We start from the raw sequence: 54,849 nt of genomic DNA, 5'->3' as shown, positions 1-54,849 counted from the left end.
GCTTCTGGCGCACCTTGGCTTCGTCGCGCCCGGCGCTGGACGCCTGCGAGGACATCACGAAGCCGGCGCGGCCGCGCTTGGACAGGTAGCTGTAGAAGTAGGAGATCCAGAGGTAGTTGCCGTTGCTGACCTTGCCCGCCTTGTTCACGCCGGGCAGGCCGAACGGCAGGCGCGGATCGTTGCGGACCTTTTCCGCGTCCACCTCGTCCACGTTGAATGGCGGATTGGCCATCACGTAGTCGGCCTTGCCCAGCAGCTCGTGTGGGTCGCTGTAGTAGCTGATGGCCTCGGCGATATTGCCCTGCAGCCCGTGCACGGCCAGGTTCATCTGCGCCAGCTTGATGGTGGTGGCGTTCTTCTCCATGCCCCAGAAGGTCAGCGCCTTGCTGGGGTCGCCGTGGTTGCGCTCCACCAGGTTGGCGCTCTGCACGAACATGCCGCCGGACCCGCAGGCCGGGTCCAGTACGCTGCCCCGCTCCGGCTCGATCAGGTTGGCGATCATCTGCACGATGGAGATGGGCGTGAAGAACTCCCCGCCGTCGTGCGCGCCCTGGTCAGCGAACTGGGTCAGGAAGTACTCGTAGATGCGGCCGAAGATGTCGCCGTTCGCGGTCTTGAGCTCTTCCGGGTTGAGCTTGCGCAGCAGCTCCCCCAGGTCGTCGTTGCCGATCTTCTGGTAGTCCGCCTTGGGCAGCACGCCGCGCAGGGCCGCGTAGTCGGCTTCGATGCCCTCCATTGCATTGATGATCGCCGCCGCGCGGTCGGCCGAATCCGGAAGGGACACCAGGTGATCGAACTGGGCTTCCGGACGCAGGAAGATGGCGCCCTGCTGGCTGAAGTCCTCCTTGGTCAGCGCCTTTGGAACCCCGCCGCGCTTCGGCAAGCCGGCTTCGATCTGCGGCTTGACCGCCAAGTAGCGGCTGTAGGCATGGCGCAGGAAGATCAGGCCCATCACGGGCATGAAGTACTCGTTGCTGGCCAGGCCGGAATTGGCGCGCAGGAGGTCGGCTGCGCTCCACAGGCGCTTTTCGATGGCTTCGATGTTCTGGAGTTGGCTCATGGTGTCTGCTGGGGTTGGGGCTGGTCGTGGCCGGGATGGCGGCCGCCAGCCCACGGATCCAGCGCAATGAAAAAGGCCCTGAGTTCCGCCACCACCTCGGCAAGTGCCGGGGCGGTCAGCCGGTTGCGGCGCAGGAAGGCGGCCCACTGGGACTGCTTCTGCGCATCGGTGGCAAAGGCGTCGGTCAGGCCGAACGGCACGCCCTCGGGCGGCGCGGTGCCGCGGCGCTGGAAGGTCGCGCGGATGGCCTCGGCCAAGGTGGCGGGCGCCATCGCCTGCTCGCGCATCAGCGCCAGCAGGTCGAAGTAGTCCTTCATCCGGCTGTTGGCGATGCCCAAGGTGGCGATGGCTTCCAGCTTCTCGGCGAAGACGGTATCGCGCGGATAGACCCGCAGACGGGGTGCCGGCATGCCTTCCAGCAGCACGGGATAGTCGACGTCTGCCGGCGCCGGCGTGACCGCGTCGCCGAAGCCTACGTCCCACTGCAGATGGCATCGCGCGTCGCCGAGGAAGGCCAGCAGGCGGATCCGCAGACCTTCGTATGCGGCTTCCTCACGGATGGGTTCGACCGTCATCGAGCCGACATCGAATCGCAGACCATCTTCGTCCTCGATGGCGCAGAGCTCGGCGACGATGGCGGCCAGCCGTTCGGGATCCGGCGACCCGAAGCCAAGAAGGTCGGCATCGCGCGTGGGCCGGTGCGGCTGGTCGAACCAGAGTGCGAACAGCAGTGCGCCCTTGAGTAGGAACTGGTCGCGATGCGGCGAGATCGACAGCCGATACAGCAGCCGCTCCACGGCGTAGCGATCGAGGACGAGTTGGAAATCCTCACCGCGTATCCGCGCGCGCTCCAGCAGGCGTTGCCGGATCGAGGCGATGCGATTGGCCGCAGGTCCCGGCTTGGTCACGCCAGCGCCTCCAGGTAGGGCCGCATGACCGTGGTGACGCGGCAAATCTGCGCGTACTTCCACAGCTCGTCGACGCTGGTGGCGCGCGCGCGCAGCGCATCGCGCAGGGCTTCGATGGCCACATCCAGCCCCACCAGATTGCGAAACTTGAAGCAGTCCGCCACCGTCTTGGCGACATTGGTGACGCGCACCTGCTTGCTGCCCATCGTGCGAGTCTCGAGCCCTGCGGTGAGGGCCTCGCCTGAAAAACGGAGAACGCGCAGCGGGGGCCAATCCAGACGCGGCAGCCGGTCCTTGTTGCCGATGGCGATCCACACCTCGAACGGCGCCTGGGTGGTCAGGCCATGCAGCCGCAGGGCCGTCAGTAGGCACAGTCTCGCCTCGGGGATGCGCTCGGCGACCACCAGTACGCCTTCCTCACTGCCGGGCAGCACCACCCCGGGTGCGGTGTAGACGCCGCGCGCCAGCCGGATCAGCTCGCCGGCCGCCACCAGGCGCGAGAGCTGCACGCGCGCTACGCCGGCGTCCACCAGCTCCCGGGAGCGGACCGCGCCCTTGTGCTGGATAAGTGCTTTCGCGATGGCCGCCGGATCGGTCATGGCCGGAGTGTTCCATAGTGTCGGTAGATTTGGAATATCTACCGACGTTTTGGAACAAGTCCTGCGGGGAGAGGTGCACCCGCTCATCCTCGACGTTGTTGCAGTTCTCGTCGAGTGCGTAAGGGTTTGCCTACCCCGGCCCGAGGCTCGGGGCGCTCGGCAAAAGCCCTGAGTCCTGCAGCGCCTTCACCACCGTGCGATACGCCAGCGGGTCGTAGGCGTCCTCGCCACCCTTGGTCTGGATGTTTCGCAGGATCTCCGCCTGCCGTTGCGCAGACACCGTGCCGTAGCTGGTGAACGTGGTCAGCACGCCCTCGTGGCCCAGATTCTGGCTCCACGCCTTGTACTCCTCCGGTCCCTTGCAGATCCGCTGCCCTAGTAGCGCCAAAGCGTTGCGGACGCTGTGGGGGTTGAAATACGGCAGGCCAGCAGCCGTGAGGGTGCTCTTGAAGATGGCCCGGATGGGATCTGCATTGCTCCAATGTTCGGGTTTCACCCCCGCAGCTTCGAATTGCCCCCAGGGACCCAGTTGCATTGCGGTGGCCGGGAACAGCGGCTGATCTTCGCCCCACAACCGTACGGTCCGCAGGTAGGTGACCCAGTCCTCCAGGACGGCTTGGGCGTTCCCGCCCACCGGGAAGAAGTAGGTCGTGAAGGTCTTGCTGAACTTGGTTTTCACTTCGCGGGCATCCTGAAACACGGCGCCCTTCGCCAAATCGATGTGCTTCAACTTGAAGGACGCGGTGGCGCTGTCGCGCGCACCGGTGAGCATGGTGAATGCGAAAACCGCCCGATCGCGACGCTGCAGCTCGGTGTCCGCCGGCAAGGAATCCAGGGCGTGATGGAGCTGTTCAAAGGTCGGCACCGGGCGCGGCCGCTTCGCCGTGGCAATCCGGGCATCCTTCTCGGACAGGTTGAAGTAGTCGGCATCGGAGTACTTGATCCTGCCGCGGAAGCCCTCTTGGTCCGCAAGCCAGAAGAAGAACCGTTTCAGATGGGCAAGTGTCGCGTTCAGGGTGGCCTTGCTGAGCAGCTTTCCGCTGGCCTGACCCGGCTGTCGCGCCAGATCGCGCTTGAAGCCGACGGCCTGCTCGACCCGGAATGCCTTGAAGTCACGCCACCCGTTATAGACCTCGAAGCGCGCAATCGCCGCCGCCGCGTTGTCGACCGAATCCTCGCTCTGCCGCCCCGCTTCCTTCATATAAGTGAAGTAGCGGCGCTTGATGCGCTCGTTGTCGGCGTTGTACTTAGCCATCGGTAGTGGGCTCCTTCTCGAAGTCACAGTTAAGGGAGGGATACGGGTGCTTGCCTATGTGCCCCTCCACGTCCGTGAAGGCGACAGCCAAATCACCCGCACCTGCCCTCAACTTCGCCAAGCTGACGCGTCGGAACAGGCGGCAACCACACGCGCCGCACATCCCCACCAAGTCACCGCGATCCGCCGTCAAGGCGCGATAGGCCACGGCCTTCCCAGCCGGCGTTCGCGGCACCCGGCACCGCAGGCAGTAGATCTGGCCCGGCGCGCACGGGTGCTTGCTCTTGGTGCGGCGGTCTTTCAGGAAATCGGCGAGGTCGGCGCCATGGACCAGGAGCGGCCGACGATTGTCGATGGTCCGGAGGCCGTTATTGAGCCAATGGCGCACCGTGTTACGGTGCGACCCGAACAGGGTGGCGACCTCGTCGACACTGTAGGTGCGGCTGCGCTTGACCAAGCGGTGGTTGGGGGTCCGCTTCGGCATGGTGCTACTCGTCGTTTCGGACGGAGGCGACTTGCGCCTGGAGCCACGCCTCGACTTCCGCCTCCAACCAGCCGATGGCGCGCGGCCCCAACGGGATGGATTTCGGGAAGGTGCCCTGCGCCATGCGCAGGTAGATGGTGCTGCGCGACAACCCGGTACGGGCCTCGACGGTGCGGCGACGGAGAACGACCGTGTGGGTCGGAACTTGCTGGTTTTTGATGACCATGTTTCGCGCTCCTAAGTGCGCTTGGGAACATGGTCAACTCAGCGTACGTCGAGAAAATTTGTTAGCAACGCTAAGGTTTTCTCGACACTCAACCGCCGCGCGGCTTCTTGGCGGATTCGCGATTCTTTTCTCTCATTTGTCTGTATTTCTGCGCGTCAGGACGTAGGTCCGAAATGATCTGTTCCTGGGCTCGACATTTGGCTGCCAGCAATTGCAAAAGCATTCGGTTTTGACGCAGAAGAACGTGGCAACCTGCAATGTCAGACGGGTATGCGATGGCGTCCGTCCCATCCCGAAGGGACACGTTCTCCTGGATCTGATCTTCATATCGAACGGGAATGTCGACAAATTTCCCCGGCCACTTGGTGCGGCACCAAATGATCAATGCATTGTGGTCGACATCAGTGGTTGCCAGATCCACTCTAGGGAGGCTGCCATCGCCGAGACCGTAGCGGACTCGCTTGCGTACTTTGTCCCTCGTTGCACGCCGATCATGAGCGGGAACGTCGAGATGCTCTACGATGAAATCCACCCCTTGTTCGAACGTCATCCTGTTCATCGCTAGCCGGCTGCCTTGAGATCGTCCAGATGATCGGCCCAAGCCTGCATCATCTCTCGTCGCTTGGGCAGATACTCGGCCATGTTGTACACGCCCTCTGTGCCGCCGACCTTGTGGGACAACTGCGCCTCGACCACCTCGCGCGGCCATCCCAGCTCACGTAGTCGTGTGGACGCCAGATGGCGGAAGCCATGGCCCACCATTTCGTCCTTGAAGCCGATCCGGGCCAAGGCGGCGTTGATGGCACCGTCACTCATATGGCGCTTGTGGTCGCGCGCGCCCGGAAACAGGTAGCGGTCGCGCCCGGTCAGTGAATGCAAGTCCCGCAGAATCGCCACCGCCTGGGTCGCCAGCGGGATGACATGCGGCGCCGTGTCAGGGTGTTCTTTGTCCTTCTTGCGCAGCTTCCTGTTGGCCGGCGGCACCCGGTAGGCCGGGTTGTCGCTATCCAGGTCGAAGTGCGCCCACTCGGCCATGCGGATCTCGCCCGGTCGGCAGAACCACATCGGCGCCAGTTTCAGGGCACAGGCAACGGGAAAGGTGCCGGCGAACCCGTCGATGGCGCGCAGCAGGTCCCCGACACGCTTCGGCTCGGTGATGGTCGGGTATCGCTGCTTCGTCATGTCGCGGCGTGACGGCAGCGCCTCACTCAGGTCGGCCGCAGGGTCGCGCTCTGCCCGGCCTGTAGCCACGGCGTACTTGAACACCCTGCTGAGCTGAAACCGGAGCCGGTGGGCCTGTTCAAGGTGCCCCACCTTGGACAGGCGCTCGATGATCGGCCGGATGTCGGCAACGCCCAGCGATGCCACCGGCTTGCCGCCGATGTAAGGAAAGGCGTGGTTCTCGAGCCTGGCCTGTTCCTTGTCGAAGTTCTTGTCGGTCCAGCCAGGCTTGCGGACTTGCAGCCACTCCCGGGCGACCACCTCGAAACTGTTGGCCGCCTGTTCCCTGCCGACCGCCTTCTCGGCCTTGCGGTGTTCGCCCGGGTCGATACCGGCGGCCAGCTGCTTCCGGGCAGCATCGCGCCGGGCTCGGGCATCGGCCAACCCGACATCCGGATAGGTCCCCAAGCTGAGAGTGTTCCGCTTGCCCGTGACGGGTCGCCGATAGTCGAGCCGCCACCACTTGCCGCCGTCCGGCCGCAGCAGCAGGTACAAGCCGCCGCCATCGGTCACTTTGACCGGTTTTGCGCCGGACTTCGCTTTGCGGATCGCTACATCGCTGAGGGCCATGACGGTAACCCTTCTGACGGTAACAAGATTTGGGATGCTGCCGTTACCGTCAACGTTACCGTCAACTGACGGTAGATTTCAAGGGACGCTGTTGGACGTCACTGGACATCAGACAAAGAAAAACCCCTGATTTCTCAGGGGTTTTTGGACTTCCTCGGCTCCCGCGGGACCACTATGTGGTGGCTATGGGTGGACTCGAACCACCGACCCCAGCATTATGAGTGCTGTGCTCTAACCGGCTGAGCTACATAGCCGCGCGGGGAACTGCGAATTATTCACGTATCGAGCGGGGCCGTCAATCCGCGCTTGGTGCGCTTGCCGCGCGCGCAAGGCCCGTGGCAGAGTCGGATGCAGTGAATTTGCCGGAGTCCGATCGTGATCGATCCGGACGGCTTCCGCCCCAACGTGGGCATCGTGCTGATGCACGAGGATGGACGGGTGTTCTGGGCGCGCCGCGTGCACCGGGACGGCTGGCAATTCCCGCAGGGCGGGATGAACACCGACGAGACCCCGCTGGAAGCCATGTATCGCGAGTTGCGCGAGGAAACCGGGCTGCTCCCGGAACACGTCGACGTGCTCGGCGCCACCCCGGGCTGGCTGCGCTACCGGCTGCCGCCGCGGGCGGTCCGCCGGCACGACCGGCTGGTCTGCATCGGCCAGAAACAGGTCTGGTTCCTGTTGCGCTTCAAGGGCGCCGACGACGACCTGCGCCTGGACCTGACCGACAAACCCGAATTCGACGGCTGGCGCTGGGTCGACTTCTGGTACCCGATGGAACATGTGGTGACCTTCAAGCGCGGCGTGTATGCGCGCGCGCTCGACCACCTGGCCCCGTTCGCGCGCGCGGTGGCCGGGGCGCAGGCGGTGCCGCCACCGGCCGAAGGCCTGCTGCCGCCACCTCGGCCCAGCCTGCGCCGTTTCGGCCGGCGCTGAACGACCCCGCAACCCATTGATTCTATTGAACATGAATGGCGGGCGACCGTTCGTCGGCGTGATGTTGCATCGCAACAAAAGCGAGCGTATGCTGCACCGCACAAACCCGGCAATCCCTGCCGGCACACGCAGGAGACCCGCCATGTACCAGTTCAACGAGCAGTTCACTAAGGCCACCAGCCAGTTCGCCGACGTGGCCGCCAACGCCAACCGGCTCGCCCTGCAGAACGCCGAGAAGGCGTTCGGCCTGCAGCTGGCCACCTTCGAAGAGAACGCCAACGCCGCCTTCGCCTTCTTCGGCGAACTGGTCGACGTGCGCGACTTCGACGGCCTGAAGGCCGTGCTGCCGAAGGGCGCGCAGGTCGCCCGCGCCAGCACCGAGCGCAGCTTCGGCGTCGCCCAGGAAGTGTTCGCCAACACCGTCAAGACCAACGAAGCCATCGGCGCGCTGGCCAAGGGCCAGTTCGAGACCGTCACCGCCCAGGCCAAGGCCGAAGTCGAAAAGGTGACCAAGGCTGCCAAGGCCAAGTAATCCCCTCGCGGCGCGCGGATCCCCTCCCCTCCGCATTCGCCCCGCGAACCTGAAGCCCCGCAGCGCTGGCTGCGGGGTTTTTTTTATGCCCGTGTCGTCCGCAGCAGGCAGGCTTCTGGCACGGCGTTGACCCGACGCCGAGGCGCCGGATGCGTGGCTGCCGCCATGTCGAAGCGCGCATCCGCCATTCGTCGTTTGCCGTGGATGCAAACGAAACCATGCCGTCGGTCACGATTGCGCCGGAAACGGTTTCGGACGCAGAATAGTGCACTGAACAGTTCAATATAATTTCCTGCACGTCGCAGAGGCCCACATGTCCAAGCCCTCCCCCAAGCGCCCGCCCTCCACGCGCAAGCGCATGATCCTGATGCTCATCTCCGCCCTCGTCGTCTTCGGCGGCGTATTCGGCATCAAGGCGATGATCGGCGCGCAGACCAACAAGTTCTTCGACAACATGCCGCAGCCGGCGGTGGCGGTGAGCAGCGCCAATGCGCGTATCCAGGCCTGGAGCGACGATGCCGAGGCAGTGGGCACCTTCGTCGCGGTCAATGGCGCCGACGTCACCACCGAGTCCGGCGGCGTGGTGCGCAGCATCGAGTTCGCGGCCGGCCAGCCGGTGCGCGCCGGCGCGGTGCTGGTGCGGCTGAACGCCGCCAACGAGCTGGCCACCCTGCGTTCGCTGGAAGCCGCGGCCAGGCTGGCCAAGGTTCAGGCGGACCGCTGGCAGAAGCTGGGCAAGGACAAGCTGGTCTCGCTGGACGAGGTGCAATCGCGGGTCACCGGCGCCGCCACCGCGCAGGCGCAGGTCGACGCGCAGCGCGCGCTGATCGAGCAGAAGACCATCCGCGCGCCGTTCTCGGGCGTGCTCGGCATCCGCAAGGTCAACCTCGGCCAGTTCGTCAGCCCCGGCGACGCGATCGTCAGCCTGCAGCAGCTCGACCCGATCTACCTCGACTTCAGCCTGCCCGAACAGCGCATCGGCCAGCTGGTCGAAGGCAGCATGATCCGCGCCACCGTCGATGCGATGCCGGGGGTCGTGTTCGACGGCAAGGTCACCGCGATCGAGCCGCTGGTGGATCCGAATACCCGCAACTTCAAGGCGCAGGCCACCGTGCAGAACCCGGACGGCAAGCTGCGCCCGGGCAGCTTCGCCCACGTCGGCTTCGCCCTCGGCGGCGAACGCCAGGTGGTGGTGATCCCGCAGACCGCGGTCAGCTTCAATCCGTACGGCAACGCGGTGTTCGTGATCAGCAAGGTCAAGCGCAAGGACGGCGAGACCGACATGCAGGGCAAGCCGCTGACCGGCGACAAGCTGATCGTCACCCAGCGCTTCATCAAGACCGGCGCCACCCGCGGCGACCTGATCGCGGTCACCGACGGGTTGAAGCCCGGCGAACAGGTGGTGACCTCCGGCCTGCTCAAGCTGCGCAACGATGCCGAAGTGACGATCAACAACAAGGTGCAACCGAGCGCGGACGCTGCGCCTGCCGCCGCCAACCGCTGATCGCCCCCTGCTTCCCCCAACCCGGCGCCCACGCGGCGGCGGGAGAGGACACCAGATGAAATTCACCGATCTCTTCGTCAACAAGCCGGTGCTGTCCATCGTGGTCAGCCTGTTCATCCTGCTGTTCGGCCTGCGCGCCTACAGCGAGTTGAACGTGCGCCAGTACCCCGAGATGCGCAACGCCGTGATCAACGTCAGCACGGTGTACTTCGGTGCCGACGCGGACCTGATCCAGGGCTTCATCACCACGCCGCTGGAACGCGAGATCGCCAGCGCCGAGGGTATCGAATACCTCAGCTCCAATAGCTCTGCCGGCGTCAGCACCATCCAGGCCTACATCCGCCTGGACCAGGACCCGAACGAGGCGCTCACGCAGATCTCGGCCAAGGTCAACAAGATGCGTGGCCAGCTGCCGGCGGAGTCGGAAGCGCCGGTGATCGACCTGCAGCAGGGCCAGCAGTTCGCCGCGATGTACGTGTCCTTCGCCAGCGACACCCTGGACAACAACCAGATCACCGACTACCTGACCCGCGTCGTGCAACCGAAGCTGGTCACCGTGCCGGGCGTGCAGCGCGCCGACATCCTCGGCGCCGGCACCTTCGCCATGCGCATCTGGCTGAAGCCGGAACGCATGACCGCGCTCAAGGTCACCGCCAGCGACGTGGCCAACGCGCTGCAGTCGAACAACGTGCTGGCGGCGGTCGGTTCGACCAAGGGCCAGATGGTCGCGATCGACATGACCGCGCGCACCGACCTGCGCAACGTCGACGAGTTCCGCCAGCTGATCATCCGCGAGCAGGACGGCGCGATCGTCCGCCTCGGCGATGTCTCCGACGTGGTCCTGGGTTCCGAGAACTACGGCACCTCGGTGCGCATGAACGGCCAGTCCGCCACCTTCATGGGCATCTTCGTCGCGCCCGACGCCAACTCGCTGGACGTGATCCGCGACGTGCGCAAGCTGTGGGACGCGCAGATCGTCCCGCAACTGCCGCAGGGCATCAAGGCGACCATTCCCTACGACAGCACCAAGGCGATCCAGGACGCGATCGACGAGGTGGTGAGCACGATCGTCGAGGCGCTGGCCATCGTCATCGTGGTGATCTTCCTGTTCCTCGGCAGCTTCCGCAGCGTGCTGATCCCGGCGGTGACCATCCCGCTGTCGCTGATCGGCGCGCTGTTCCTGATGCTGCTGATGGGCTTCACCATCAACCTGCTGACGCTGCTGGCGATGGTGCTCGCCATCGGCATCGTGGTCGACGACGCGATCATCGTGCTGGAGAACATCCACCGCCACATCGAGGAAGGGATGTCGCCGTACGACGCGGCGATCAAGGGTGCGCGCGAACTGGCGTGGCCGGTAGTGGCGATGACCACGACACTGATCGCGGTGTACCTGCCGATCGGCTTCCAGGGCGGCCTCACCGGCATCCTGTTCACCGAGTTCGCCTTCACCCTGGCCGGCGCGGTGCTGCTGTCCGGCATCATCGCATTGACGCTGACGCCGATGATGAGCTCCCGGCTGCTCAAGGCGCACGATCCGGAGCACCCCAAGAGCAAACTCGAGAACTGGCTCGACACCCGCTTCGAGAAGCTGCGCCACGCCTACCAGCGCCGGCTGCACGGTGCGCTGGAGACCAAGTCTGTGCTCGCGGTGTTCGGCCTGATCGTGCTGGTCAGCTGCGCCTTCCTGTACATGACCGCGCCGAAGGAGCCGGCGCCGATGGAGGACGAAGGCTTCATCTTCTCGATCGCGCAGGCGGATCCGTACGCGACGCTGGACTACGTCGAGGACTACACCCAGGAGATCACCGAGATCGCCAAGGGCGTGCCAGAGGTCGACGGCTACTTCCTGTTCAACGGCGGCTTCGGCGGCAGCGGTGGCGGCGCCAGCCCGATGGCGATGGCCGGCTTCGTGCTCAAGCCGTGGAGCGAGCGTTCGCGTTCGACCAACGCGGTGCTGCAGCAGGAATTGCAGCCGAAGATCAGCCAGGTCTCCGGCCTGAATGTCTTTGCGATGGTGCCGCCCTCGCTGCCCAGCGCCGGCGGCGACGGTGGCGGCGAGTTCATCATCGGCGGTGTCGGCGAGCTCAGCCAGCTGGCCGAACTCGCCGATGCGATCCTGCAGAAGGCGATGGCGAGCAAGCGCTTCATCTTCCTCGACAAGGACCTGAAGATCGACAAGCCGCGGATCGAGGTCAACATCGACCGCGACAAGGCGGCCTCGCTCGGCATCGACATGCGCACGCTGGCGGCCGACATGGCGGCGATGCTGTCGGGCGGCTACAGCAACCGCTTCGCGATGCAGAACCGCTCCTACCTGGTGATCCCGCAGGTGCAGCGCAGCAGCCGGCTCAACCCGAGCGACCTCGACAACTACTACACGCGCACCCGCGACGGCCAGCTGATCCCGCTGTCCACGGTGATCACGCTCAAGGAAAGCACCCAGCCGCAGTCGCTGAAGCGCTTCCAGCAGTTGAACGCGGTGTCGATCACCTTCGCCCCGCGCCCCGGCGTGAGCAAGGGCGAGGCGCTGGCGATCCTCGACGAAGCGGCGAAGGAAGTCCTGCCGCAGGGCTACACCATCGATTACGCCGGCGAGTCGCGCCAGTTCAAGCAGGAGGGCTCGGCGATGCTGATGACCCTGGCGCTGGCCCTGATCGTGATCTTCCTGGTGCTGTCGGCGCAGTTCGAGAGTTTCCGCGACGCGCTGATCATGCTGCTGACGGTGCCGATGGCGATCTGCGGCGCGCTGCTGGCGCTGAACGTGCTGGCGATCGTGTCCGGCATGCTGCAGTTCGCCGGGATTGAGGCCTTCCCCGGGATGAGCATCAACATCTACACGCAGGTGGGGTTGGTGACGCTGGTCGGCGTGATCTCCAAGCACGGCATCCTGATCGTGGAGTTCGCCAACAAGCTGCAGATCGAGCAAGGCTTGAGCAAGCGCGAGGCGATCGAGGAGGCCACCGGCATCCGCCTGCGTCCGGTGCTGATGACCACCGCCGCGCTGGTGTTCGCGATGATCCCGCTGCTGATCGCCAAGGGGCCGGGCGCCGCCTCGCGCTTCTCGATGGGCACGGTCATCGTCTCCGGCATGACCATCGGCACCATGTTCACCCTGTTCGTGCTGCCGGCGTTCTACCTGTTCCTGGCCCGCGACCACGCGCACGATGCCGACCGCGAGAAGGCAGCGGATGCGGAGCATTTGCCGCCGCCCGAACCGCAACACGGTTGATCGCGATGCATGAGGAAACGCCCGGGAAACCGGGCGTTTTCTTTTGGCGAAGGGAAATGGGGTCAGAGTGAATTTCCCGCCGATCCTCTGCAGCCGATCCTGATCACCGGACGGGAAACTTCACTCTGACCCCATTTCCCCAATTTCCCGGAAACTACCCAGCCAGCATCGGGATGCGCAGGTATCGCGCCATCGCCGCCGGATCGGCATCCGGCGCATGCGGAAACACGCCCCAGCACGGCGCTGGCATGCGCTGGCGCAGCATGGCGATGTTGTCCTCGACGCGTTCCATCGCCGGGTCGACGTGCGATGCGATCCAGCCCGCCAGGTGCGCGCCATCGGCGGCGATCGCACGCGCGCTGAGCAGCGCATGGTTGAGGCAGCCCAGGCGCAGGCCAACGACCAGCAACACCGGCACGCGCAAGGCATGCACCAGGTCGGCCTGCATCAGCTGCGCGGATAGCGGCGCGGCCCAGCCGCCCACGCCCTCGACGATGAGTGCATCGCAGCGATCCGCGAGCCGTGCATGCGCGTCGAGGATCGGCGGCAACGAGATTTCGATGCCTGCATCGCGCGCGGCGAGCTCCGGCGCCAGCGGGTGCTGCAGCGCGTAGGGATTGATGTCGGCATAGGCGATGCCCGGCTCGCCCGCGGCCTGCAACGCCAGCGCGTCGGCGTTCCTCCACTCGCCATCGATGCGTTCGCAGCCGCTGGCGACGGGCTTCATGCCGAGCGAGTGCAGCCCGTACCCGCGCAGCGCATGCAGCAGCGCACAGCTGGCCAGGGTCTTGCCGATGCCGGTGTCGGTGCCGCTGACGTAGAGCGCGAACATCAGCCGGCGTCGCGTTGCGCGGCGAGCGCCTGCACGCGGCGACCGTAGTGGATGCTCATCATCGGCATCAGGATGCCGAGCAGGCCATAGGCCAGTCCCGGCAGGGCGAACATCCAGCCCTGCCTCTCCGGGATCGCCAGCGCCAGCACCACCGACAGCGCCGCACAGCCGATCAGCGCCAGGTGCGCGACGACTTCCGCGCGCGCCGCGAGCTTCTCCGCCGCATCGAGCCGCAGTTGCTCCGCCTTGCGCAGTGCGTGCGCGTTCATCCACGCGATGATCGCCGCCAGCACCGCGAAGCCGACGCCGTAGATCACGAAGATCAGGCGGAACTCGGTCATGCTCTGGACCTTGAACTCGCTGGGCGCCCAACCGCCGGTGAAGAAGCCCATCGCCGCCGACATCACCATCCGCAGCGGATAGACGTAGAACATCGTCGCCGCCACCAGGGACATGCTGAGGACCACGATGGTGCCGTCCTCGAGGCCGAAACTGCGGCTGAAGCGATGGTGTCCGTGCCAGAACAGGGCGAGGATGGCGAAACCGGCCAGGAACGCCGGCAGCCTGCGCAAGGCGTCGTAGAGCTCGGCGAAGGTATCGGGCATCGCGTCGAACGACACCACCAGCAAAGTCACCGCGAACGCGAACGCGGCATCGACGAAGGTCTCCAGCCGCGTCACCTGCTCGCCGCGCTGGCGCACGCCGCCGTCCACCGGTAGTTTCGACAGGTCCATGAACGCCCCCCGAGTGTCCCGCCAGCGATGGTAATCGCTGGGCGGCGCATTGCTAAACTCCGCGCATGAGCTTTTCCGCCATCCCCCTCAGCGGCGACAAGCCGCAGCAGTACGCGCAATTGCTGGAACAGGCGCGCGCGCTGCTGCACGGCGAACACGACCGCATCGCCAACGCCGCCAACCTGTCCGCACTGGTCTACAACGCGCTGCCCGACCTGAACTGGGTCGGCTTCTACTTCTTCGATGGCACCGAGCTGGTGGTCGGCCCGTTCCAGGGCCTGCCGGCTTGCGTGCGCATCCCGCTGGACAAGGGTGTCTGCGGCGCAGCGGCGCGCATGCGCGCAACGCAGCGGATCGAGGACGTGCACGCCTTCCCCGGGCATATCGCCTGCGATTCGGCGTCGAACTCGGAGCTGGTGGTGCCGCTGGTGGCCGCGAACGGCGAGCTGGTCGGCGTGTTCGACCTCGACAGTCCGCTTCCCGCGCGTTTTTCCGTTGAAGACCAGGAAGGCCTGGAAGCGATCGCCCGGGCGTACCTGGAGTCGTTGCGGTGAACACTGGCCCCAAGCTGCGCAACATCGGCCCGAAATCCGCCGCCTGGCTGCGCCAGGTCGGGCTGCGTTCGCTCGACGACGTGGCCGCGATCGGTGCGGTCGATGCCTACATGAAAGTGCGCCGCGCCGGCTTCAAGCCCAGCCTCAACCTGTTGTACTCGCTGGAAGGCGCGTTGGTCGATTGCCATTGGCAGGAAGTGCCGGAAGCGCGCCGCAACGAGCTTGTGCAAGCCGCCGAAGCGGCCATCGCCCAGCTGCCGCCACCGCGCGGCCGACCGGCCGCGGCGCCGGTGACGACCACCCAGCACGCGGAAGAGCCCGCCGCTGCGGGATTCGCCCCGCTGTTCGATTCCTACGCCGACGACGACCGCGGCACGGCGGAGACGCCGTCGGACTGAGCGCGCTGCGCTACAATGCGCGCGCTTCAAGGTGATCCGACGGCATGCGCCCGAGGATTGAAACGGGAAGCCGGTGACGAACGCGCGATGCGTTCCAGTCCGGCGCTGCCCCCGCAACGGTAAGCGAGACAAGTTCGGCATCGGCCACTGTGCACTGCATGGGAAGGCGCCGGACGGGGACATCGACCGATGTCCCGCCCGCGAGCCCGGAGACCGGCCCTGGAGTCAGTTGGTTGCGATGCGGCGGGCATCGCGCGACGTCGCGCATGCCTGTGCTGCATCGCCCGTCACGTGCATGTCCCGTTCGCAACGCAGCCGCCCTTCCCTGTTGGGCGCGCGGGCGTGCGCGCCGGAGAACCGTCATGCAGTCGCGCAATACCCGTCTTCGTTCCACCACCCTCGCCATCGCCCTGTCGCTGCCCTCGCTGGCGTTCGCGCAGGACGACGCCAGGGACCTCGACAACGTGGTGGTGACCGCCACCCGCACCGCGACCACCGCCGACGATGCGCTGGCCGCGGTGGAGGTGATCGATCGCAAGGACATCGAGCGCAGCGCAGCGCGCTCCCTGCCGGAACTGCTGCGCGGTCGGGCCGGCGTGACCCTGGTGAACCAGGGCGGCCTCGGCAAGCTCAGTACGCTGTTCCTGCGCGGCACCGAATCCGACCACACCCTGTTCCTCGTCGACGGCGTGCGCGTGGGTTCGGCGACCTCCGGCCTGACCTCGCTGCAGGACATCCCGCTGGAACAGATCGAACGCATCGAGATCGTGCGCGGCCCGCGCTCCTCGCTGTATGGCGCGGATGCGATCGGCGGCGTGATCCAGGTGTTCACCCGCCGCGGCGCGAATGCGGCCGGCGTGCGCGGTCGCGCGCGCATCGCCGCCGGCAGCCACGGCCTGCGCGAAGCCTCGGCAGGCATCGACCTGCGCGGCGCGCGCGGCGGCATCGGGCTCGACCTCGGCCACCAGTCCACGGACGGCATCGCTGCCTGCCGCGGTATCGGCGCGCCGTACTACGCCGGCTGCGGCATGGACCATCCCGATCCCGACCGCGACGGCTACCGCAACAACAACGCCTCGCTGCGCGCGGACTTCGCCGCCGGCGATGCCTGGCAGTTCGATGCGCAGGCGCTGCGCGCGCGCGGCCACAATTTCTACGACGCCGACCCGGCCTGGGGCCTGCCCGACAACTCGAAGGTGCTGCAGCAGGTGGTCGGCGGCAGCGTGCGCTATCGCCCCAGCCAGGCATTCACCCTGCGCCTGACCGCCGGCCGCAACATCGATGCCTCCGACAACTACCTGGGCGCGAGCCACGCCAATCGCTTCGAAACCCGCCGCGACAGCGCCAGCCTGCAGGGCGACATCGCGCTCGCGCAGGGCCAGTCGCTCAGCCTGGGCCTGGACTGGCTGCGCGACAGCGGCGGCGTGGACGACCCGTTCTCCGCCTTCGACGCATCGCGCGGCAATCGCGCGGCGTTCGCGCAATACCAGGGCAAGTTCGATGCGCAGGACCTGCAGCTGAGCCTGCGTCGCGACGACAACGACCAGTTCGGCGGCAAGACCACCGGCGGCATCGCCTGGGGCTTCGGTTTCGGCGACGGCTGGAGGCTGGCCGCCAGCCATGCCACCGCGTTCAAGGCACCGAGCTTCAACGAGCTGTACTACCCGTACTACGGGAATCCGTCCCTGCGGCCAGAAGCCTCGCGCAGCAGCGAACTGTCGCTGGGCCATGATGCGGGCGACTGGCAGTGGCGGCTCAATGCCTACCAGACGCGCATCGACGACCTGATCGTGTACGACACCGCGATCTTCGCCGCCAACAACATCGAGCAGGCGCGCATCCGCGGCGTCGAACTGACCGCGAGCGCGCGGATCGGCGAGTGGGACGTCCGCGGACAGCTCGGCACGCTGGATGCGCGCAACCTCAGCACCGGCTCCAGCCATGGCAAGCGCCTGCCCCGGCGTCCGCAACGCAGTGCGCGGCTCGACCTCGACCGCGAGTTCGGCGCCTTCGGCTTCGGCCTCAGCGGCATCGCCGAAGCGTCGCGCTGGGACGACGTCGCCAACACCCTGCGCGTCGGCGGCTACGCGACCGTGGACGCACGCGTGTCCTGGCGCTTCTCCCGCGGCTGGACGCTGCAGGCGAGCCTGGTCAACGCGTTCAACCGTCGCTACGAGACCAGCGCCTACTACAACCAGCCGGGCCGCGAATTCGCGCTTGGCCTGCGCTGGCAGCCCGAATAACGGAGCGTCGCCGCAGGGAAGCGGAAGCCCGGCAGGATGCCAGGCTTTTTGTTTGCGCGGCTATCCCGAACCCGGGCTGGCGGCATCGCGGATCCCGCGCTGCGATTCGCGCTGCGCCTCCAGCCTGCCGGCGCGGTTCCGCGCGTGCTCCGCCGCCGTCGCGTTGCCCTGCCTGAGGTAGGCATCGGCCAGGCTGCGATGGAACTGCGGCTCGTCCGGCATCAGGCGGATCGCGCGCCGGTAGTGCGCAACCGCGTCGTCATAGGCCCCCGATTCGGCCAGCGCCTGCGCGATCAGGAACTGCGAGAACGGATCGACCGACTGCGCGCGCCGCAAGCGCTTCGCATAGCCCTCGGCCAGGTGGGTGGCACCGGCTTCGCGGTAGAAGCCCACGAGGTTGCTGAGCGCCCCCAGGTGGTCGCGCTGCAGCTTCAGGGCCTGCAGGTAGGCGCGCTCGGCGGCGTCGCGCGAGCCGGAGCGCAGGTACACGACGCCCGCATTGCTCCAAGCAGTCGCGCTGCCAGGATCGAGCGCGAGCGCCACTTCCGCATGCGCCGCCGCCCCCTGCCTGTCGCCCGACAGCAGCCGCTCCACCGCGTTGTTGTTGTGCAGGAGGGCGATCGCCTGCGCATCGGTGATGGTGCGCGGCTTGCGCACGGCGAGCAGCGAGCGCCAACCCACGTCGACCGTGTATCGCCCGCCGCCGATCTCGACGCCTGCGTTCACGTGGGTCGCGCGATAGACGGTATCGCCGAGCACGCGCATCGCCAACGCATCGTCCGAGGCCTGCGCATAGGCACGGATCCCCGACGCCCGCGCCAGCGCGATGAACATCAGGGTGAACGACAGGCAATTCACCTTGCGCTGCGCATAGCTTTCCGCGATGCCGTGAGTGGGCTGTTCCTGGTAGCGCAGCGCCAGGCCGTCGTCGCCGATCATGAAATCGACCAGGCGCTGCACGCGCTCCTCGACCGGCAGGCCACGATCCGGCTTGCGCGCGTCCAGGGCCAGCCGCAGTTCCTCCGGCAGCGCCATCGCGGCATCGACCTGCGTGGCCGGATCAGGGGCAGGCGCGCCGGGCGACTGCGCCAGGCCCTCGCCCATGCAGGCGAACAACAGCAGGATCGCCAACCTCCGCAACACCGTCCCTCCTGTGCGGGGCGATCGCCCGCGGCGAAGAGCCGGCGCCAGTATGCGCCGATTGTGCGCGGCCGCCATTGCCGGGTTTGGCAATATCCGACGAGCGGAAACATGGCCTCGCGGCCTGCACCAGCGTCATCGAACGAATTCGAACGGGGTGAACCCCCGTCGGAAACTATTCCACCGTCACCGATTTCGCGAGGTTGCGCGGCTTGTCCACGTCGGTGCCGCGCGCCAATGCCGTGTGGTAGGCCAGCAACTGCACCGGGATGGTGTGCACCACCGGGCTCAGCGTGCCGATGTGGCGCGGGGTGCGGATCACGTGCACCGCCTCGGATTCGCCGAAATGGCTGTCGGCGTCGGCGAACACGAACATCTCGCCGCCGCGCGCGCGCACTTCCTGGATGTTGGACTTCACCTTCTCCAGCAGCGAATCGTTCGGCGCGATCACCACCACCGGCATCGCCTCGTCCACCAGCGCCAGCGGGCCGTGCTTGAGCTCGCCGGCCGGATAGGCCTCGGCGTGGATGTACGAGATTTCCTTGAGCTTGAGCGCGCCTTCAAGGGCGATGGGGTAGTGGCGGCCGCGGCCGAGGAACAGCGCATGTTGCTTGGGCGCGAACTTCTCCGCCCACACCGCGACCTGCGGCTCCAGGTTCAGCGCGTGCTGCACGCTGCCCGGCAGGTGGCGAAGTTCATCGAGGTACGCGGCTTCCTGCGCGTCGTCGATGCGCCCGCGCAGCTTCGCAAGCACGCCGGTCAGCGCGAACAGCGCGACCAGCTGGGTGGTAAACGCCTTGGTCGAGGCCACGCCGATCTCGGCACCGGCGCGGGTGTAGAACACCAGCCTGCTGGCGCGCGGGATCGCGCTTTCCGGCACGTTGCAGATCGACAGCGTCTTGTCCTGGCCCTGCGCCTTGGCGTACTTCAGCGCCTCCATCGTGTCCAGGGTTTCGCCGGACTGCGAGATGGTGACGATCAGCTGCTTCGGGTTGGCCACCACCTTGCGGTAGCGGTACTCGCTGGCGATATCGACCGCGCACGGGATGCCGGCGATGTCTTCCAGCCAGTAACGCGCGGTGAGGCCGGCGTAATAGCTGGTGCCGCAGGCGAGGATCTGCACCGATTCCACGTCGCGCAGCACCTCGGCCGCGTTGGCGCCGAACAGCGCCGGATCGAAGCCGCCGGCATCGACGATGCCCTCGAGGGTGTCGCCGATCGCGCGCGGCTGCTCGTGGATTTCCTTCTGCATGAAGTGGCGGTACGGCCCCAGTTCCAGCGAGGCCAGCGACACGTCCGACATGTGCACGTCGCGCTGCACTTCGGTATCGCCCGCGTCGAACACGCGCACGCCATCGCGGGTGACTTCGGCGGTGTCGCCTTCCTCGAGGAAGATCACCTTGCGGGTGGCGCTGACGATCGCGGACACGTCGGAGGCGACGAAGTTCTCGCCGTCGCCCAAGCCGACCAGCAGCGGGCAGCCCATGCGCGCGGCGACCATGGTCGACGGATCGCGCTTGTCGATCACCGCCAGCGCATACGCGCCTTCCAGTTCCTTCACCGCCTTCTTCAAGGCACCAAGCAAGCTCTCGCCATTCGCGCGGTAATGGTGGATCAGATGCGCGACGACTTCGGTATCGGTCTGCGAAGTGAATTCGTAGCCGAGCGCACGCAGGCGTTCGCGCTGCTGCTCGTGGTTCTCGATGATGCCGTTGTGCACCAGCGCCAGCTCGCCGTGGCTGATGTGCGGATGCGCGTTGCCTTCGGTCACGCCGCCATGCGTCGCCCAACGCGTGTGGCCGATGCCGAGAGTGGCGTCGAAGCCTTCCGCGACTGCTGCGGCTTCCATCTCGGCAACGCGACCCGTGCGGCGCACGCGGCGCACTTCATCGGCGGTGACCACCGCGATGCCGGCCGAATCGTAGCCGCGGTATTCCAGCCGCTTGAGGCCATCGACCAGCAGCGGGACCACGTCACGGTTGGCGATGGCGCCGACGATTCCACACATGCCTGGGCTGCTCCTTGCGGTGAACGCGCAGTTTAAACGGAGCCCCGTCCGGGCGTCCGCGCGGACACGGCGTCCGCCCGGCGGACATTCCTGGAAGCAAGTTATTCCCTTTAATTTCAATCACTTGAAGTTGGCACGCTAGTTGCGATGTACAGGGCATGGACAAACACATGCCCACCGACAGCAGCGCCACCCGCGGCCGCATCCGCGATACCGCCGGCCAGGACCAGGTCGTGGCGGCCCAGACTGCGCCGCGTCGTCGCAAACTGATCGCCGCCGGCGCCGGCGGCGTGGCCTTGCTGGCCGCGATCGCCTGGTTGGCCTCGGGCTGGATGGGTGGCGGCCGCTCCTACGATGCCTCGCGCATCCGCATCGCCGAGGTGAAGCGCGGCGACCTGGTGCGCGACCTCAGCGCCGACGGCCGCGTCATCGCCGCCAATAGCCCCACCCTGTACGCGATCGCCGCCGGCACCGTGACCCTGCAGATCGTCGCCGGCGACAAGGTGGCGAAGGGCCAGGCGCTGGCAGTGATCGACAGCCCCGAGCTGCGCAGCAAGCTGGTGCAGGAAGAATCCACGTTGGCCGGCATGGATGCCGAAGCCAGCCGCGCGCTGCTCGACGCGCAGATCATGCGCGCCAATGCGCGCAAGGCGCTGGACCAGGCCACGGTGGAACGCACCGCGGCGATGCGCGACCTCGAGCGCTTCCAGCGCGCCTACGACGGTGGCGCGGTGCCGCAGAACGATCTGGCCCGCGCGCAGGACGATATGAAGAAAGCCGAGATCGGTCTGGCCGCGGCGCGCAAGGACTTCCAATTGCAGAGCGCAGGTGCTGGCCTCGATGCACGCAACAAGCAGCTGTTGGCCGAGCGCCAGCGCGCAGTGGTGGCGGAGCAGCAACGCCAGGTCGATGCGCTCACCATCCGTGCGCCGTTCGACGGCCAGGTCGGCCAGGTGCAGGTGCCGCAGGGCACGCAAGTGATTGCCAACGGGCCGGTGCTGAGCGTGGTCGACCTCAGCCGCTTCGAGGTGGAAATGAAGGTGCCGGAAAGCTTCGCCCGCGACCTCGGCATCGGCATGCCGGCGCAGGTCACCAGCAAAGGCGCGAAGTACGCGGCGGAAATCGCCGCGGTGTCGCCGGAAGTGGTGAACGGCGAAGTGACCGCGCGCGTGCGCTTCGCCGACGGCAAGCAGCCGCCCGGGCTGCGCCAGAACCAGCGGCTGTCGGTGCGGGTGGTGATGGACACCAAGCGCAACGTGCTGATGGTCGAGCGCGGCCCGTTCGTGGAACAGGACGGCGGCAACTTCGCCTACGTGGTCGATGGCGGCAGCGCCACGCGCAAGCCGATCAAGACCGGCGCCGCCAGCCTCGACGCCATCGAAATCACCTCGGGCCTGCAGGCCGGCGACCGCATCGTCGTCTCGGGCACCGACCAGTTCGACAACGCGGACCGCGTCCGCATCTCCGGAGAATGACCATGCATGCTTTCCTCGACACACCGTTCGAGGCCCTGCGCTGGACGTCGCAGGACATCGCCGACGCCATGCCGCTGCGCCTGCACGAACTCGACCTGTTCGATGCCACCGCACTGCGCGATGCCGCGGCCAGCGCCAACGCCACGCGTTTCCAGCGCGAACCGCGCCTGCGCAACGCCTATCTCGCCAGCGCCGCACTGCCGGCCCGCTTCGGCATCCGCTGATCCCATCGCCTCCCTTCCCCAAGGAATCCTCGCCATGCTCGACATGCGCCAAGTCACCAAGGTCTACCGCACCGAACTCGTCGAGACGCATGCGCTGCGCTCGCTCGACCTGCACGTCGGCGAAGGCGAATTCGTCGCCGTCACCGGGCCGTCGGGTTCCGGCAAGACCACCTTCCTCAACATCGCCGGCCTGCTGGAAACCTTCACCGGCGGCGAGTTCCGCCTCGACGGCGAGGACGTGCGCGGGCTCTCCGACGATGCGCGCAGCCGGCTGCGCAACCAGAAGATCGGCTTCATCTTCCAGAGCTTCAACCTGATCCCCGACCTCAACCTGTTCGACAACTGCGACGTGCCGCTGCGCTACCGCGGCATGCCGGCCGCCGAACGCAAGCTGCGGATCGAAGACGCGCTGGGCCTGGTCGGGCTGGGTTCGCGGATCAGGCACTACCCGGCGGAACTGTCCGGCGGCCAGCAACAGCGCGCGGCGATCGCGCGCGCGCTGGCCGGCAGCCCGCGCCTGCTGCTGGCGGACGAACCCACCGGCAACCTGGATTCGCAGATGGCGCGCAGCGTGATGGAGCTGCTGGAGGACATCAACCAGCAGGGCACCACCATCATCATGGTCACCCACGACCCGGAACTCGCGGCGCGCGCGCAGCGCAACGTGCATATCGTCGACGGCATGGCCACCGACCTGTCGATCGAACCCGGCCTGGTGCGCGCGATGCACGCGCAGCCCGAAGACGCCGCCACCCACGCCTGAGGACATCGCCATGTTCGGCTACTACCTCAACCTCGCCCTGCGCAGCTTCCGGCGCAACAAGGCGCTGACCGCGCTGATGGTGCTGGCGATCGCGCTGGGGATCGGCGCATCGATGACGACGCTGACCGTGTTCCACGTGCTGTCCGGCGACCCGATCCCGGACAAGAGCGACCGCCTGTTCTACGTGCAGCTCGATCCCGAACCGATGCGCGGCTACCGCCCCGGCGAAGAACCGCAGAGCCAGCTGACCCGCTTCGATTCGGAAACCCTGCTGAAGCAGAAGCGCGGCCTGCGGCAGACGCTGACTTCCGGCGGCAACGTCGTCATCTCGTCCGACAAGCCGGGCACCACGCCGCAACTGGTCGATGCGCGCTACGCCTCCGCCGACTTCTTCCCGATGTTCGACGTGCCGCTGCGCTACGGCCGCGCCTGGACCGCCAGCGAGGACGACGCCAAGGCGCGCGTGGCGGTGATCAGCAAGGAGCTCAACGACAAGGAATTCGGCGGCGGCGACAGCACCGGCAAGACCCTGCACATCGCCCCCAACGACTTCCGCATCATCGGCGTGCTCGACGCCTGGCGCCTGACGCCGCGCTTCTACGACCTCTACAACGACAATTACGGCGCCACCGAAGGCGTGTTCATGCCGTTCTCCACCGCCCGCGACCTCGACCTCGGCACCCAGGGCAACACCAACTGCTGGGCGGATTCCAATGGCGACAGCCGCGCCCTCAATGCGCCCTGCGCATGGGTGCAGTACTGGGTCGAACTCGACTCGGCCGGCAAGGCGGCGGACTTCCGCAACTACCTCGTCAACTACTCCAACCAGCAACGCGCGGCCGGGCGCTTCGAGCGCCCCGCCAACGTGCGCCTGCGCAACGTGATGGAACTGATGGCGTTCAACAAGGTGGTGCCCGGCGACGTGCGCCTGCAGCTGTGGCTGGCGCTCGGCTTCCTGCTGGTCTGCCTGGTCAACACCGTCGGCCTGCTGCTGGCGAAGTTCCTGCGCCGCAGCGGCGAGATCGGCGTGCGTCGCGCGCTCGGCGCCTCGCGCATGGAGATCTTCAAGCAATGCGTGGTCGAGGCCGGCACCGTGGGCTTGGCCGGCGGCGTGTTCGGCCTGCTGCTGGCCCTGCTCGGCCTGTGGGCGGTGCGCCAGCAACCGGCCAGCTACGCCTCGCTCGCCCACCTCGACGGTTCGATGCTGCTGCTCACCTTCGTCCTGGCGGTCGCCGCCAGCCTGCTCGCGGGCCTGCTGCCCGCATGGCGCGCGATGCAAGTGACGCCCGCCATCCAGCTCAAGAGCCAATGACCGGGACCGCCGCCATGGACATCCGCCCCATCCTTTCCACCCTGATGCGCCACAAGATCGCATCGCTGCTGATCGTGCTGGAGATCGCGCTGACCTGCGCCATCGTCTGCAACGCGCTGTTCCTGATCGGCGACCGCCTGGATCGCATGAACATGCACAGCGGCATCGCCGACCACGAACTGGTGCGCATCCAGGCCGCCAGCCTGCGCCAGCTGTCCAGCGACGACGCCGTCGACAAGTCGGTCTCGCTCGAATACCTGGACACGCTGCGCAAGGTGCCGGGCGTGCGCCAGGCCGCGATCGTCAGCCAGCTTCCGTTCGGCGGCTCCAGCAACAACAGCAGCGTGAACCTCACCTCGGACCAGGAACGCCCGACCCTCAACGCCACCGTCTACACCGACGAAGGAAGCCTGGTGAAGACGTTCGGGCTGAAGCTGCTCGCCGGGCGCGACTTCAACAGCGACGAGTTCCAGGACATCACGGACCTGCAGAAGGCCGGCGACAAGGCGCAGATCCCGGTCGCGATCATCAACCGCAGCATGGCCGAGAAGCTGTACCCGGGCCAGAACGCGGTCGGCAAGGTGTTCTACAGCTGGACCGAATCGCCCACCCGCGTGATCGGCGTGGTCGAGGAACTCGCCCGGCCGAACAGCCTGGACCAGGGCGCCTACGCGATGATCTTCCCGCTGCGCGACTACGGCGCAGGCAAGCACTACATCCTGCGCACCGAACCCGGGCGCCGCGCCGAGGTGCTGGACGCGGCGATCAAGGCGCTCAAGAAAACCGACCCCAACCTGCTGGTGGTCAACCAGGACACCTTCGACGAAGTGCGCGCGCGCTACTTCGAGCAGGACCGCGCGATGGCGTGGATGCTGGTGGTGGTGATCGTCGCGCTGCTGCTGGTCACCGCGCTCGGCATCGTCGGTCTGGCCAGCTTCTGGGTGCAGCAACGCACCAAGCAGATCGGCGTGCGCCGCGCACTGGGCGCCACCCGCGGGCAGATCCTGCGCTACTTCCAGCTCGAGAACTTCCTGCTGGCCACGGTCGGCATCGCGCTGGGCATGCTGCTGGCGTATTCGATCAACCAGCTGCTGATGGGCAAGTACGAGTTGCCGCGCCTGCCCTTGCACTACCTGCCGATCGGCGCGATCGCGCTGTGGCTGCTCGGCCAGGCCGCGGTGTTCGGGCCGGCGCGGCGCGCCGCGGCGGTGCCGCCGGCGGTGGCGACGCGCAGCGTCTGATGCGGCCGGCTTGCACTCCCGGGAGGATCGAATGAAACGCCCCGCCATCGCGTTGTGGCTTGCCCTTGGCGCATCCGCGGCCAGCGCGGCGCCCGTCGAGCCGCCGCAAGCGGCATCGCTGGAGACCACCATCGCCGCGCTGGACGACGCCGTGTTCGCGGCCTTCAACCGCTGCGCCGAGCCGGCGCAGTTGCAGGCGCACGCGCGCTACTTCGCACCCGACGTCGAGTTCTACCACGACACCGGCGGCGTCAGCTGGACGCGCGAGGCGATGATCGCCAACACCGCACGATACGCCTGCGGCCATTACACCCGCGAGCGAGTCGGCCTGCGGGTGTCGCCGGTCAGGGGCTTCGGCGCGATCGCCCAGGGCGTGCACCGCTTCTGCCAGGCCGATGGCGGGCGCTGCGAGGGCGAAGCCGACTTCGTGATGGTCTGGCGCCTGCGCGACGGGCAGTGGCAGGTCACCCGCGTGCTCAGTTACGGGCATCGCCGCAATTCTGCAGCGGAATCACCGTAGCATTACGCATGCCCACGATCCTCGTCATCGACGACAACCCCTCGGTCGGCACCGCGCTCGACGTGCTGTTCTCGTTGCACGACCTGCGCACGCTGCGCGCGGAATCGCCGCGCGATGGCTTGGAGATGCTTGCGCGCGAAGACGTCGACCTGGTGATCCAGGACATGAACTTCCACGCCGACACCACTTCCGGCGACGAAGGCGTGGCGCTGTTCCACCAGATCCGCGCATCGCATCCGGACTTGCCGGTGATCTTGCTCACCGCATGGACGCAACTGGAGTCCGCGATCGAACTGGTCAAGGCCGGCGCCGCCGATTACCTGGCCAAGCCCTGGGACGACCGCAAGCTGATCGCCACCGTCAACAACCTGCTCGAACTCGGCGAAAGCAGGCGCGAGCTCGCGCAGGCCAGCGCCAGCGAACGCAAGCGCCGCGATGCCCTGCTCAAGGACTACGACCTGCGCGGCATCGTGTATGCGGATCCGGCCAGCGAGAACGCGCTGGCGCTGGCCTGCCAGGTGGCGCGTTCGGAACTGCCGGTGCTGATCACCGGCCCGAACGGCGTGGGCAAGGAACGCTTTGCCGAGATCGTGCATGCCAATTCGCTGGTGCGCAGCGGTCCCTTCGTTGCGCTGAACTGCGGCGCATTGCCGGCGGAACTGATCGAAGCCGAACTATTCGGCGCCGACGCAGGCGCCTACACCGGCGCCAACAAGCCGCGCGAAGGCAAGTTCGAGGCGGCCGACGGCGGCACCTTGTTCCTCGACGAGATCGGCACCCTGCCGCTGGCCGGCCAGGTGAAGCTGCTGCGCGTGCTCGAGACCGGCCGCTTCGAGCGCCTCGGCAGCAACCGCGAGCGCAGCGTCAAGGTGCGCATCGTCAGCGCCACCAACGCCAACCTGCAGGCGCTGATCGCCGACGGCCGCTTGCGCGAAGACCTGTACTACCGCCTCAACGGCATCGAATTGCGCCTGCCCCCGCTGGCGCAACGGCCGCGCGACATCCTGCCCCTCGCGCGGCATTTCCTCCCCGCCGGCAAGCGCCTCGGCGAAGACGCCGACCGCGCGCTGCAGCGGCATACATGGCCGGGCAACGTGCGCGAGCTGCGCAACGCGATGCAGCGCGCGGCCTTGCTCGCGCGCGGCGATGAGGTCGCCGCCGCCGACCTCGACCTGCAACCCGCGCCCGGCGCGAACGGCGCAACGAGCGGCAACGACGAGCCGGACCGCGCCGCGATCGAAGCCGCGCTGGAACGCAACGGCGGCGTGCTGGCGCAGGCCGCCGCCGACCTCGGCCTGTCGCGGCAGGCGCTGTACCGCCGGCTCGACCGGCTCGGCATCGCGCGCGGCTGATGCGCGTCCTGCGCGTGCTGCCGGTGGCGGTGCGGATGATCGCGATCGCGGTCGCCGGCATCGTGGCGACCGCGCTCGCCAGCTGGCTGCTGTCGCGCTGGCTGCAGCCATGGGCCGCCGCGTTGCTCCCCGCCGGCGCGATCGGCGGCATCGTCGCCACCGTGATCTGGCGCGCGCTGGTGCCGATGCGCGCCTTGTTCCGCGCACTCGCCGGCACCGTCGCCAGTTATCGCGATGGCGATTTCAGCTTCGGCATCACCTGGGACAAGGCCAGCGACCTGATCGAACTGGTGGATGCGCACAACGCGCTCGGCAACGCGCTGCGCGAACAGCGCCTGGCGCTGGTGCAGCGCGAGCTGCTGCTCGACACCATGGTGCAGAACACGCCGGTGGCGATGGTGCTGGTCGATGCCGCGCAGCGCGTGGTGCTGGGCAACCTCGCCGCGCGGCGCATGCTCGGCGAAGGTCGGCGGCTGGAAGGCCGCGCCTTCGACGACGTGCTCGCCGCCGCCGACCCCGCGGTGCGCGAGGCCTTCGAACGCGGCGGCGACGGCATGTTCACCGTCGGCGACGCCGACGACGAGGATATCTACCACCTCGCCCGGCGCAGCTTCCGCCTCAACGGCCGCGTGCACGAACTGGTGCTGCTGCGCCAGCTCACCGCCGAGCTGCGCCGGCAGGAAGTGCAGACCTGGAAGAAGGTGATCCGGGTGATCAGCCACGAACTCAACAATTCGCTGGCGCCGATCGCCTCGCTGGCGCATTCCAGCGCCGAGCTGCTGCGCCGAGGCAAGACCGAGCGCCTGCCGGAGGCGCTGACCACCATCGAGGATCGCGCACGCCATCTGGAGGGCTTCATCCGCGATTACGCGCGCTTCGCGAAATTGCCGTCGCCGCGCAGCGAACCGCTGGAATGGCGGCGCTTCGCCGAACAATTGCGGACCCAGGTCGAGTTCGCGCTGGAGCTGCAGCCGGCCGACGGCATCGCCCGCTTCGATGCCGCGCAGATGGAACAGGCCCTGCTCAACCTGCTGAAGAACGCGCACGAATCCGGATCGCCCGCGAATGAAGTCCGCCTGTCGATCCGGCGCACCCCGGAAGGCTGGCGCATCGACGTGCTGGACCGCGGCAGCGGCATGAACGAGGCGGTGCTGGCGAACGCGCTGCTGCCGTTCTATTCGACCAAGCGCCATGGCACCGGGCTTGGCCTCGCGCTTGCGCGCGAGATCGCCGAAGCGCATGGCGGCCGCATCGCCCTGCTCAACCGCCAGGACGGCGGGCTGTGCGTATCGATGGTGCTGCCGGCGTAACGGCTACTTCGGCTTCTTCACCGGCCGGTGCCATCCGTCCAGCGTCACCTGCCGCGCGCGCGCCACGGTCAACTTGCCGGCGGGCGCATCCTTGCCGATGGTCGATCCCGCTCCGATGGTCGCGCCGTCGCCGATGGTCACCGGTGCGACCAGTGAGCTGTTCGAGCCGATGAAGGCGTTGTCGCCGATGGTCGTGGTGGACTTGTTGGCGCCGTCGTAGTTGCAGGTGATGGTGCCGGCGCCGATATTCACCCCCGCACCGATCACCGCATCGCCGAGATAGGTCAGGTGGTTGGCCTTGCTGCCCACGCCGACCTTCGCGTTCTTGGTCTCGACGAAGTTGCCGATGTGCGCGCCATCGGCGAGCACGGTGCCCGGCCGCAGCCGCGCATACGGACCGATGTGCACCGCGCCCTCGCTGCGCGCGCCGTCGATGTCGCAATGCGCGCGCACCTCGGTGCCGGCGGCCAGCGATGCATCCTTGATCCGGCAGAACGGCCCGATGCGCACGCCATCGCCCAGGCTGACTTCGCCTTCGAACACCACGTCGACGTCGATCTCGACGTCGCGGCCGACCGTCACCTTGCCGCGGATGTCGATCCGCGCGGGATCGGCGAGGCGCGCGCCATCGATGCACAGCGCGCGCGCCAGCCGCAGCTGCAACGCGCGTTCCAGCTGGGCCAGCTGCCAGGGATCGTTGGCGCCTTCGGTTTCCAGCGGATCGGCCACCACCACGATCTCCGCCGCCGCGTATTCGTCGGCCGCCGCGGCGAACACGTCGGTGAGGTAGTACTCGCCCTGCGCATTGTCGTTGCGCAGCTGTTCCAGCCAGCGCTTGAGCGCGGTGGAATCGGCGGCGATCACGCCGGTGTTGACCAGGCGGATGCGGCGTTGCTCGTCGTCGGCGTCCTTGTGCTCGACGATCGCCGCGACACGGCCTTCGGGATCGCGCAGGATGCGGCCGTAGCCGGCTGGATCGTGCAATTCCGCGGCGAGCACCGCCAGCCGGCCCGGCGCGTCGAGCAGCCGCCGCAAGGACTGGGTGGTGATCAGCGGCACGTCGCCGTACAGCACCAGCACGCGCACGTCGTCCGGCACGTTCGGCATCGCCTGCTGCACCGCGTGGCCGGTGCCGAGCTGCCGGGCCTGCTCGGCCCACTGCAGGTCGGCTTGCCCGGCGAAGGCGGCGCGCACCGCATCGCCGCCATGGCCGTAGACCACATGGATGCCGGCCGGCTGCAGCGCGCGCGCGGTATCGACCACCTGCGCCAGCATCGGCCTGCCGGCGATCTTCTGCAGCACCTTCGGCACCGCGGATTTCATGCGCTTGCCTTCGCCGGCGGCGAGGATGATCACGTGCAACGCTGTGGCCATGTGTGTTCCCGGTTGCGGAGCGACCCGATTCTAGCGGCACCGATGCGCCGTGCGTGCGGGGATTGACGTCGACCGGGGAATCCCTAGCATCCCGTGCATGTCGTTTTTCTCCCGTGTTCATCGCCATGTTCCCGCCTCGCTGTTGTGGGCAGGCATGGCCGCCTGCGCAGCCGGTCTTGGCGTGCACCGCCTGTGGGAGGCATTGCCGTTCCCGCGCTTCTTCGAGCATGCGCTGTTGGCATTGCTGGCGCTGGTCGCGGCCTGGCCGTTGCAGCGATGGCTGGGCTGGAGCCTTGCCGCCGCGCTTTCCGCCCTCTGGCTGCTTGCCTTGTGCGTTTTCGCCGGCCCCGTTCCGATGCTCGCGGTAGCCATGCTGGCCGCAGCGGCCATCGCCATCGGCAGCCTTGTCATGGCCGGCCCAGTCGCCCTGGTGCTTGGCCTTGCGCTCATCGCCGGCACGCTGGGCTGGCTGTTGCCATGGCCGATCCACCATCGCGCGGTCTATGCCCTGGCATGCATCGGCTTGATCGCATGGCGGCGCACGGCCATCGCCGATGCCTGCCGCAGCGCATGGCGGCATTTCGACGACGCCGCGCGCGCCGCGCCGATCGCATCGACCGCCGCGATCCTGCTGCTCGGCCTGGCCAGCACCGGCGCCTGGCTGCCGACCATGCAGTACGACGACGTGGTCTACCACCTTGGGCTGCCCTGGCAGCTGCAGGAAACCGCGCGCTACGCGATGGATCCGAACCTGCAGGTGTGGGCGCTGGCGCCATGGGCCGGCGACGTCCTGCAGGGGGTGGCGCAGGTGCTGGCCGGCACGGAAGCGCGCGGTGCGCTGGACGGCCTGTGGCTGGGGATCTCCGCCGCCGCGGCGTTCGCCCTGGTCGGCGCGCTTGGCGGCGATGCGCGCCGCCGATGGTGGGCGGTCGCCCTGCTGGGCAGCCTGCCGATGAGCATGCACCTGGCGGCCGGGATGCAGACCGAACTGCCGGCGATGGCCTTGCTGCCGGCGCTGGCATGGCTGGTATTGCGCGACAACGCCGCGTCCGGAGCGCGCGCGCTGTTCGCGGGCGCGATCCTGTTCGGTGCGCTCTGGGGGTTCAAGTTGATGCATGGCGTAGTCGCATTGCCGCTGCTGGCATGGGCGTGGTGGCGGCACCGCGCAGCCATCCCGTGGCGCTGGCTGCCGCTTGCCATGCTCGTCACCTTCGCCATCGGCGCCTCCAGCTACCTGACTGCCTGGTCCATCGCCGGCAATCCGTTGTTGCCGCTGCTGAACGCCACGTTCCGGTCGCCATATTTCGCGGTCAGGGACTTGGATGACCCCCGTTGGCGAGCCGGCCTGGATGTCGACGTGCTGTGGGACATCAGCTTCGACACCGAGCACTACCTGGAATCCTTCGACGGCGGTTTCGGCTTCGCGCTGGTCGCGCTGGCCGGGGTGTGGCTGCTCGCCCTGCGCGATGCCCGCACCCGCGGACTCGCGCTCGTGGCCGGCGCCGCCGTCTTGCTGCCGCTGCTGCCGCTGCAGTACGCGCGCTACCTGCAACCGGGACTGGCCTTGGCCATTCCCGCGCTGGTCGTCGCCTATCCGCTGGCACGCGGTGCCAACGCCGCGTTCTGGGCGTTGTGCATGCTCAACCTGGCCTTCGCCACCAATGCCAACTGGATGCTGCGCACCGGTGCGCTGAAATACACGATCGCCGCCGCCGGACGGGACGCGCCGTTGCTGGAGCGTTACCTGCCCGAGCGCATATTGGCGGCGCGCCTGCGCGCTGCCGGCAACCACGCCGGCACGGTCTTGCTGCTGCCCGGCAGCAGCATCGCGCTGGCCGAACTCGGCCAGCGCGGCCGCAACATGCTGTGGTATTCGCCGCGCTGGGAAGCCGCCGGCATCGAGGCCGACGCCGACCCCAGCGGCCGGGCATGGGCGCACCTGCTGCACGCGAACCGCATCGCGCACGTGCTCCTGCGACCGGCGACGCTCACCCCGGCGCAGCGCGCCGGGCTGCAACGCAGCGGCGCGGCACTGGCCGCCACCGCCGGCGATGCGCAGTGGTGGCGCATCCCGGACAATGCGCCGCCATGACCCTGCGCCGCCACGCCGCCTCCTACGCCGTCATCGGCATCGCCCAATGGCTGCTCGAGTACGGGCTGATGCTGGCGCTCAGCGAGTGGGTGATGGCAGTCGAGCCGGCCAACGTGATCGGCCGTCTCGCCGGCGCCTGCCTGGGCTTCTGGCTCAACGGCAAATGGACCTTCGCCGGCGACGATACCCATGTCGGCCGCCACGCGGCGATCCGCTTCGTCTGCATGTGGATCGCATTGACGGTGCTGAACACCTGGATCGTCGCCCACCTGGACGATGTCTTCGGCCTGCGCGGGGCGCAGCTGCTCAAGCCGGGCGCGGACCTACTCTCCGGCGGGATTGGCTTCCTGCTGTCGCGGCACTGGGTCTACAACAAGAAGCGCTGACCGATCTCGCCTTCCGGGTTTTCCCGCGATCGCAAACGAAAAACGCCGGCTTTCGCCGGCGTTTTCGCTGAAGCGCTATCGCGCGAGCCTCAGTGCTTGAGGTTCTTGCGCAAACGCTCCAGCGCCTGCAGCTGCGCGGTGACTTCGGCCAGGCGCTGCTGCGCCTCGGCGATCTCCATCGCCTCGCCGCGGTGGGCGATGATGCGCTCGGCCTCTTCCTTGGCCGCGCGCACGGCGGCTTCGTCGATGTCCTGCGCGCGGATCGCGGTGTCGGCCAGCACGGTCACGACCGTCGGCTGCACCTCGAGGATGCCGCCGGAGATCGCGAAGTCCAGCTTCTCGCCGCCCGGCACGGTCACCACGACCTTGCCCGGCTTGAGGCGGGTGATCAGCGGCGCGTGCTTGGGCGCGATGCCCAGCTCGCCGAGCTCGCCGGTGGCGACGACCAGTTCGGCCTCGCCGTGGAAGATCTCGGCCTCGGCGCTGACGATGTCGCAACGGATGGTGGATGCCATCGTGATTCCTCTTTAGTCGAAGCTAGCGGATCAGGCCGCCAGCTTCTTCGCCTTCTCGACGGCCTCGTCGATCGAGCCGACCATGTAGAACGCCTGCTCCGGCAGGTGGTCGTACTCGCCGTCCACGATGCCCTTGAAGCCGCGGATGGTGTCCTTCAGCGGCACGTACTTGCCCGGCGAACCGGTGAACACTTCGGCCACGGTGAACGGCTGGCTGAAGAAGCGCTCGATCTTGCGCGCGCGGGCCACCGCCAGCTTGTCGTCTTCCGACAGCTCGTCCATGCCCAGGATCGCGATGATGTCCTTCAGTTCCTTGTACTTCTGCAGGGTGGCCTGCACGCGGCGCGCGGTCTCGTAGTGCTCGTTGCCGATCACGTTCGGGTCCAGCTGGCGGCTGGTCGAGTCGAGCGGATCGACCGCCGGGTAGATGCCGAGCGAGGCGATGTTGCGGCTCAACACCACGGTGGCGTCCAAGTGGGCGAAGGTGGTCGCCGGCGACGGGTCGGTCAGGTCGTCCGCGGGCACGTACACGGCCTGGATCGAGGTGATCGAACCGGTCTTGGTCGAGGTGATGCGCTCCTGCAGCACGCCCATTTCCTCGGCGAGCGTGGGCTGGTAGCCCACCGCCGACGGCATGCGGCCCAGCAGCGCCGACACTTCGGTACCGGCCAGGGTGTAGCGGTAGATGTTGTCGACGAACAGCAGCACGTCGCGGCCTTCGTCGCGGAAGTACTCGGCCATGGTCAGGCCGGTCAGCGCCACGCGCAGGCGATTTCCCGGCGGCTCGTTCATCTGGCCGTACACCATCGCCACCTTCGACTTCTCCGGCTCCTGCACGTTGACGACGCCGGATTCCTGCATCTCGTGGTAGAAGTCGTTGCCTTCGCGGGTACGCTCGCCCACGCCGGCGAACACCGACAGGCCGCTGTGCTCGGTCGCGATGTTGTTGATCAGTTCCATCATGTTGACGGTCTTGCCCACGCCGGCGCCGCCGAACAGGCCGACCTTGCCGCCCTTGGCGAACGGGCACATCAGGTCGATCACCTTGATGCCGGTTTCCAGCAGCTCGGTGGTGCTGGCCTGGTCTTCGTACGACGGCGCCGCACGGTGGATTTCCCAGGTGGTGTCGGCCTTGACCGCGCCGGCCTCGTCGATCGGGTTGCCCAGCACGTCCATGATGCGGCCCAGCGTGCCGATGCCGACCGGCACCGAGATCGCGCGGCCGGTGTTCTCGGCCACCAGGTTGCGCTTCAGGCCGTCGGTGGAGCCGAGCGCGATGGTGCGCACGACGCCGTCGCCCAGCTGCTGCTGCACTTCCAGCGTGATGTCGGTGCCCTGCACCTTCAACGCGTCGTACACCTTCGGCACGCTCTCGCGCGGGAATTCGACGTCGACGACGGCGCCGATGATCTGTACGACCTTGCCCTGGTTGCTCATGGATGTTTCCTCGGGAACTCTTGAATGCTGCTTGATTTGAAAGTACTTAACTGGAGCTGGCTTGATCTGGAGCCGCTTGCTTAAACCGCCGCGGCGCCGCCGACGATTTCCGAAATTTCCTGCGTGATCGCCGCCTGGCGGGCCTTGTTGTAGACCAGGTTCAGGGTGTCGATCAGCTTGCTGGCGTTGTCGCTGGCGGCCTTCATCGCGACCATGCGCGCGGCATGCTCGGAGGCCACGTTCTCCAGCACCGCCTGGTACACCAGCGACTCGACGTAGCGGGTCAGCACGTGGTCCAGCACGGTCTCCGCGTCCGGTTCGTACAGGTAGTCCCAGTCGTGCTTGGCCACCTGGGTTTCCGCCGCCGGCAGCGGCAGCAGCTGGTCGAAGGTCGCCTTCTGGGTCATGGTGTTGACGAAGTCGTTGTACGACAGGAACACCTTGTCGACCTTGCCCGCGGTGTACGCGTCCAGCATCACCTTGATCACGCCGACCAGCTGCTCGACGTGCGGCACGTCGCCGAGGTGGGTGACCGAGGCCAGCATGCCGACCTTGATCCGGCGGAAGAACACCGAGGCCTTCTGGCCGATGGTGACGACGTCGACTTCGACGCCCTTTTCCTGCCACTGGCGGAACTCGACCAGCAGCTTGCGGAACATGTTGTTGTTCAGGCCGCCGGCCAGGCCGCGATCCGACGACACGATCACGTAGCCGACGCGCTTGATGTCCGCGCGCTCGACCAGGTACGGGTGGCGGTACTCGGAATTCGCCTGCGCCAGGTGGCCGATCAGCTGCTTCATCGCCCGTGCGTACGGACGCGACTGCTTCATCCGGTCCTGCGCCTTGCGGATCTTGGAGGCCGAGACCATTTCGAGCGCGCGCGTCACCTTGCGGGTGTTCTGCACGCTCTTGATCTTCGTCTTGATTTCGCGTCCGCCTGCCATGCTCGTCTCGTCTTCTTTGAAGCCACTACCCGTGGATCGACGGCGCGGGTGGTTAACCCGCGCGCTTGCTTCCGGTGCCGATTACCAGCTGCCGGTCGCCTTGAAGTCCTCGATGCCCTTCTTGAACGCGGCCTCGATGTCGTCGTTCCAGTCGCCGCTGGCGGCGACCGACTTCATCAGCTCGCCCGCGGTGTTGGCGAAGTGCGCGTGCAGGCCGGTTTCGAACGCGATGATCTTGTTGACCGCCACGTCGTCCATGTAGCCCTTGTCCACCGCGTAGATCGACAGCGCCTGCTCGGCCACCGACATCGGCGCGTACTGCTTCTGCTTCATCAGCTCGGTGACGCGCTGGCCGCGCTCCAGCTGCTTGCGGGTCGCGTCGTCCAGGTCGGAAGCAAACTGCGCGAACGCCGCCAGCTCGCGGTACTGCGCCAGCGCGATGCGGATGCCGCCGGACAGCTTCTTCATGATCTTGGTCTGCGCCGCGCCACCCACGCGCGACACCGAGATGCCGGCGTTCACCGCCGGGCGGATGCCGGCGTTGAACAGGTCGGTTTCCAGGAAGATCTGGCCGTCGGTGATCGAGATCACGTTGGTCGGCACGAACGCGGACACGTCGCCGGCCTGGGTCTCGATGATCGGCAGCGCAGTCAGCGAACCGGTCTTGCCCTTGACGGCGCCGTTGGTGAACTTCTCCACGTACTCCTCGGACACGCGCGCGGCGCGTTCCAGCAGGCGGGAGTGCAGGTAGAACACGTCGCCCGGGTAGGCTTCGCGGCCCGGCGGGCGGCGCAGCAGCAGGGAGATCTGGCGGTAGGCCACGGCCTGCTTGGACAGGTCGTCGTAGATGATCAGCGCGTCTTCGCCGCGGTCGCGGAAGTACTCGCCCATGGTGCAGCCGGAGTAGGCGCTGATGTACTGCATCGCGGCCGACTCGGACGCCGAGGCGGCGACCACGGTGGTGTAGGCCATCGCGCCGTGCTCTTCCAGCTTGCGCACGATGTTGGCGATGGTCGAGTTCTTCTGGCCGATGGCCACGTACACGCACTTAATGCCGCTGTGCTTCTGGTTGATGATCGCGTCGATGGCGAGCGCGGTCTTGCCGGTCTGGCGGTCGCCGATGATCAGCTCGCGCTGGCCGCGGCCGATCGGGATCATGCTGTCGACCGACTTGTAACCGGTCTGCACCGGCTGGCTGACCGACTTGCGCCAGATCACGCCCGGGGCGATGCATTCCACCGGCGCCGAGACCTTGGCGTCGATCGGGCCCTTGCCGTCGATGGCTTCGCCGAGCGCGTTGACCACGCGGCCCAGCAGTTCCGGACCGGTCGGCACCGACAGGATCTGGCCGGTGGTCTTGGCGACGTCGCCTTCGCGCAGGTTCTCGTAGTCGCCCAGCACCACGGCGCCGACCGAGTCGCGCTCCAGGTTCAACGCCAGCGCGAAGGTGTTGCCCGGCAGCTCGATCATTTCGCCCTGCATCACGTCGGCCAGGCCGTGGATGCGCACGATGCCGTCGGACACCGAGGTCACGGTGCCTTCGTTGCGCGCTTCGGCGGAAAGCTTGACCTTCTCGATGCGGGTCTTGATCAGTTCGCTGATTTCGGACGGGTTGAGCGTGGTGGTGGCCATCTTGGTTTCCTTGGTGCCGGCGTTTCCGCCAACCGGATTCAAATAAAAGTTTCTACGAACGAATTAGTGCGACAGCGCCGTTTCGAGGCGGCCGAGCTTGCCCTTGATCGAACCGTCGATCACGACGTCGCCTGCATCGATCACCGCGCCGCCGATCAGCTCGGCATCGACCGCCGTCTCGATCTCGACCTCGCGGCCGAAGCGCCTCGATAGCGCGGCCTTGATGGTCTCGAGTTCGCCGGCCGGCAGCGCCGCCGCGGAGGTGACTTTGGCCTTGACCACGCGCTCGGCGTCGAAACGCAGCTCGTCGTACAGGCCGGCGATCTCCGGCAGCAGCGGCAGGCGACCGTTCTCGAACAGCAGGCCGAGGAAGTTGCCGAACAGCGCGTTCGCGCCTTCCGGCGCGAGCAGGGTGGCGGCATCGGCCTGGGTCAGCTTCGGGTTGCCGAGCAGGCCCGCGACCTGCGGGTCGGCGGCCACGCGCGCGGCGAACGCGAGCGCGTCCGACCAGGCGGGCAACGCGCCGGCATCGCGCGCCAGCGAGAACGCGGCGCGGGCGTAGGGACGTGCGAGGGTCAGGGCCTGGCTCATCGTCCGGTCCTTACAGCTGCGCGGCCAGCTCGTCGATCAGCGCCTTCTGGTCGTTGGCGTTGATCTCGCGCTTCAGCAGCTTCTCGGCGCCGGACACGGCGAGCAGGGACACCTGCTTGCGCAGGTCTTCCTTGGCGCGGTTGGCGGCGGCCTCGATCTCGGCCTCGGCCAGCGCCTTCTGGCGGTTGCCCTCGGCGATCGCGTCGGCCTTGGCCGCGTCGATCAGCTGGTTGGCGCGCTGGTGGGCCTGCTCGATGATCTCGTTGGCCTTGCTGCGCGCGGCCTTGAGTTCCTCGTTGACCTTGTCCTGCGCCTGCGCCAGGTCCTTCTGCGCGTTGTCGGCGGCAGCCAGGCCAGCGGCGATCTTCTGCTGGCGTTCCTCGATCGCCGACATCAGCGGCGGCCAGATGAACTTGACGGTGAACCAGATCAGGATCGCGAAGCTGATCATCTGGCCCAGCAATGTCATGAAGGTCGGATTCATGTCGTACCTTGCGATTCGAACGCGCCCGCCGATGCGGGCCGTTCAAGGCTGCGCCACGGCGGCATGCCGCGGCGCTTCAACAAACGGCGCGCGCGACGGATCGCGCGCACCGCAACGCGTTGCCGCTTAGGCGCCGGTGGCGGCCTGGACGGCGGCCAGCAGCGGGTTGGCGAACGCGAACATCATCGCCACGCCGACGCCGATCAGGAACGCCGCGTCGATCAGGCCGGCGAGCAGGAACATGCGGCCCTGCAGCATCGGGACCAGTTCCGGCTGGCGGGCGGCGGATTCGAGGAACTTCGAGCCCATGACGCCGATGCCGAGGGCGGCGCCGAGCGCACCCAGGCCGACGATGATGCCGATGGCGACGGCGGTGAAGGCCTGGACGTTGGCAAGTGCTTCCATGGTGGATCTCCGGTTTCTAACTACTGTGAAAAGTGGAATGGAACGGACAAGAAAGGTGGAACGCGGATCAATGGTGCTCGTGCGCCATCGCCAGGTAGACGACGGTCAGCACCATGAAGATGAAGGCCTGCAGCAGGATGATCAGGATGTGGAAGATCGCCCACACCGAGTTGAAGATCACGCCGGGCACGAAGGTGACCCACGACATGAACAGGCCGGCGATCAGCATGAACACCAGCTCGCCGGCGTACATGTTGCCGAACAGTCGCATGCCCAGGCTGACCGGCTTGGACAGGTACTCGACCAGGTTCAGGAACAGGTTCGGGATCGCCAGCACGATCTTGGCGACGGTGCCGTGCGCGTGGAACGGCGCGGTGAACAGTTCCTTGGTGAAGCCCCAGCCGCCCTTGGCCTTGATCGAATAGAAGATGATCAGGAAGAACACGGTGATCGACATCGCGAACGTGGTGTTGACGTCGGCGGTCGGCACCATGCGCAGGAAGGTGTGGTGCGCGGCTTCCTGGCCGGCGGTCGCGGTGATCACCGCCGACGGCAGGTCCAGCGGCAGCAGGTCCATCGTGTTCATGAACACGACCCAGACGAAGATGGTCAGGGCCAGCGGCGCGATGAAGCGACGGTCGCCGTGGAAGGTGTCCTTGACCTGGGAGTCGACGAACTCGACCACCAGCTCGACGAAGGCCTGCGGCTTGGACGGCACGCCCGAGGTCGCCTTGCGCGCCTGGGTCCACAGCAGGAAGCAGGCCAGCAGGCCCAGCGCCAGCGCGATCGCCCACGAATCGAGGTGGAACTTGTCGCCGCCCAGCTGGATGGCATTGTGGGTCAGGTGGTGGACGATGTAGCCGGTCAGGCCGCCACCGCTCTCGCCGCCTTCCGGTTCCAGCACTTTCAGCAAGCCTTCCAAGATCACGCCGTCGTCCTCGTCGTACCACGCTTAACCGCGAACATGAATGCCGCTGCGGCCAGTGCCGCCCCGGCCAGCACCGGCACCGCCGGCAACCGCCATACCGCCATCGCCAGGTACAGGCCCACGGCGACGACCAACCATTTCACCGCCGTGCCCAGCAGCAGCCGGCCCAGCGCCGTACCGGCACCGACCACGCCACCGCCGAACGCCCCCCAGGCCGCCGCAAGGCTGCCCAGGGTCATCGCCCCGCCCCCGGCCAGCGCCGCCAGGGCGGCGCGTTGCCCGATCGTCAGACAGGCCAGGGCTGTCAGCAGCGTGGCGAGGGCCTGAAAGGCCACCACCCGCAGCGCCAGCCGCCGGCCCGCGGCAGCGGAATTCAGCACGCGGTCAACCCAGGCTTTCGGTACGGTGCCGCAAGAGACGAAAACCCTCCTGCGAAGCCGGAAAAGTATAGCAGGCGTGAAAATGACCGGGCAACCGCCAAAAGACTTCGGGCCGAGGGCGAAACTTTCCCAGGTTTCGGGGGTCACATTGCCCGGCGCCCGCTCCCCTCCTCGTCAGCTCAGGAAGGGCGCCCGAAGCCCCGGCCATCCCCGTCGGGGCTTCTTTTTTGCGCCGATCCCGGGCCTGGCGCCTAGTTCTTCTTCGGGATGTACAGGTCGGTGATCGAGCCGTCGAAGACTTCCGCCGCCATCCCCACCGACTCGCTCAGGGTGGGATGCGGATGGATGGTGTGGCCGATGTCGTGGACTTCGCAGCCCATCTCGATGGCCAGGCCGATCTCGGCGATCAATTCGCCCGCATGCACGCCGACGATGCCGCCGCCGATGACGCGGTGCGTTTCCTCGTCGAACACCAGCTTGGTGAAGCCCTCGGTGCGCGACAGGCCGATGGCGCGGCCCGAGGCCGCCCACGGGAACTTGCCGACGCCGACCTTCAGGCCCTTGGCCTTCGCCTCGGTCTCGGTGACGCCGACCCAGGCGATTTCCGGATCGGTATAGGCCACGCTGGGGATCACCCGCGCCACCCATTCCTTCTTCTCGCCGGCGGCGACTTCCGCCGCGAGTTTGCCTTCGTGGGTCGCCTTGTGCGCCAGCATCGGCTGCCCGACCAGGTCGCCGATGGCGAAGATGTGCGGCACGTTGGTGCGCATCTGCCGGTCGACGTTGATGAAGCCGCGCTCGGTCACCGCCACGCCGGCCTTGTCCGCGCCGATCTTGGCGCCGTTCGGCGCGCGTCCCACCGAGACCAGCACGCGGTCGTACAGCTTGCCCTCGGGAATGCTCTCGCCCTCGAAACCGCAGGCGATGCCGTTCTTCTGCGCCTTGGCTTCGGTCACTTTCGTCTTCAGGTGCACGGCCACGCCCTGCTTCTTCAAGCGGTCGGCCAGCGGCTTGACCAGGTCCTTGTCCGCGCCCGGCATCAGCTGGTCCATGAACTCGACTACGGTCACCTCGCTGCCCAGCGCGCGATACACCGTGGCCATCTCCAGGCCGATGATGCCGCCGCCGACGACCAGCAGTTTCTTCGGCACGTCGGCCAGGTTGAGCGCGTCGGTGGAGTCCATGATGCGCGCGTCGTCCCACGGGAACGCAGGCAGTTTCACCGGCTGCGAGCCGGCGGCGATGATGCAGCGGGCGAAGCGCAGCAACTGCGTCTTGCCATCGGCATCGGCGATCTCGAGTTCATTCGCGGACACGAACTTCGCGGTGCCCTGCACCACCCGCACCTTGCGCTGCTTGGCCATGCCGGACAGGCCCTTGGTGAGCTGTCCGACCACCTTGTCCTTGTAGCCGCGCAAGGTGTCGATGTTGATCTTCGGCGCACCGAAATCGACGCCGTAATCGCCGGCATGCGCGGCCTGTTCGATCACGTCGGCGGCATGCAGCAAGGCCTTCGACGGAATGCAGCCGACGTTGAGGCAGACGCCGCCGAGGCTGGCGTAACGTTCGATGAGGACGGTATCGAGACCGAGGTCGGCGCTGCGGAACGCGGCGGTATAGCCGCCGGGACCAGCGCCGATCACCACCATCGCGCAGTCGATGTCGGCCTTGCGGCCGGAGGCCGTGGCCGCCTGCGGCGCGGGCGCGGGCGCGGGTGCGGGCGTGGCCGGTGCCGCTGCGGCAGCCGGCGCGGCAGCAGGCGGCTGTGCGGCCGCCGTCGTCGGCGCAGGCGCAGCAGCAGCGCCACTCTCGATCAGCGCGATCACCGCACCCTCGGACACGTTGTCGCCCAGCTTCACCTTCAGCGCGGTGACCACGCCGTCGGCCACCGCCGGCACTTCCATCGTGGCCTTGTCCGATTCCAGCGTGACCAGGCCCTGGTCCTTCTTCACGGTGTCGCCCACGGCGACCAGCACCTCGATCACCGGCACGTCGCTGTGGCCGCCGATGTCGGGCACCTTGGATTCGATCGTCGCCATTGCTTCTCTCCTGTCAGCCTGTCTGCCCATCGGGCGCATTCGGGGCGCGTGCGCGGTCGGCGGCGGCGCGCGCCGCGTCCTCCTGCATCCCGCGTTCGGTATCCAGCCGTGCATCGTTGCGCGCCAACTGCGCACGCTCGTCGGCATTCAGCGCCTGCGTCGCCCTGGGCGACGGCATCTCGCCTGCCCGCGCGGCGTCCATCCGCAGCGCGGCCAGCGCCTCGGCCCCTTCCAGCCCGAACAGGCTGCGCACGCGCAGGTCCTGCTGCGGGAACGGGATCTCGATGCCGTGCGCATTGAGCGCGGTATCGAGTTCCCACAGGTAGGCCGCCTTCACCGCCGCGTTGCGGCGCGAGGCCGATTCGTTGAGCCACACCACCAGTTCGTAGTTCACCTGGCTGCCGCCGAAGCCGACCAGCCATACCTGCGGTTGCCGGTCGCCTTCGGTGGCCAGGGTGAAAGGCACCTTGGCGGCGGCTTCCAGCGCGGCCTTCTTCACCAGTTCCTTGTCGCTGCCATAGGCCACGTCGAACGGCACTCGGATGCGCCGGTCCGGCGAGCTGTAGGTCCAGTTCACCACCCGCTTGGTCATGAACTCCGAATTCGGCACCAGCACGTCGATGTTGTCGTTGGTGGTGATGCGGGTGGAACGGATGTTGATGGCGCGCACGGTGCCGCGGGTATCGCTGTCGAGTTCGATGAAATCGCCGATCTTCAGCGAGCGGTCGAACAGCAGGATCAGGCCGGACACGAAGTTGTTGAAGATCGCCTGCAGGCCGAAGCCAAGGCCGACGCCCAGCGCGCCGGCGAACACGGTGAACTTGCCGACCGGGATGCCGGCCGCATCGAAGGCGAGCAACACGCCCACCAGGATCAGCACGTAGTTGGCGATCCGCGAAACGGTATACACCGCCGCCTGGTTCACGTCCGGATTGCGCTTGGCGTAGCGCTGCAGCGCGCGCCGCAACAGCCACGCAAGCAACCAGACCGCGATGGCGACGATGGCGGCCAGCAGCAAGCCGCCGACGGTGATCGTCACCCCCGAGACCGAGAGCAGCTTGCTGTCCAGCAACGGCTGCAGGTCGCGCAGCCCGGTGTCCGCGGCGGCATCGGCGGCCTGGCGGACGCGATCCCCGGCCTCGCGCAGTCGCTGGCCCGTGTCCGGCTGCATCGGCTTACAGCATCGCCCGCCGCAGGTCGCCCAGCAGTTGCGCCAGGTAGGCGGTGAAGCGCGCCGCGGCGGCGCCGTCGATCACGCGGTGGTCGTAGCTCAGCGACAGCGGCAGGATCAAGCGCGGCTTGAACTTCTCGCCATTCCAGACGGGCTTGGTGTCCGACTTCGACACGCCCAGGATCGCCACTTCCGGCGCGTTGATGATCGGGGTGAACGCGGTGCCGCCGATCCCGCCCAGCGAGCTGATGGTGAAGCAGCCGCCCTGCATCTGCTCCGGCTTGAGCTTGCCGTCGCGCGCGGCGGCGGCCAGCTCGCCCATCTCGCGGGCGATCTCCATCACGCCCTTCTTGTCGGCATCGCGCAGCACCGGCACCACCAAACCGTTCGGCGTGTCGGCGGCGAAACCGATGTTGTAGTACTGCTTGAGGACGAGGTTGTCGCCGTCCAGCGAGGCGTTGAAGTTCGGGTATTTCTTCAACGCGGCCACGCTGGCCTTGATCAGGAAGGCGAGCATGGTCAGCTTGCCGGCCTTGCCCGCGGCGATCGCCTTGGCGTTCTCGTCGTTGAGCGCCACGCGCAACGCCTCGAGATCGGTGATGTCGGCATCGTCGTGCTGGGTGACGTGCGGGATCATCGCCCAGTTGCGCGCAAGGTTGGCGCCGGAAATTTTCTGGATGCGCGACAGCGGCTTGCTTTCGATCGCGCCGAACTTGGCGAAGTCGACCTTCGGCCACGGGATCAGGTTCAGCCCACCGCCACCACCACCGCCAGCCGCAGCCACCGGCGCAGCGATGCCGCCGGCCAGCGCGGCCTTGACGAAGTTCTGCACGTCGGCCTTGCCGATGCGGCCACCGCGTTCGCTGCCGGCCACCTGCATCAGGTCGACGCCGAGTTCGCGCGCGAACAGGCGCACCGCGGGGCTGGCGTAGGGCACCTTGTCGGGCAACACGGCATCCGCCTCGAAACGCACCGGCGGCAGGCCGGCGCCCATCGGCGCGGCGGCGGGATCGGCGGCGGCGCGGGCGACTTCGGCGCGGGGCGCCTGCGCAGGCGCCGGCGTCGCCACCGGTTCCGGCTTCGGCGCTTCGGCGACCGGCGCCGGCGCTGCGGCCGCAGGCGCGGGAGCAGCGGCCGCATCGCCGGCCTGGGCAGCCGGTCGGCTGTCGGATACGGCGATGATCGCGACCAGCCCGCCTTCGGACAGGGTGTCGCCGAGCTTGACCTTCAGCTCCTCGACCACGCCGGCGAACGGCGATGGCACTTCCATCGTCGCCTTGTCGGATTCCAGGGTGACCAATCCCTGGTCCTTGGCCACGGTGTCGCCGGGCTTGACCAGCAATTCGATCACCGGCACGTCACCGTGACCGCCGATATCGGGGACGCGCGCTTCCTTCAGCTCAGCCATGACGCACTCCGGGGCCGGAAAGACCGGCGATCAGGCCCGTATTGTTGCCATATCCAGCGCCCCGGAACAAACCGGCGGCAGTTTTTCGGAATTTACCCGGGCGAATCGATTTTTGCCATCGCGACAGCATCCCGGCGCAGCCCGGGATGCCGGTCGTCACCGCGACCTCCCGCACTGCAACCTTCCGCCTGGCGGGCGCATCTTCGTTGGTGTGGCCCACGCCTCCCCCATGCCACGACCGAGGAAGCACCATGAAATCCCTGCAGCATGTGTTGTGGCGCGGCGCATTGGCACTCAGCCTGATGGCGATCGGCATCGGCAGCGGCCTGGGCATGCCGCCCGCGCTGCCGGCCGCTTCGTCCGACGGCTGCGCGCGCGAAGCGCACGCCCTGGTCGCCGACGCCGCCCGCGCCGGCGACGCCCGCGAACCCGGCACGCGGCCGATCGTCCTGCGCGGTCCGCTCACCCCCGTGGGCTAGGCGTCATCACGTAGCAGCCGGCGCCGCCGGGATCGTCGATGCGGGCGATCCGGCCCACGCCCGGCACGTCGAACGCCGGCACGCAAACCTTGCCGCCCAGCGCGACCGCCTGGGCGAGGGTGGCGTCGACATCGGCGACATGCAGGTAGATCGACCAGTGCGACGGGATGCCCTGCCACTGCTGGTTCATCTCCAGCATCCCGCCGAACCCGGTTTCGCAACCGCCGCAGGACAGCACGCGGTACTGGGTCGGGCCGGCATCGAGGGGCGTGGCCTGCCAGCCGAGCACGGCGCGGTAGAACGCCTCGGCGCGGGCGATGTCGCGGGTGGCCAGTTCCACCCACAGCACCGAGTTCGGTTCGCGGATGACGCCGACGCCCGGATGCGCGCGCGGCTGGTGCAGGTTGAACGCCGCGCCCTCCGGATCGCCGACCGTCGCCATCCGCAGGTGCTCCATCACCTCGAACGGCTCGCAGAAGGCCTTGCCGCCATGGGCGCGTACCTGCGCCACCGTGGCATCGCAATCGGCGACCTTGAAGTACACGCCCCAATGCGGCGGAATCCCGGCGGCGACCATGTCCGCCATCAGCGTGTAGCAGGCGGCCACGTCGCGGCCGTCGAGCTGGAAGATCGTGTAGTGGCTGCCGTCCGGCATCGCGGTCTTGCGCTGGGTCCAGCCGAACAGTCCGCTGTAGAAGGCTTCGGCAGCCGCCTGGTCGCTGGTGCCGAGTTCGAACCAGGTGGGCGCGCCGAGGAGATGGTCGATGCTCATGGCGCGGCTCCTGCAGGCGGGCCGCCGAGGCTACGCGCTTGCGATGACGGGGTCATGGCGCGCCGCGGCATCGCCGCGGCGCGCCATGGACCGCACCCGGTCAGTCGCCGACGATGCGCAGGCCGAAGGAATACAGGGTGTAGTCGACGAAGCGCGACGAACCGCTGACATTCAGCCGCACGGTGGTCGGATTGGCGAAGAAGCTGTCCGCCTGCGCCGCGGTCAGGCCATAGGTCTCCACCAGCGCGCGCTTGCTGATCAGGCCCGACTGGCAGACCACGGAATCGCGCAGGCTCTGGGTGATCGGGAAGCCGGGGTCGACCACCACCTGCATCGATTCGGATGCCGACATGCCGGTGGACAGCTTGCCGTTGAAGGGCGCGCCGGTGGTGGCGTCGATCAGGGCCGGATCGTTCAGCACCGGGTTCTCCACGGTCAGGGTCGGGTTGTAGCTGTAGCGCCCCGGCACCGGGTTTGCGGTCGGATTGAAGAAGGTGACCGCCACGCGCGGGCTGAACCAGTGGCAGAGCAGCGAGTTGCTGGCGTTCGCCGGCAACTTGATGCGGGCGATGTCGTTGAAGGCGAACGGCGTGGTGACCGCGAGGTCGTTGACCTGCTGGCACAAGGCAGTGGGATCTTCGGCCAGGATCGACGGGCAATCGGTGGAGATCTGCACAAGGGCGGTGGCAAGCCCCAGCCAACGCACGTTGCGGCCGAACGAATCGAGGTCGCCGACGTCATCGACGGTCGGGCCGGTGGGCTTCTTCGCCGACCTGGCGCCATTGGCCGCCGCAGCGGCACCGCGCAGCGACCGCTCCGGCAGCGATGCCGCGCTGCCGGTCGCCGCCGCGTTGGCGGCGGCGGGCGCGGAAAGCCGCACCGGGAGCATGCCCTGGTTGGCGGCGTAGGCGAAGGCGCCGGCCAGGGCGAGGCTGGCGGTGACGGCGAGGAACAGGGTCTTGCGATGCATGGTGGTCTCCGGTTGATGGACTCCCCCATGTATGCGCAAAAAGCCGGCCGCAACGGTCAGGCCATATGGCCTATGCCGCCTCAGTCGCCGGTCAGGCGCAGGTTGACCCAGAGCTTCGCATAATCGACTCGCTGGACGCTGCCGCTGACTCCCAGGCGAATCGTCGTGGGACTCGTGAAGAAACGGTTCGCCTGCGCCTGGCTGAGCCCGTAGACCTCGACCAGCGTCCGCTTGCTGATCAGGTTGTCCAGGCCGCATACCTTCGCCGACTGCTCATGTTCGAGCAGCACCGTGTTCGCCGGCATCGCCTGGTTGGCGGAATCCATGCCCAGGCTGATCTGCAATGCACCGTTCATCGGCGCACCCGTGCCCGGGTCGATCAGCGACGGATCCGCAAGCACGGGGTTTTCCATTTTCAACACGATGTTGTAACGCAATTTCGAAATCCGCAGATCGCTGTTGCTGTTACGGAAGACCACTTCGACCTGCGGATCGGCCATATGGCAGAGCATGGAGTTGCTGGCCCCCGCAGGCAGCGCGATCCTGGCGATGTCGCGGTCGGCGAACGGGGTGACGGCCTCGGTATCCGCGATCGGCTGGCACGAAATACCCGGATCCGTCGCTGCCCAGGCGGCACACTGGGCGGTGGTGGCCACGGCCACGAAGCCCGAGGCGGCGCCCAGCCAGCGCACGTTGCGGGCATACGAAGCAGCATCGCCGACTTCCGCATCGGTCGGCGGCGGCGCGGGCTTGGCGGCGATGCGCGCAAAATTATCGGAGACAGCGGCCGGGCCGGACATGCCAGGATTCCGCGGCGAGGCCGGCGCTTCATGGGTCGCAACCGGAACGATCGACACGACGGGGCCGCGATTGGCGGCATAGGCGATGGCGCCGGCCAGGCCGAGGCCGGCGACGACTGCGGTGGTCAGGTGCTTGCGTTGCATGGCGGAACTCCCCTTCGCTGGATGTGTCCCTGCCTATGCGCAAGACTTCCGGGAAACCGTTCACCAGGTCGCGGACCGGTGCTCAGGGGTGCTCGGCCTCCGCATGCACGCTCTCGCCATGCATGTTCTCGCGGCGGATCAGGTACAGGCCGCTGGCGATGATGATCGCGGCCCCGAGCCAGGTGACCGCATCCGGCAACACGCCCCACAACGCCAGGTCCAGCGCCACGCCCCAGACCAGCGCGGTGTATTCCAGCGGGGCGATCAGCGAGGCCTCGCCCAGGCGGAAGGCCTCGGTGATGGTGTACTGGCCGAGCGCGCCGGCGATGCCGATCCCGCCGATGATCCACCCGTGCTGGATGCGCAGCGGCACCCAATCCGGCAGCGCCAGCGCGCCGGCGCCCAGCGCCATCAGGGCGAGCAGCCAGAAGGTGATCGCCTGGGTGGTATCGCTGCGCGCGATGATGCGCACGGTGATCGCCGACACCGCGTAAGCCACCGCGGCGACCAGCACCGCCAGCCCCGCGGTCGAGAGCACCCCCGCGCCGGTCGGGCGCAGCACCACCAGCACGCCGAGCAGGCCGATGGCGATCGCGGTCCAGCGGCGCGGCCCGACGCGCTCGCCGAGGATCGGCACCGACAACGCGGTGATCAGCAGCGGCGCGACGAAGAAGATCGAATACGCGGTCGACAACGGCAGCCGCTTCAGCGCGTACACGAAGCTGGCCATCATCGCGATGCCCAGCGCCCCGCGCAGCAGGTGCAGCGGCCAGCGCACCCGCAGCAACGGCATCGGCCCCACCGTCCACAGCGCCCAGGCCAGCACCACCGGCAGCGAGGACAGGCCGCGCATGGCCGCGACCTGGAACGGCGGATAGTGCGCCGACAGCGTCTTCAGCCCGGCATCCATCAGCGCGAACATGCCCACCGCGGCCAGCATCATCAGCATCCCGCGGCGCTGTCGTTGCGCGCGCGCCGCGCCCCCGCTCATCGTTTCCATCGCGCCAGCATGCGGTAACCTGCGCCCCCCGTCACCTGCCAACGCCCCGCCATGCCTTCGTTCGACATCGTTTCCGAAGTGGATACCCACGAACTGACCAACGCCGTGGACCAGGCCAACCGCGAACTGTCCACGCGCTTCGACTTCAAGGGCGTGGACGCGAAGTTCGTGCTGGAGGACAAGCTGATCACCCAGTCCGCGCCCAGCGACTTCCAGCTGCAGCAGATGACCGACATCCTGCGCGCGCGCCTGTTCGCGCGGAAGATCGACGCGCGCTGCCTGGAGTTCGGCGACATCGAGACCAACCTCGCCGGCGCGCGGCAGAAGATCACCGTCAAGCAGGGCATCGAGCGCGAACTGGCGAAGAAGCTGCAGGGCGCGATCAAGGACGCCAAGCTCAAGGTCGATTCGCAGATCAACGGCGACAAGCTGCGCGTCACCGGCAAGAAGCGCGACGACCTGCAGGCGGCGATGGCGCTGCTGCGCGCGCAGGAATTCGAACGCCCGCTGCAGTTCGACAACTTCCGCGATTGAGCCTCAGCCGGCGCGGCAGTATTTGTCGCGCTTGACCGGCTCCGCGCGCAATACGGCCTGGAAGTAATAGTCCAGCAGCATCCGGCTGAGCCGATGCTGGCTTTCCGGCAGCAACGGGCCGAGATCGTTTTCCCAGCGCGTCGCGCAATCGGCAACCCCGGCATCGCTCGCCGCGCAGGCCAGCAAGCGGTCGAACGCGCGCCGGTAGATGCCGAACTGCGCATGGGTCATCGCTGCGCCGTGCCCGGGCACCAAGGTGTCGAACGCCTGCGCATCCAGCCGCGCGAGCGCTTCGCTCCAGCCATGCGGGCAGGCGGTGTCGAAGAACGGTGCCGGGAAATTCACCAGGTCGCCGGCCAAGAGGGTGCGACTGGACGGATCCAGCAACCAGACATCGCCGCCGCTCACCGCGTTGTCTTCCAGCCCGACGTGGAACGCCATGCCGGCGATGTTTCGTTCGCCGGAGGCCAGCACCGGCTCGGTCGGGAACAGCTTCGGGCCGGCATCGATGCGGGCCAGGCTGGCGCGCGCATAACCGGCCGCGGCGCTGTCCGCCGGCAGCGTCGCCAGTCGCGCGGCGGTGTTCCGGCGTGAATCGGCAAGGAAACCCTGCATCGCGCCCTCGATCGCCGTGCTCGCGTACACCTTCGCCCGTGGAAAGCGCGCGCGCAGCGGCACGTTGCCGCTGACGTGGTCGAGGTGCCAATGGCTGTTGACGATCGCCGCCACCGGCAGCCGCCAGGTGTCCGCCGCGGCGATGATGCGGCCGGTGAACGCCTGCTCGTGGCGGCCGGTATCGAACACCACCAGCCCGTCCGGCGCGCGGATGAGGATGCTGTTGCCGTCGGGCTGGCCATCGCCCTGCTCCGGATCGTAGGTGCCGGGCAGCAGCACCATGCGCCGATTCAGCGCCTGCATGCCATCCGGCGCCTGCAAGCGGGGCGCGGTGGCGCAGGCGGCCAGCAGGCCCAGCGCGAGCAACGGCATCCACTTCGGTTTCATGCGCTCTCCCCGCATCCCGCCGCGATGTCGGCTACGCTGCGCGCCCGGCCCCGGCCCTGCAATGGCCGAAGGTCACCCGACCGGAGTTCCGCCCAATCATGCAAACCCACGCGCAGATCGACGGCTTCGATCCCGAACGCATCGAACGCGACGTGCGCCGCTGGCTGGAACGCGCGGTGATCGGGTTCAACCTGTGCCCGTTCGCCAAGGCGGTGTACGCGAAGCACCAGGTGCGGATCGTGGTCAGCGACGCCAGCACCGAACGCGCCCTGTTGGAACAACTCGGCGAGGAAATGGCGTTGTTGCGCGACACGCCGGCGGACGAAATCGACACCACCCTGCTGGTGCATCCGCAGGTGCTGGGCGATTTCCTCGACTACAACGATTTCCTCGACGATGCCGACGCGCTGCTCGAGGCGCTGGAACTCGATGGCGTGCTGCAGGTGGCCAGCTTCCACCCGCACTACCAGTTCGCCGGCACCGAACCCGACGACGCCGAGAACCTGACCAACCGCGCGCCGTTCCCGATCCTGCACCTGCTGCGCGAGGACAGCGTGGACCGCGCGGTGGCGGCGTATCCGGAACCGGACGCGATCATCGAGCGCAACATCGCGACCGTGCGCGGGCTCGGCGTCGACGGCTGGAACAAGCTGCTCGGCGACTAGGCCGGATCGGCGGTCGCCAACCGCGCCTCCAGCAAGCGCTGCGCCTCGCCCAGCGAGGTGACGATGCGATGCCGCAGTCCACGCACTTCCTCGTCCGGATGCAGCATGTCCGGCACCTGCACCGGAGTCATGCCTGCAGCCAATGCCGCGCGCACGCCGGTCGGCGAATCCTCCAGCACCAGGCAGCGCAGCGGATCGACGCCCAACGTCGAGGCCGCCAGCAGGTAGATGTCCGGTGCCGGCTTCGGATGCGCCACGTCGCTGCTGGTGCAGACCGCGTCGAAGCGTTCCAGCAGGCCGGCCGCACGCAGCTTGCGCAAGGCCAGCGGCCGTTTGGTCGAAGTCGCCACCGCGCGCGGGATGCCGCGGGCCTGCAACCAGTCCAGCAATTCGACGATGCCAGGCCGATGCGGCACGCCGGCATCGACTACCACCTCGTACAGCGCATGTGCGCGATCGAGCAGCGTCTGCGCCGGCTCGGGATCGAGGTGCTGGTGCAGCAAGCCGCGGCACACCGCCTCGCTGCCGCCGACCATCTGCAACCACAACGAATAAGGCAGGTCATGGCCCTGCTCCGCCGATGCTTGCGCGAGGCAATCGAGGATGGCGCGCTCGCTGTCCAGCATCAGCCCGTCCATGTCGAACAGCACCGCCTGCGGGCGGAACGGCAGCGGCGCGACCGCCGTCATCCGCGATCCTTGCCGAACAGCGCGTCGACGTCGCCGCCGGACAGCGGCCGCCACTGCCCTTCCGGCAACGCGCCCAGCGTCAAGCCGCCGATGCGTTCGCGGTGCAAGGCCTCGACGTGGTTGCCGACCGCCGCGAACATCCGCCGCACCTGGTGGTAGCGGCCTTCGTGCAGGGTCAGGCGGGCGCGACGCGCATCCAGCACCTCGAGTTCCGCCTGCAACAGCGGCGTGTTCTCGCTTTCCAGCAGCAGCGTGCCGCTGGCGAACGTCGCCGCCTCGTCGCCGCGCAGGTCCTGCGCCAGCGTGGCCAGGTACACCTTCGGCAGCTTCGACTTCGGCGCGATGATCCGGTGCAGCAGCTGGCCGTCGTCGGTGAACAGCAACAGCCCCGAGGTCTCGCGATCCAATCGACCGACCGTCGACAACGCCGGGCTGCGCGCGCGGAAGCGCGGCGGCAACAGGTCGTAGACGATCCGGCCCGGGTCCTTGGTCGAACAGGTGTAGCCGACCGGCTTGTTGAGCATCAGCAACAGGCCCGGCGGCGGATCCAGCGGTTCGCCGTCGACGCGCACGTTGGCGTGGTCGAGCGGATCGTCCGCGTACAACACCTCACCCGCGGCATCGGTGATGCGACCCTCGCGGAACATCCACTGCACGTCCTTGCGGCTGCCGTAGCCGAGGTTGGCGATGTGCTTGACCAGCTTCATCGCGCCGCCTTGGTCGCTTCGACGATCTTGAAGCCGCCGTTCTGCGCCACGGTGTTCACCTGCGCGAAACCATCGCCCAGGGCCTGTTCGTAAGGCAGGTGCCGATTCGCCACCAGCCACAGGCGGCCGCCCGGTTTCAACGCGTTTGCCGCCGCGGCGATGAAGGCGCGGCCGATGTCCGGGCGGTCGCCGCGGCCCAGCGCATGGAACGGCGGATTGCAGACGATCACATCGAAGCGTTCGTCGACGCCACGCGTGACGTCGTGCCAGTGGCAGTGCACCGGAAGATGGGCGTCGCCGAGGTTTTCGTCGGCCAGCGCGAGCGAACGCGCGTCGGCTTCGTACAGGTCGAGCGAAGTCACCTGCTTGCAGCGCGCCAGCACCTGCATCGACAAATAGCCCCAGCCCGCGCCGAAATCGCCGACACGGCCGCGCAGGTCGGTCGGCAGGGCCTCCGCCAGCATCTTCGAGGCGGCATCGATGCGATCCCAGGCGAACACGCCGGGGCGGGTCTGGAATTCGCCACCGGGCACCTCGGCGCTGCGTTGCACGCGCGGCGCGTCGGCTTTCGCCCATTGCGCGAGCAGGGCCGCGTCGAACACGGCGTCGGGGCGCGTCCAGAACACGCGGCAGTGGTGCTTGCTGATCACGTTGAGGTTGCCGGCCAGTTGCTTGAGGTCGGCCTCGCGCGATTTCGCCCCCTCGTCGTTCGCCACCGCGGCGATGACGATGCCGCCCGGCGCCACCGCCATGCAGGCTTTCGCCAGCAAGGCGCGCGCTTCCTCGCGCTGGCGCGGCGGCAACACCAGCACCAGCGGGTACGTCGCCGCGGGCAAGGCGTCTTCGTCGACCAGCTCGGCGCCGATGCGCTGCAGGCGATCGACTTCCGGCTTGAACGGCTGGGTGCAGGCGAAGCCGCGCGCGCCGACGGCGTGCAGGGCCGCACCTTCGCGCGCGCGCAGGAACAGCACATCGCCCTGCGGCAGCCAGCGCAGCAGGCCATCGGCGTAGGGATGCAGGAGGGCGTCGAGGGCCTGGTCGCGGTGCGCGGTGCTCATCCGCGCAGTTTAACGGGAGCCCGTTCGATGGCCGCGATCAGGCGGCGGCGTGCGACCCGCGTTCGAACTGCCGCCTCAGCGCGCCGAAGCCCCAGTTGCCCAGCACGCACAGCGCGGCAACGGCGCTCCAACCCACCGCATCGCCGCCGCCGGGCAACACCGCGGCCAGTTCCGCGACCCAGCCGCGGCCATACCAGGCGACCACCACCGCGGCGGACAGCGCGAACACCAACACCAGGCCACGCAGCAGGCGCTGTTCCATCTGCGATTGCTCCGCGACAACCGGGACGAGGGCCTGCGCGCGCGCCAGCGTCGCGACCTGCGCGGCGGCGCTTTTCGCGACGGTAGTCGCGAAATCGACGGGGAGGTCCACCCGCGGCGCGTGGCGCAACGCGCGCGCGATGCGCAGTTCGCTGGCATCGGCGCCGGGTTCGCCGCGGCGGGCCTTTTCCTGCGCCTGCCAGCGGGCTTCGTCGATGGATTCGCGGTCGTTCTGGTTCATGCGGCAACTCCGATGCGCGGAGCGAGGATCTCGCGCAGTTTCACACGGCTACGGAACAGGTGGCTCTTGATCGTGCCCTCGGCGAGGCCGGTGATGGTGGCGATCTCGCCGATCGGCAGCTCTTCCAGGTGATACAGGGTGAGGATCGTGCGTTGCAGCGGCGGCAGGCGCTCGATCGCGGCATGCAGTTCGCGTTCGTCGTCGGCCTGCACGTGTTCCTGCTGCAGGTCGCTGCCGTCGCCGATGTTGTCCAGCAGCGACAGGCCGTCCTCGTCGTCCACGGTATCGGCAAGGGCGATGCGCTTGCGTTCGAGGTGGCGCCTGGCGACCGAATACGCCACCTGCCCGATCCACGACTTCAGCGGGCTGTCGTGGCGGTACTGGTGCAGGTAGCGGTGCACGCGCAGGAAGGCCTCCTGGCACAGCTCGCGGGTGTCCTCCGGATGCCGGACCATGCGCTGGATCACGTGCCAGCACAGGCCCTGGTAGTCGCGCACCAATTGCTCGAACGCGCCCGCGCGGTTCGCGAGCACGGCTTCGACAAGGGCGCGATCGGCATCCATGCGGCATGGGATACGCCCTGCGGGCCGGCGGTTGCAAGGATTCGAAGGAAATTTTTCGACGGGCGGCTGCAACCGCCCCGGCGGCAGCCGTATCCCTTTGCCCGAACGGCCACCGCGGCCGGCCCTGCCCACCAAGGACACACCCATGAACTTCGAACTGCTGATCCCGATTTCCCTGTTCGCCGCCATCGCCTATTCGATCAAGGCGGTGGTCGACGCCCGCGTGCGCAAGCAGCTGGTCGCCAGCAACGGCGCGCCGGACCTGGTGCGCAGCATCCTCGCCGGCGACGAGAGCAACCGCCGCCTGTCCTCGCTGCGCTGGGGCATCACCCTGGTCGCGCTGGCGCTGGGCTTCGGCATCGTCGAAGCCGCCGGCTGGCAGGACATCACCCCGGGCGTGATCGCGGTGCTGGTCGGCGCGCTCGGGATCGGCAACCTGGCCTCCTTCGCGGCCTCGCGCAAGTTCGGCTGATCCATGCCGTGCGGGTATGCTGTCGGCCCCGCAAGGCCGGCAGCACGCCCATGACCGATCACGACACCCCGCCCGA

The 54,849-nt window shown here is 67.8% G+C and carries 58 protein-coding genes, 1 tRNA gene and 1 riboswitch (2 of these 60 only partly in view); of the genes, 22 read left to right on the top strand and 37 right to left on the bottom strand.

From position 1 onward, the window contains the following. The 9 genes from FHQ07_RS10335 to FHQ07_RS10295 all read right to left on the bottom strand — a co-directional run. A protein-coding gene (locus FHQ07_RS10335; RefSeq protein ID WP_139716727.1) for a type I restriction-modification system subunit M crosses the window boundary here: on the bottom strand, positions 1-1,060 show its 5' portion. Its footprint begins 989 nt before the window's first position; 1,060 of the gene's 2,049 nt are visible here — the first part of the coding sequence; the start codon lies at positions 1,058-1,060; the stop codon falls past the left edge of the window. Next, positions 1,057-1,968 (bottom strand): nucleotidyl transferase AbiEii/AbiGii toxin family protein, encoded by a 912-nt coding sequence (locus tag FHQ07_RS10330; protein ID WP_206202317.1) that lies wholly within the window; start codon positions 1,966-1,968, stop codon positions 1,057-1,059. The genes FHQ07_RS10335 and FHQ07_RS10330 overlap by 4 nt, the downstream gene beginning before the upstream one ends. Continuing rightward, the gene (locus FHQ07_RS10325; RefSeq protein ID WP_139716726.1) at positions 1,965-2,567 is read right to left on the bottom strand and encodes a type IV toxin-antitoxin system AbiEi family antitoxin domain-containing protein; all 603 of its coding nucleotides are present in this window, start codon (positions 2,565-2,567) and stop codon (positions 1,965-1,967) included. The genes FHQ07_RS10330 and FHQ07_RS10325 overlap by 4 nt, the downstream gene beginning before the upstream one ends. Positions 2,568-2,697: 130 nt before the next feature. Next, positions 2,698-3,822, bottom strand: coding sequence for a site-specific integrase (locus FHQ07_RS10320; protein WP_139716725.1), 1,125 nt, complete (start codon positions 3,820-3,822; stop codon positions 2,698-2,700). Continuing rightward, positions 3,815-4,306, bottom strand: coding sequence for a helix-turn-helix domain-containing protein (locus FHQ07_RS10315; RefSeq protein WP_139716724.1), 492 nt, complete (start codon positions 4,304-4,306; stop codon positions 3,815-3,817). Before FHQ07_RS10315 ends, FHQ07_RS10320 begins: the two co-directional genes overlap by 8 nt. A gap of 4 nt (positions 4,307-4,310) precedes the next feature. Continuing rightward, positions 4,311-4,532, bottom strand: coding sequence for a helix-turn-helix transcriptional regulator (locus FHQ07_RS10310; RefSeq protein WP_139716723.1), 222 nt, complete (start codon positions 4,530-4,532; stop codon positions 4,311-4,313). Between the two features lie 88 nt (positions 4,533-4,620). Then, complete coding sequence (locus FHQ07_RS10305) at positions 4,621-5,082, bottom strand: hypothetical protein (protein WP_139716722.1); 462 nt, start codon at positions 5,080-5,082, stop codon at positions 4,621-4,623. Between the two features lie 11 nt (positions 5,083-5,093). Next, positions 5,094-6,323, bottom strand: a complete 1,230-nt coding sequence (locus FHQ07_RS10300; RefSeq protein WP_139716721.1) for a tyrosine-type recombinase/integrase — start codon at positions 6,321-6,323, stop codon at positions 5,094-5,096. A gap of 177 nt (positions 6,324-6,500) precedes the next feature. Next, positions 6,501-6,577: transfer RNA gene (locus FHQ07_RS10295), tRNA-Met, on the bottom strand. 121 nt (positions 6,578-6,698) lie between these two features. Between FHQ07_RS10295 and FHQ07_RS10290 the strand changes: the two genes are divergently transcribed. The 4 genes from FHQ07_RS10290 to FHQ07_RS10275 all read left to right on the top strand — a co-directional run bounded on the left by FHQ07_RS10290 (position 6,699) and on the right by FHQ07_RS10275 (position 12,524). Beyond that, positions 6,699-7,256, top strand: a complete 558-nt coding sequence (locus FHQ07_RS10290; RefSeq protein ID WP_139716720.1) for an RNA pyrophosphohydrolase — start codon at positions 6,699-6,701, stop codon at positions 7,254-7,256. Positions 7,257-7,398: 142 nt separating this feature from the next. After that, the gene (locus FHQ07_RS10285) at positions 7,399-7,788 is read left to right on the top strand and encodes a phasin family protein (RefSeq protein WP_139716719.1); all 390 of its coding nucleotides are present in this window, start codon (positions 7,399-7,401) and stop codon (positions 7,786-7,788) included. 313 nt (positions 7,789-8,101) lie between these two features. Continuing rightward, a complete protein-coding gene (locus FHQ07_RS10280; RefSeq protein WP_139716718.1) occupies positions 8,102-9,292 on the top strand; it encodes an efflux RND transporter periplasmic adaptor subunit in 1,191 nt (396 codons plus the stop codon). A 55-nt stretch (positions 9,293-9,347) separates the two neighbouring features. Continuing rightward, a complete protein-coding gene (locus tag FHQ07_RS10275; RefSeq protein WP_139716717.1) occupies positions 9,348-12,524 on the top strand; it encodes an efflux RND transporter permease subunit in 3,177 nt (1,058 codons plus the stop codon). 154 nt (positions 12,525-12,678) lie between these two features. Here the strand turns inward: FHQ07_RS10275 and bioD are convergent, their stop codons facing one another. Further along, the gene (bioD, locus tag FHQ07_RS10270) at positions 12,679-13,356 is read right to left on the bottom strand and encodes a dethiobiotin synthase (RefSeq protein ID WP_139716716.1); all 678 of its coding nucleotides are present in this window, start codon (positions 13,354-13,356) and stop codon (positions 12,679-12,681) included. After that, positions 13,356-14,090, bottom strand: a complete 735-nt coding sequence (locus FHQ07_RS10265; protein ID WP_139716715.1) for a TMEM175 family protein — start codon at positions 14,088-14,090, stop codon at positions 13,356-13,358. Before FHQ07_RS10265 ends, bioD begins: the two co-directional genes overlap by 1 nt. A gap of 65 nt (positions 14,091-14,155) precedes the next feature. On the opposite strand from FHQ07_RS10265, the gene FHQ07_RS10260 reads away from it, so the two are divergent. The 3 genes from FHQ07_RS10260 to btuB all read left to right on the top strand — a co-directional run bounded on the left by FHQ07_RS10260 (position 14,156) and on the right by btuB (position 17,285). Next, complete coding sequence (locus tag FHQ07_RS10260; RefSeq protein WP_139716714.1) at positions 14,156-14,644, top strand: GAF domain-containing protein; 489 nt, start codon at positions 14,156-14,158, stop codon at positions 14,642-14,644. Beyond that, positions 14,641-15,042 (top strand): TfoX/Sxy family protein, encoded by a 402-nt coding sequence (locus FHQ07_RS10255; protein ID WP_139716713.1) that lies wholly within the window; start codon positions 14,641-14,643, stop codon positions 15,040-15,042. Before FHQ07_RS10260 ends, FHQ07_RS10255 begins: the two co-directional genes overlap by 4 nt. A gap of 12 nt (positions 15,043-15,054) precedes the next feature. Continuing rightward, positions 15,055-15,278: riboswitch (cobalamin riboswitch) on the top strand. A gap of 126 nt (positions 15,279-15,404) precedes the next feature. Further along, positions 15,405-17,285 carry a TonB-dependent vitamin B12 receptor gene (gene btuB, locus FHQ07_RS10250; protein ID WP_139716712.1) on the top strand — a complete coding sequence of 627 codons (1,881 nt, stop codon included), beginning with the start codon at positions 15,405-15,407 and terminating at the stop codon, positions 17,283-17,285. A 60-nt stretch (positions 17,286-17,345) separates the two neighbouring features. Here the strand turns inward: btuB and FHQ07_RS10245 are convergent, their stop codons facing one another. Together FHQ07_RS10245 and glmS are read right to left on the bottom strand one after the other, a co-directional pair. Then, a complete protein-coding gene (locus tag FHQ07_RS10245) occupies positions 17,346-18,428 on the bottom strand; it encodes a tetratricopeptide repeat protein (protein ID WP_168191539.1) in 1,083 nt (360 codons plus the stop codon). Between the two features lie 172 nt (positions 18,429-18,600). After that, positions 18,601-20,433 carry a glutamine--fructose-6-phosphate transaminase (isomerizing) gene (gene glmS, locus FHQ07_RS10240; RefSeq protein ID WP_139716710.1) on the bottom strand — a complete coding sequence of 611 codons (1,833 nt, stop codon included), beginning with the start codon at positions 20,431-20,433 and terminating at the stop codon, positions 18,601-18,603. Positions 20,434-20,603: 170 nt separating this feature from the next. On the opposite strand from glmS, the gene FHQ07_RS10235 reads away from it, so the two are divergent. Genes FHQ07_RS10235 through FHQ07_RS10200 form a run of 8 tightly spaced genes read left to right on the top strand, consistent with a single transcriptional unit; the run spans position 20,604 to position 28,630 of the window. After that, positions 20,604-21,908: an efflux RND transporter periplasmic adaptor subunit gene (locus tag FHQ07_RS10235; protein WP_139716709.1), complete on the top strand. Its 1,305-nt coding sequence runs from the start codon at positions 20,604-20,606 to the stop codon at positions 21,906-21,908. 2 nt (positions 21,909-21,910) lie between these two features. Continuing rightward, entirely contained in the window at positions 21,911-22,132 is a 222-nt protein-coding gene (locus tag FHQ07_RS10230; protein ID WP_139716708.1) for a hypothetical protein, read from the top strand. 34 nt (positions 22,133-22,166) lie between these two features. Continuing rightward, entirely contained in the window at positions 22,167-22,895 is a 729-nt protein-coding gene (locus tag FHQ07_RS10225; protein ID WP_139716707.1) for an ABC transporter ATP-binding protein, read from the top strand. A 10-nt stretch (positions 22,896-22,905) separates the two neighbouring features. Beyond that, complete coding sequence (locus FHQ07_RS10220) at positions 22,906-24,207, top strand: ABC transporter permease (RefSeq protein WP_139716706.1); 1,302 nt, start codon at positions 22,906-22,908, stop codon at positions 24,205-24,207. A gap of 14 nt (positions 24,208-24,221) precedes the next feature. After that, the gene (locus tag FHQ07_RS10215) at positions 24,222-25,448 is read left to right on the top strand and encodes an ABC transporter permease (protein WP_139716705.1); all 1,227 of its coding nucleotides are present in this window, start codon (positions 24,222-24,224) and stop codon (positions 25,446-25,448) included. 31 nt (positions 25,449-25,479) lie between these two features. After that, positions 25,480-25,968: a nuclear transport factor 2 family protein gene (locus FHQ07_RS10210; protein ID WP_139716704.1), complete on the top strand. Its 489-nt coding sequence runs from the start codon at positions 25,480-25,482 to the stop codon at positions 25,966-25,968. A gap of 8 nt (positions 25,969-25,976) precedes the next feature. Beyond that, positions 25,977-27,320, top strand: coding sequence for a sigma-54-dependent transcriptional regulator (locus FHQ07_RS10205; protein ID WP_139716703.1), 1,344 nt, complete (start codon positions 25,977-25,979; stop codon positions 27,318-27,320). Next, complete coding sequence (locus FHQ07_RS10200; protein WP_139716702.1) at positions 27,320-28,630, top strand: sensor histidine kinase; 1,311 nt, start codon at positions 27,320-27,322, stop codon at positions 28,628-28,630. The genes FHQ07_RS10205 and FHQ07_RS10200 overlap by 1 nt, the downstream gene beginning before the upstream one ends. Before the next feature lie 3 nt (positions 28,631-28,633). Here FHQ07_RS10200 and glmU read toward each other — a convergent pair whose 3' ends face one another. Further along, entirely contained in the window at positions 28,634-30,004 is a 1,371-nt protein-coding gene (gene glmU, locus FHQ07_RS10195; RefSeq protein WP_139716701.1) for a bifunctional UDP-N-acetylglucosamine diphosphorylase/glucosamine-1-phosphate N-acetyltransferase GlmU, read from the bottom strand. Between the two features lie 97 nt (positions 30,005-30,101). On the opposite strand from glmU, the gene FHQ07_RS14400 reads away from it, so the two are divergent. Next, a complete protein-coding gene (locus tag FHQ07_RS14400) occupies positions 30,102-32,096 on the top strand; it encodes a hypothetical protein (RefSeq protein WP_168191538.1) in 1,995 nt (664 codons plus the stop codon). After that, entirely contained in the window at positions 32,093-32,482 is a 390-nt protein-coding gene (locus FHQ07_RS10190) for a GtrA family protein (RefSeq protein WP_168191537.1), read from the top strand. The genes FHQ07_RS14400 and FHQ07_RS10190 overlap by 4 nt, the downstream gene beginning before the upstream one ends. An 89-nt stretch (positions 32,483-32,571) precedes the next feature. Here the strand turns inward: FHQ07_RS10190 and FHQ07_RS10185 are convergent, their stop codons facing one another. The 13 genes from FHQ07_RS10185 to FHQ07_RS10125 all read right to left on the bottom strand — a co-directional run bounded on the left by FHQ07_RS10185 (position 32,572) and on the right by FHQ07_RS10125 (position 44,636). Next, positions 32,572-32,997 carry a F0F1 ATP synthase subunit epsilon gene (locus FHQ07_RS10185; protein WP_139716699.1) on the bottom strand — a complete coding sequence of 142 codons (426 nt, stop codon included), beginning with the start codon at positions 32,995-32,997 and terminating at the stop codon, positions 32,572-32,574. 30 nt (positions 32,998-33,027) lie between these two features. Then, entirely contained in the window at positions 33,028-34,434 is a 1,407-nt protein-coding gene (gene atpD, locus FHQ07_RS10180) for a F0F1 ATP synthase subunit beta (protein ID WP_139716698.1), read from the bottom strand. A gap of 80 nt (positions 34,435-34,514) precedes the next feature. Then, positions 34,515-35,378, bottom strand: a complete 864-nt coding sequence (atpG, locus tag FHQ07_RS10175; protein ID WP_139716697.1) for a F0F1 ATP synthase subunit gamma — start codon at positions 35,376-35,378, stop codon at positions 34,515-34,517. Between the two features lie 81 nt (positions 35,379-35,459). Continuing rightward, positions 35,460-37,010: a F0F1 ATP synthase subunit alpha gene (gene atpA / locus FHQ07_RS10170; protein ID WP_139716696.1), complete on the bottom strand. Its 1,551-nt coding sequence runs from the start codon at positions 37,008-37,010 to the stop codon at positions 35,460-35,462. 63 nt (positions 37,011-37,073) lie between these two features. Further along, positions 37,074-37,601 (bottom strand): F0F1 ATP synthase subunit delta, encoded by a 528-nt coding sequence (locus tag FHQ07_RS10165; RefSeq protein WP_139716695.1) that lies wholly within the window; start codon positions 37,599-37,601, stop codon positions 37,074-37,076. 10 nt (positions 37,602-37,611) lie between these two features. Then, positions 37,612-38,085 carry a F0F1 ATP synthase subunit B gene (locus FHQ07_RS10160; protein ID WP_139716694.1) on the bottom strand — a complete coding sequence of 158 codons (474 nt, stop codon included), beginning with the start codon at positions 38,083-38,085 and terminating at the stop codon, positions 37,612-37,614. A gap of 126 nt (positions 38,086-38,211) precedes the next feature. Then, positions 38,212-38,490 carry a F0F1 ATP synthase subunit C gene (gene atpE / locus FHQ07_RS10155; protein ID WP_139716693.1) on the bottom strand — a complete coding sequence of 93 codons (279 nt, stop codon included), beginning with the start codon at positions 38,488-38,490 and terminating at the stop codon, positions 38,212-38,214. Between the two features lie 67 nt (positions 38,491-38,557). Then, the gene (gene atpB, locus FHQ07_RS10150) at positions 38,558-39,412 is read right to left on the bottom strand and encodes a F0F1 ATP synthase subunit A (RefSeq protein WP_425476964.1); all 855 of its coding nucleotides are present in this window, start codon (positions 39,410-39,412) and stop codon (positions 38,558-38,560) included. A 2-nt stretch (positions 39,413-39,414) separates the two neighbouring features. Continuing rightward, positions 39,415-39,945, bottom strand: a complete 531-nt coding sequence (locus FHQ07_RS10145; protein WP_139716692.1) for an ATP synthase I — start codon at positions 39,943-39,945, stop codon at positions 39,415-39,417. A 104-nt stretch (positions 39,946-40,049) separates the two neighbouring features. Beyond that, positions 40,050-41,837: a dihydrolipoyl dehydrogenase gene (gene lpdA / locus FHQ07_RS10140; protein ID WP_139716691.1), complete on the bottom strand. Its 1,788-nt coding sequence runs from the start codon at positions 41,835-41,837 to the stop codon at positions 40,050-40,052. A gap of 13 nt (positions 41,838-41,850) precedes the next feature. Further along, positions 41,851-43,008: a mechanosensitive ion channel family protein gene (locus FHQ07_RS10135; protein WP_139716690.1), complete on the bottom strand. Its 1,158-nt coding sequence runs from the start codon at positions 43,006-43,008 to the stop codon at positions 41,851-41,853. 4 nt (positions 43,009-43,012) lie between these two features. Then, positions 43,013-44,416, bottom strand: a complete 1,404-nt coding sequence (locus FHQ07_RS10130) for a dihydrolipoyllysine-residue acetyltransferase (RefSeq protein ID WP_139716689.1) — start codon at positions 44,414-44,416, stop codon at positions 43,013-43,015. Next, positions 44,409-44,636, bottom strand: coding sequence for a hypothetical protein (locus FHQ07_RS10125; RefSeq protein WP_139716688.1), 228 nt, complete (start codon positions 44,634-44,636; stop codon positions 44,409-44,411). Before FHQ07_RS10125 ends, FHQ07_RS10130 begins: the two co-directional genes overlap by 8 nt. A 31-nt stretch (positions 44,637-44,667) precedes the next feature. On the opposite strand from FHQ07_RS10125, the gene FHQ07_RS10120 reads away from it, so the two are divergent. Then, on the top strand, positions 44,668-44,895 hold the full coding sequence (locus FHQ07_RS10120; RefSeq protein WP_139716687.1) for a hypothetical protein: 228 nt from the start codon (positions 44,668-44,670) through the stop codon (positions 44,893-44,895). Here FHQ07_RS10120 and FHQ07_RS10115 read toward each other — a convergent pair. The 4 genes from FHQ07_RS10115 to FHQ07_RS10100 all read right to left on the bottom strand — a co-directional run bounded on the left by FHQ07_RS10115 (position 44,879) and on the right by FHQ07_RS10100 (position 48,572). Beyond that, entirely contained in the window at positions 44,879-45,667 is a 789-nt protein-coding gene (locus FHQ07_RS10115) for a VOC family protein (RefSeq protein WP_139716686.1), read from the bottom strand. The two genes, FHQ07_RS10120 and FHQ07_RS10115, sit on opposite strands and share 17 nt — an antisense overlap. A 100-nt stretch (positions 45,668-45,767) precedes the next feature. Beyond that, positions 45,768-46,637, bottom strand: coding sequence for a hypothetical protein (locus FHQ07_RS10110; protein WP_139716685.1), 870 nt, complete (start codon positions 46,635-46,637; stop codon positions 45,768-45,770). A gap of 80 nt (positions 46,638-46,717) precedes the next feature. Then, complete coding sequence (locus tag FHQ07_RS10105) at positions 46,718-47,581, bottom strand: hypothetical protein (protein ID WP_139716684.1); 864 nt, start codon at positions 47,579-47,581, stop codon at positions 46,718-46,720. Positions 47,582-47,663: 82 nt separating this feature from the next. After that, positions 47,664-48,572: a DMT family transporter gene (locus tag FHQ07_RS10100; protein ID WP_240703464.1), complete on the bottom strand. Its 909-nt coding sequence runs from the start codon at positions 48,570-48,572 to the stop codon at positions 47,664-47,666. A gap of 60 nt (positions 48,573-48,632) precedes the next feature. Between FHQ07_RS10100 and FHQ07_RS10095 the strand changes: the two genes are divergently transcribed. Then, complete coding sequence (locus FHQ07_RS10095; RefSeq protein ID WP_139716683.1) at positions 48,633-49,115, top strand: YajQ family cyclic di-GMP-binding protein; 483 nt, start codon at positions 48,633-48,635, stop codon at positions 49,113-49,115. Between the two features lie 3 nt (positions 49,116-49,118). Here FHQ07_RS10095 and FHQ07_RS10090 read toward each other — a convergent pair whose 3' ends face one another. Beyond that, positions 49,119-50,117, bottom strand: a complete 999-nt coding sequence (locus tag FHQ07_RS10090) for an MBL fold metallo-hydrolase (protein ID WP_168191536.1) — start codon at positions 50,115-50,117, stop codon at positions 49,119-49,121. Between the two features lie 98 nt (positions 50,118-50,215). Between FHQ07_RS10090 and FHQ07_RS10085 the strand changes: the two genes are divergently transcribed. After that, entirely contained in the window at positions 50,216-50,782 is a 567-nt protein-coding gene (locus FHQ07_RS10085; protein ID WP_139716681.1) for a DUF1415 domain-containing protein, read from the top strand. Here the strand turns inward: FHQ07_RS10085 and FHQ07_RS10080 are convergent. Genes FHQ07_RS10080 through FHQ07_RS10060 form a run of 5 tightly spaced genes read right to left on the bottom strand, consistent with a single transcriptional unit; the run spans position 50,779 to position 54,301 of the window. Next, positions 50,779-51,471: an HAD family hydrolase gene (locus tag FHQ07_RS10080; protein ID WP_139716680.1), complete on the bottom strand. Its 693-nt coding sequence runs from the start codon at positions 51,469-51,471 to the stop codon at positions 50,779-50,781. The two genes, FHQ07_RS10085 and FHQ07_RS10080, sit on opposite strands and share 4 nt — an antisense overlap. Next, positions 51,468-52,178 carry a pseudouridine synthase gene (locus tag FHQ07_RS10075; RefSeq protein ID WP_139716679.1) on the bottom strand — a complete coding sequence of 237 codons (711 nt, stop codon included), beginning with the start codon at positions 52,176-52,178 and terminating at the stop codon, positions 51,468-51,470. Before FHQ07_RS10075 ends, FHQ07_RS10080 begins: the two co-directional genes overlap by 4 nt. Then, a complete protein-coding gene (locus FHQ07_RS10070; RefSeq protein WP_139716678.1) occupies positions 52,175-53,236 on the bottom strand; it encodes a class I SAM-dependent methyltransferase in 1,062 nt (353 codons plus the stop codon). The genes FHQ07_RS10075 and FHQ07_RS10070 overlap by 4 nt, the downstream gene beginning before the upstream one ends. A gap of 37 nt (positions 53,237-53,273) precedes the next feature. Then, positions 53,274-53,738 (bottom strand): hypothetical protein, encoded by a 465-nt coding sequence (locus FHQ07_RS10065; RefSeq protein WP_139716677.1) that lies wholly within the window; start codon positions 53,736-53,738, stop codon positions 53,274-53,276. Continuing rightward, the gene (locus FHQ07_RS10060) at positions 53,735-54,301 is read right to left on the bottom strand and encodes an RNA polymerase sigma factor (RefSeq protein ID WP_139716676.1); all 567 of its coding nucleotides are present in this window, start codon (positions 54,299-54,301) and stop codon (positions 53,735-53,737) included. Before FHQ07_RS10060 ends, FHQ07_RS10065 begins: the two co-directional genes overlap by 4 nt. A gap of 145 nt (positions 54,302-54,446) precedes the next feature. Between FHQ07_RS10060 and FHQ07_RS10055 the strand changes: the two genes are divergently transcribed. Together FHQ07_RS10055 and FHQ07_RS10050 are read left to right on the top strand one after the other, a co-directional pair. After that, positions 54,447-54,773 (top strand): hypothetical protein, encoded by a 327-nt coding sequence (locus tag FHQ07_RS10055; RefSeq protein ID WP_139716675.1) that lies wholly within the window; start codon positions 54,447-54,449, stop codon positions 54,771-54,773. 50 nt (positions 54,774-54,823) lie between these two features. Beyond that, a protein-coding gene (locus tag FHQ07_RS10050) for a DUF3297 family protein (protein ID WP_139716674.1) crosses the window boundary here: on the top strand, positions 54,824-54,849 show its start. Its footprint extends 247 nt past the window's final position; 26 of the gene's 273 nt are visible here — the first part of the coding sequence; the start codon lies at positions 54,824-54,826; its stop codon lies off the right edge, out of view.

Source organism: Thermomonas aquatica, from assembly GCF_006337105.1.
Classification (GTDB): domain Bacteria; phylum Pseudomonadota; class Gammaproteobacteria; order Xanthomonadales; family Xanthomonadaceae; genus Thermomonas; species Thermomonas aquatica.
This window is presented reverse-complemented; position numbering and strand designations above follow the sequence as displayed.

Coding starts and splice junctions, on each gene's coding strand:
- FHQ07_RS10325 (WP_139716726.1), bottom strand. CDS start 2,567: ATGACCGATCCGGCGGCCATCGCGAAAGCACTTATCCAGCACAAGGGC.
- FHQ07_RS10320 (WP_139716725.1), bottom strand. CDS start 3,822: ATGGCTAAGTACAACGCCGACAACGAGCGCATCAAGCGCCGCTACTTC.
- FHQ07_RS10315 (WP_139716724.1), bottom strand. CDS start 4,306: ATGCCGAAGCGGACCCCCAACCACCGCTTGGTCAAGCGCAGCCGCACC.
- FHQ07_RS10310 (WP_139716723.1), bottom strand. CDS start 4,532: ATGGTCATCAAAAACCAGCAAGTTCCGACCCACACGGTCGTTCTCCGT.
- FHQ07_RS10305 (WP_139716722.1), bottom strand. CDS start 5,082: ATGACGTTCGAACAAGGGGTGGATTTCATCGTAGAGCATCTCGACGTT.
- FHQ07_RS10300 (WP_139716721.1), bottom strand. CDS start 6,323: ATGGCCCTCAGCGATGTAGCGATCCGCAAAGCGAAGTCCGGCGCAAAA.
- FHQ07_RS10285 (WP_139716719.1), top strand. CDS start 7,399: ATGTACCAGTTCAACGAGCAGTTCACTAAGGCCACCAGCCAGTTCGCC.
- FHQ07_RS10280 (WP_139716718.1), top strand. CDS start 8,102: ATGTCCAAGCCCTCCCCCAAGCGCCCGCCCTCCACGCGCAAGCGCATG.
- FHQ07_RS10275 (WP_139716717.1), top strand. CDS start 9,348: ATGAAATTCACCGATCTCTTCGTCAACAAGCCGGTGCTGTCCATCGTG.
- bioD (WP_139716716.1), bottom strand. CDS start 13,356: ATGTTCGCGCTCTACGTCAGCGGCACCGACACCGGCATCGGCAAGACC.
- FHQ07_RS10265 (WP_139716715.1), bottom strand. CDS start 14,090: ATGGACCTGTCGAAACTACCGGTGGACGGCGGCGTGCGCCAGCGCGGC.
- FHQ07_RS10260 (WP_139716714.1), top strand. CDS start 14,156: ATGAGCTTTTCCGCCATCCCCCTCAGCGGCGACAAGCCGCAGCAGTAC.
- btuB (WP_139716712.1), top strand. CDS start 15,405: ATGCAGTCGCGCAATACCCGTCTTCGTTCCACCACCCTCGCCATCGCC.
- glmS (WP_139716710.1), bottom strand. CDS start 20,433: ATGTGTGGAATCGTCGGCGCCATCGCCAACCGTGACGTGGTCCCGCTG.
- FHQ07_RS10235 (WP_139716709.1), top strand. CDS start 20,604: ATGCCCACCGACAGCAGCGCCACCCGCGGCCGCATCCGCGATACCGCC.
- FHQ07_RS10230 (WP_139716708.1), top strand. CDS start 21,911: ATGCATGCTTTCCTCGACACACCGTTCGAGGCCCTGCGCTGGACGTCG.
- FHQ07_RS10225 (WP_139716707.1), top strand. CDS start 22,167: ATGCTCGACATGCGCCAAGTCACCAAGGTCTACCGCACCGAACTCGTC.
- FHQ07_RS10220 (WP_139716706.1), top strand. CDS start 22,906: ATGTTCGGCTACTACCTCAACCTCGCCCTGCGCAGCTTCCGGCGCAAC.
- FHQ07_RS10215 (WP_139716705.1), top strand. CDS start 24,222: ATGGACATCCGCCCCATCCTTTCCACCCTGATGCGCCACAAGATCGCA.
- FHQ07_RS10210 (WP_139716704.1), top strand. CDS start 25,480: ATGAAACGCCCCGCCATCGCGTTGTGGCTTGCCCTTGGCGCATCCGCG.
- FHQ07_RS10205 (WP_139716703.1), top strand. CDS start 25,977: ATGCCCACGATCCTCGTCATCGACGACAACCCCTCGGTCGGCACCGCG.
- FHQ07_RS10200 (WP_139716702.1), top strand. CDS start 27,320: ATGCGCGTCCTGCGCGTGCTGCCGGTGGCGGTGCGGATGATCGCGATC.
- glmU (WP_139716701.1), bottom strand. CDS start 30,004: ATGGCCACAGCGTTGCACGTGATCATCCTCGCCGCCGGCGAAGGCAAG.
- FHQ07_RS14400 (WP_168191538.1), top strand. CDS start 30,102: ATGTCGTTTTTCTCCCGTGTTCATCGCCATGTTCCCGCCTCGCTGTTG.
- FHQ07_RS10190 (WP_168191537.1), top strand. CDS start 32,093: ATGACCCTGCGCCGCCACGCCGCCTCCTACGCCGTCATCGGCATCGCC.
- FHQ07_RS10185 (WP_139716699.1), bottom strand. CDS start 32,997: ATGGCATCCACCATCCGTTGCGACATCGTCAGCGCCGAGGCCGAGATC.
- atpD (WP_139716698.1), bottom strand. CDS start 34,434: ATGAGCAACCAGGGCAAGGTCGTACAGATCATCGGCGCCGTCGTCGAC.
- atpG (WP_139716697.1), bottom strand. CDS start 35,378: ATGGCAGGCGGACGCGAAATCAAGACGAAGATCAAGAGCGTGCAGAAC.
- atpA (WP_139716696.1), bottom strand. CDS start 37,010: ATGGCCACCACCACGCTCAACCCGTCCGAAATCAGCGAACTGATCAAG.
- FHQ07_RS10165 (WP_139716695.1), bottom strand. CDS start 37,601: ATGAGCCAGGCCCTGACCCTCGCACGTCCCTACGCCCGCGCCGCGTTC.
- FHQ07_RS10160 (WP_139716694.1), bottom strand. CDS start 38,085: ATGAATCCGACCTTCATGACATTGCTGGGCCAGATGATCAGCTTCGCG.
- atpE (WP_139716693.1), bottom strand. CDS start 38,490: ATGGAAGCACTTGCCAACGTCCAGGCCTTCACCGCCGTCGCCATCGGC.
- lpdA (WP_139716691.1), bottom strand. CDS start 41,837: ATGGCGACGATCGAATCCAAGGTGCCCGACATCGGCGGCCACAGCGAC.
- FHQ07_RS10135 (WP_139716690.1), bottom strand. CDS start 43,008: ATGCAGCCGGACACGGGCCAGCGACTGCGCGAGGCCGGGGATCGCGTC.
- FHQ07_RS10130 (WP_139716689.1), bottom strand. CDS start 44,416: ATGGCTGAGCTGAAGGAAGCGCGCGTCCCCGATATCGGCGGTCACGGT.
- FHQ07_RS10120 (WP_139716687.1), top strand. CDS start 44,668: ATGAAATCCCTGCAGCATGTGTTGTGGCGCGGCGCATTGGCACTCAGC.
- FHQ07_RS10115 (WP_139716686.1), bottom strand. CDS start 45,667: ATGAGCATCGACCATCTCCTCGGCGCGCCCACCTGGTTCGAACTCGGC.
- FHQ07_RS10110 (WP_139716685.1), bottom strand. CDS start 46,637: ATGCATCGCAAGACCCTGTTCCTCGCCGTCACCGCCAGCCTCGCCCTG.
- FHQ07_RS10105 (WP_139716684.1), bottom strand. CDS start 47,581: ATGCAACGCAAGCACCTGACCACCGCAGTCGTCGCCGGCCTCGGCCTG.
- FHQ07_RS10100 (WP_240703464.1), bottom strand. CDS start 48,572: ATGAGCGGGGGCGCGGCGCGCGCGCAACGACAGCGCCGCGGGATGCTG.
- FHQ07_RS10095 (WP_139716683.1), top strand. CDS start 48,633: ATGCCTTCGTTCGACATCGTTTCCGAAGTGGATACCCACGAACTGACC.
- FHQ07_RS10090 (WP_168191536.1), bottom strand. CDS start 50,117: ATGAAACCGAAGTGGATGCCGTTGCTCGCGCTGGGCCTGCTGGCCGCC.
- FHQ07_RS10085 (WP_139716681.1), top strand. CDS start 50,216: ATGCAAACCCACGCGCAGATCGACGGCTTCGATCCCGAACGCATCGAA.
- FHQ07_RS10080 (WP_139716680.1), bottom strand. CDS start 51,471: ATGACGGCGGTCGCGCCGCTGCCGTTCCGCCCGCAGGCGGTGCTGTTC.
- FHQ07_RS10075 (WP_139716679.1), bottom strand. CDS start 52,178: ATGAAGCTGGTCAAGCACATCGCCAACCTCGGCTACGGCAGCCGCAAG.
- FHQ07_RS10070 (WP_139716678.1), bottom strand. CDS start 53,236: ATGAGCACCGCGCACCGCGACCAGGCCCTCGACGCCCTCCTGCATCCC.
- FHQ07_RS10065 (WP_139716677.1), bottom strand. CDS start 53,738: ATGAACCAGAACGACCGCGAATCCATCGACGAAGCCCGCTGGCAGGCG.
- FHQ07_RS10060 (WP_139716676.1), bottom strand. CDS start 54,301: ATGGATGCCGATCGCGCCCTTGTCGAAGCCGTGCTCGCGAACCGCGCG.
- FHQ07_RS10055 (WP_139716675.1), top strand. CDS start 54,447: ATGAACTTCGAACTGCTGATCCCGATTTCCCTGTTCGCCGCCATCGCC.